Here is a 57671-nt window from a genome sequence, read left to right as displayed (position 1 = left end):
GTTGGGAAGTATATACCATGCTCAACACATTCTTTTTCCCAAAATCATAATCCGTCCCCAAACGGATGTTATGCCGTCCTCCGTATCCGCTACTCAAGGTATTCAAGGTAAGCTCATGCAGGCCGTCGGCCAGTTCATGTTCCGACCACTTTTCTGTCTCGTTCTTAGTATGCCCGAAAGAGTAGGTATACATCAAGTCCGCCGCAAAGCGGCCTGATGTATAAAGCAATGTGGCTCTTTCATTGATGTGTTCGCGTCGTGACTGTTCGTAGGAGGAAAAGAGTTCTCCTTTCAAAGAAGACCGTTGCCCTAAGTTTGATTTTAATATTAAATTTATCATCGGTCCGCGCACCTGATAACGGGCAGGGGCGGCATACATGATTTCTGCTTTCTCAATGCGGCTCACAGGAGTACCTTCGAGCATGGCACGCAACTGCTCCTTATCCAATGTGGTCACTTTGCCGTTGACCACCACCGTAACCCTCAGTCCTCCCAAACTCAGGGTTCCGTTTTGCTCGGTCACTCCGGGCAGTTCTTTCAAGACTTCATAAGCATTTGTCACCGACAGTTTTTCGATAATACGCGGCACATCATAAATCAGTTTGCCCTTTTCAGCTTTAATCACCGGTCTCTCACCCCGCACCAGCACTTCGGGAAGTTGCTGGAACAGACTGTCCATATAAAGGAATGTAGTATCCTGTTGCCCCCATACCGAAAGAGCAAACCAACAAAAGCAAATGGTAAGTAAGTTTTTCATCATGCAACAAAGTAAGCAGGAAAAGCGATTCCTTCATGTTACCATCCGCTTACAAAGTCTTATTTAGTGTTATCAAAAAGAAGAAGTTGACCGATTTCTCTCTATTTTCGTAGATAAATGAGAAAAACAGTACAATGAAAATACCGTTTAAGGCCATAGCCGTATTAATTATCCTGTCATTGATAGGCGTATTTGCTTATCAGGCATATTGGCTGACAGGACTCTACAGCTCGATGAAAAAAGATATGGATAACTGTCTGGCAGAGACCCTGCAAGTAAGTGACTACAACGAAATGATGGCTCGTTGCGACTCACTAAAAAGAAACAGTAACATTGATAAGTATATCAAATCGAGCTTTGAAGTAGACAGCATCATGACCCATGCAGGCAACTCTTATGGAATCCATATCCCTAACAGAATCGGACTGGAAATCAATGAACCTCTGTCAAGCACTGTCGATAAAAACGGAACACTGGAGTTGCTCACCAAGTATTTTCAACGCGGCATACACAGCCAGCTTGATTTGTTTACCGAAATCAACCTATCCACTTTCGACAGCCTTTTCAATCGCACACTCGCTATGCGGGGAATCATCTTCCTGCCCCACCGTATAGAAATACTGAAGCTGCACGACGAGGACACGACCATTGTACGAAGTCTGAATTATCCGCCCGGCTTCATTCCAAGCAAGAAAGCCGATTCTTTTTATTACAATTATGATTTATATAATAAAAGATACTACCGTTTGTGGGTGGAACCGACAGATATGCTCGTATTCCGGCAAATGAAAGGTATTCTCTACACTTCCTTCTTTATCATTATCATATTGGGAATCTCCTTTTGGTATCTCACCCGAATCATTTTACGCCAAAAGAGTGTGGAAGAAATGAAAGAGGATTTCACTCATAACATCACTCATGAGCTCAAGACCCCGATAGCCGTAGCCTACGCTGCCAATGATGCCATGCTGAACTTCAAGGGAGCCGAGAACCCGGAAAAAAGACACACTTATCTGCAAATCATCCAAGCACAACTCAAACAACTCAGTGGCTTGGTGGAACAGATTCTGTCCATGAGCATGGAACAACGTAAGAACTTCCGGCTCAATTATGAAGAGATAGATTTGAAACCGATGTTGGAAACACTTATCAGGCAGCACCAACTTAAAGCGGACAAACCAATGGATTGCCACCTGGCAATGATGGACAACACCACCATATATGCAGACCGCATCCATCTCTACAACATGATAAGCAACCTGATAGACAATGCAGTGAAATACTCCGGTGAAAAGGCGGATATTTGCATTTCCGTAACGGTGTGTAATGGTTATGTAACGGTTAAAGTGAGTGACAAAGGTATCGGCATACCCGGTGACAAACAAAAACACTTATTTGATAAGTTTTATCGGGTTCCGACAGGAAATTTACATAATGTAAAAGGATACGGATTAGGACTCTATTATGTCAAGACAATGGCAGAACAACACAAAGGAAGCATCACCGTAGAAAGCAGCATAGGAAAAGGAAGTACATTTATTCTTCAAATACCCGGCAAATAATGGAAAAGATACACGTTTTATTGGTAGAAGATGAATTGACACTTGCAATGATTATCAAAGACACATTGGAAGAACAGGAGTTTATTATCACCACAGCTTCGGATGGCGAAGAAGGGTTACGTACCTTCTTTGCACAGAAACCGGATATCGTAGTGGCAGATGTAATGATGCCCCGCATGGATGGTTTCGAGATGGTTCGCCGCATCAGGCAGACAGACAAACTGACCCCTGTACTGTTCCTCACGGCACGCTCGGCCATCAATGATGTAGTGGAAGGATTCGAGTTGGGGGCAAACGACTATTTGAAGAAACCTTTCGGAATGCAGGAATTGATAGTACGACTCAAAGCATTGATGCATAAGGCATTCATAGAAAAAGAAGTCAGTCATTCTTATGAAATAGGAGACTATCAGTTCAACCCGGTTACCCAACAGCTCACCTTTGCGGGAACAGCTCAGGAACTATCACATCGTGAATCGGAGATATTGAAACGGCTATGCAATAACCGCAATGAAGTGGTAAGCAGTCAAAGCATTCTGCTGGAGCTATGGGGTGATGACAGCTTTTTCAACTCCCGCAGCCTGCACGTATTCATCACCAAGCTAAGGCATAAGTTGGCAAAAGACAGCCGAGTCAGGATTGTGAATGTCAGGGGAATAGGCTACAAACTTATCCTCGGCTTATAAAGAATGAGAAGAATTCACTTTTCTGCCTCTTATCAAGACCTTTTGTTCATCCGATAAGGTAGTAGCAAAGATATAATCTTCCCCACCCTCTTTCAGCTTCAGGCGTTTCCGCAGTTCGGCCACCGAAGAAGGAAAGTTTCGCACGGTGAGATTGGCTTTTCCCATATCCTGCAAAAAGGCTTTCAGCTCTTTTTTACCAAAACCCGTCACCGACTCTACCTTGAACTTTCTTCCGGGGAAGTCAGCCACAAAAGAGGAAGAGGTATATAGATGACTATTCACATGCAACTTTCTTACCGGATATGCCTGAGTCAAAGAACGAAAAGCTCCGGCTTTCAGGATAGACGCATTCGGTTCATACAAATAGGTTTCCACTTGTCCGGCAAGAGGGCACGGTGACAGCCTTTCCTGTTTCTGAGTAAACACATAATGCTGACTCTCTCCTATGTGTGTACTCAGTTCACAATGAATAAAAACATCTGATGAAATGGGGCTTTTTTGCAATACAAGCAGTAGTTCCTTACACTCATTGCCCACAGACACGATATGTACTTCACTAACGGTTTTCAACTCTTTCAGAGCCAAAGACAAGTCCAGCATCGGCGAGAGTTTTACCATTACCTTATCCGCTTTCTCAACCAGCAAGGACTCTAATACGCCAATATCCGGTTCACAGTCCGAAATGGCAACCGTCTTGCCTCCATGCCCATCCCTACGTGCCGGGTCCAGAAAAAGACAGTCCACATGAGACATGTTATGCAGGTAATCGACCCCGTCCATATTGTGGATACGGACATGCTCCAGTCCCAATAAAGGAAAGTTATGTGCAGCCAGCGCACATAATTCATCTTGCCGCTCCACATAATCGGCATACTTAAAACGGCGGGAAATAAAAGCACAATCTATGCCAAAGCCTCCGGTTAAATCGGCAAAAGACTCTCCCTCCAACAAATGAGCCTTATACTTTGCCATCAACTCGGACGAGCACTGTTCCATTGACAAATGCCGGGGATAAAGCAATCCGGACAATGCATACCACGAAGGTATCTTCTGCTCTGCAATTTGCCTGCCGGATATTTGTGTCACAGCCAAAGCCATATCCACACCCGGATACTTCTTCCCCTGCAAGGCAAGAGTTCGAACATCATCATGCCTATGTTCCTCGATGAAATGGAGAGTTTCTGCCGATAAATTCATGCTATGCCTTATTTATTATAATACGGATTTTACATAATGTGTCCATATCTTATTCTTTTGAACAGCTATTGCACAAAAATACTTATTTTTTCAATAGCAACTCATCAATGGCCTTCTTAAAAGCTTCTTTGGGAAGAGCTCCCTGTGCCATTTCCGGCTTTCCGTTCATCGGTATAAACAGAATGGAAGGAATACTGCGGATACCGAAAGCACGCGCCAATTCCGTTTCTTTATCCGTGTCTACCTTATAAATAACAATCTGTCCGTCATACTCTTTTGCAAGCTCGTCCAAAATAGGAGCTACCATTTTACATGGACCGCACCAAGTAGCATAGAAATCGACAATCGCAGGTTTGTCACCTTCATATTTCCATTCATCGGGATTTTTCTCAAAGTTATATACCTTTTCCAAAAATTCCGCTTTGGTCAAGTGAATGACTTTAGCCTTAGAGTCTTCTGCCGCCGTCACCCGATCTGAATTAGCATTACTATTCGTTCTTCCGCATGCCACTGTCGACATCAGTACAATTCCCAATAAAAACAACGTGATTCTTTTCATAATTATTTCTCCTTCTTTACTTGTTTATCCTCTTTAAAAACTCTTTCGTCATAATCTTCACTTTTAATACACTCATCCTATACCATAGATATTTGTATTGGAAAGCTTTCCAAAAATATTCTTGGGTTCCTTATAAAACAAATTTCCTTAGGAAAATATTAAATTCATAACTTTCCTTCACTATTCCGGTCATTGTTGCGCCCATTCCAGCACCGACAGGCTTTGTACGTCTACTCCGAATATAGCTGCTTTCTTCAGAATATTACGGGCCAACTCCGGCTTTTTCTCTTCTTTCCATATCGATGATAAATTAATAGTTTAAGTAAATAACAGATGACCAAGTCCGAAAGATGGATGGAAAGAAGTTAATCTTACTCAATTTTCATCCGACAAGGACTTACCCTACTATATATTTAGAGCTCTTACCTGTCAATTTACGAATCAAGTTGACAAGCAACCACGATACGGTAAATGCCACCACAGCTGCAGCCGGAATCTGAATACAAACAGGCACCCCGATGGCACGCATCAAAAGGACACCGGGACCGGTAAAGAAGAAATGAACCATATATACCCCGAATCCGCAAATCGTTAAATTGGCCAATAGCTTCTGAACAAGCTCCGAGCGCACATTCACTTTCTTAGCCAACAAAAAGAAAGGTATCGTCATCATCACTACATTCAAAGAGTTGTAAGTAAAAAACAGCTCAAGCAATTCATCACTATACTCAGGTAAAGAAGTTACATGACGGAAACCGAAGAAAGTCACCGCAAACCCTACCAAAAACATAGGAACACCGAAAGACAGGATTCTGCCCAACGACCAGTCTTTATTGCGCAAGTAGTGTCCTAACAATAAATATCCGTTGAAACCGGCAAAATAATAAAGCATACCGAATGAGTTCCATGAACAACTACCCCATAAGTAAGGCGAAACATATTCATAATAATAAGGTAACAGAGTAGTAATCCCCCAAGCGACCAAAAACCATAATTGAGCTTTCTCCGATGCTTTCTCCACCCATGCAGAAAAAATGGGTAAATAAAGATATAACCCTATCAACAAATAGATATACCACATGTGTACATCTAAAAGAGAAAAGTTCAACGGAATCTCTGCAATATTCTTCAACGAGACACTCAAAGCCTGACGAGTCGCCTCTTCACCCGAATAAGGAAAAAAGTCGAGAATCACTTCCGGTTTGAATCCCAACAAACCGGTTATCCAGGGAAACAGATTATAAAGCACAGACCAAAGAAGAAACGGCCAAAATACACGGCTGATCCTTTTCTTGTAAAAAACCGACGTCTCCCCTCGTACCGGCAACAGTAAAGCACCTGTAATCATAACGAACAGGGGGACACAAGGGCGAAGGAATGCTCCGTATGCCGCGCCCCAAAACTTTATTTGTTCAAGCTCGGCAGAAGGCTCACCCGAATAAAAATTAAAAGGGTCTGCGCAATGACAGCAAACCACCGTAAACATGGCCACAAAACGGACAACATCCAACCAAACTACACGGTTCTTAGCAACAGATAGTACACTAGTGTTATTCATAGACGAAAATTTTATTTAAGTTGCAAAGATATATCTTCTTTGAAGATGTTTTGTTGTTTTACGGCAAAAAATAGGAGGATGTTCTCACGAACACCCCCCTCGATAACCTAAATTACTATCTAATGTTGTGAAGAGAGCCTTCTATTCATCAGCGGCTTCAGGATCCGTCACAGAAACCGAATAAAATTTAAATTCGGACATTGTCCAGAAAATACTACTCGTATTAGTAGCATTAACTACCATTCGGATTTGACTGAATGGTTGCGGTGCATCATAAATCTCAGAAGTAAATGTACCCGTAGAAGTAACCGGTAGTCCATCTGCATCCTTAGTGAAGTTACGGATAAGGAACCAGTTGGTACCATCCGTGCTACCCATCAAATCAAAATCAGTCGGTTTATTACTGCCGTTATTACGAGGTGCATAATAGAACTTATAGGAACCTGTTATTTCTTCTTTCAAGTTAACCTGCATCCAATGAGGAGCCGGTATATTGACACTCCATGCCGTATGGAAAAAAGTGCCGGTATTGCCATCCAGCAGATTAGCAATAGGTCCTTCAGTCGGCTCCTGCGCATTCGTACTCAAGTCAGCAGCAGTCAAAGCTATCTGTGTACTCACAAAAGTAGGCAATGCCGGCTCCGAAACCTTTGAGATAGTTTGAACCGCACTCTTATCACCTGTAGGGCTTACTGTTTGTACCGAGAACTGATACTCGCCAAACTTCTTACGTGTATCTGGTATTTCAATACTATCTGCATAAATGCTTGCAGTACGCATAACATCTTTTTTCTGCAATGGGTCGTAATAGTTCACTTCAATATAACGGATACCGGCATCTTCAGGAGTATCCCAACGAAGTACAATGCGCCCGGAAGTACTTTCTGCTGTCAAGTTTGTGATTTCGGCCGGTGTAATCCCATCTTCATCACTGCTGCAACTGATGTTTGCCAAGGTAACTCCAATCAGGAGCATTCCGGCATAATATTTAAATGTATTTTTCATCTTTATTTATTTTATTAATAACCAGGATTTTGAACCAGATTCATGTTACGGTTGACATCTGTCAAAGGAACAGGCATTAAATATTGAGTCGGACTTTCAAACTTACGTTCAAAAGACACTTCTGTTTCTTGTGCAAACTCATCTATAGTCTTACCTGCAATATTCATACCTTTGGCCTTCACGCCAAAATATTCTGCTGCCTGTTTCCAACGGCGCAAGTCCCAGAAAGTCTGATTTTCCAAATAGAACTCAATGGTACGTTCCTGACGAACAATCTCACGCAGTTTGGCCTGATCCAACGTAGCAATGCCATTCCATGATGTTTCTACCGTAGGTATACCGGCGCGAGTACGCACTTTGTCCAAATAAGTTTTTGCTGTATTTAAATCATTACATTCCACACAAGCCTCGGCATACCCCAAATAAAGCTCAGCCAAACGGATGACAGGCCATGGATAGAACGGTGGATAGTATAAAGAAGTACGTACATTGTAACCGGGAACTACTCCCTTTTTATTCAGATAACCGGTAGGTGAATAGTTATTAGTACGCAAACTGCTTCCTGCCGGCTGACGAGAAGTATTACCGCCTATCACAAAATCACATACCAATTTTCCTCGACCGGAGTCACTGTATTTATTATAGCTCTCATCGTTCTGATAAGCTCCGTTACCGTCTGACGCACTCATGATTTCATAAAATCCTCCCTGGAAAGCAACCCATGAATAAAAACGAGGCTCACGATTTAAGTTGAAACGGATAGTCTTTGCTTCCGGGTCACCAATAGTGGCATTTTCTTCACCCAAAGCAGTCACTTCATAAATACTGTTACCTTTCGGGAACTCAGGGTCTTGATCCACAGGAAGTCCGTTCTTGGTATAAAAACGTTTCAACATGGCAAGAGTAGGAGACACACCATTGTAAGCAGAACCATTACAGAATGGAAGGGACTTGTTCTGAACGCTGTAGGCACCTTCTGAACGGCAATCTGCCCAAATCACTTCTGTGTTGGCGGGCTCGATGATGGTGTAACGCAATCTGTGCTGCACGGGGTCGGCCGGTTCTGCATTATCATATCCGTCCAACATATAGTCGGTACTGGTATAAAGACTGTGTCCGGCTCCTTCTGCCGCACGAATAGCTTCTTCATAAGCCACCTTAGCCTTCTGCCATTTCTCAGCACTGTATGCTTGAGGCATCAACGCCGTTCCGTCTTTATTGACAAAGCTGGAATAGAATTCGCTGTTTCCATTAAACAACGGAGAAGCAGCATACAGTAACATTCTTGCCTTCAACGCTTTGGCAGCCACACTTGTAGCCAGTCCGTAGTTCTCATTGATACGAGTTGCGGGAAGTTCAGCAGCAGCTTCATCAAACATCTGACAAACATAGTCCACACATTCATCATAAGGCGAACGTGCCGCATATTGATCAGCAGGAGTAGTAAGCGACGGTTCCTCCTTAACCAAAATAACCGGTCCATAGTTACGTACCAGCAAGAAATGATAATAAGCTATCAAGAACTTGGCCTGGGCAATATAATCTGCCTTAATAGAAGCCTCCAGTGCAGGAACCATATCGATATTGTTCAGTAAGATATAGCATTGCTTGATACCTTGAAACAAAGAATTCCAATAAGAGATAACCGGATTAGACGCAGAATAATTACCTTTAGGGAAAGCAGCAAATGTTTCATGCTCAAATGCCGTTACCACTTCATCGGAGGTAAAGAGGTCCAATGAACCTGTACCACTTCTGGGATTAGGGATATATGCATAGCACGAATAAACAAAGCGTTTAGCAGCATCCTTATCTTCAAATGCATCTTTTTCTGTCGCCTTTTCGTCAGGAACGACATCCAAGTAACTACAAGAAGACAAAATGCCCAAAAGCATACAAGCCGCTACAATAAATATTTGATTAAACTTTTTCATATCTGTTCGTTTTTGGATTATTTAAATGACAACTGTAAACCAAGATTAAAGGTACGCTGAGTCGGGTAACTCAAACCTTTACCACCACCCATTTCAGGGTCCCAAAGATCGAAAGGAGAGAAAGTAAGCAAGTTAGCTCCACTTATATAGAAACGAACTTTCTTCCAAGTATAACCTATTTCTGCATTTTTCAATTTCAGGAAAGCACCATTGCGCAACCAATAATCCGAAGACTGAGTGTTGTGATTGTTATCATTCTTGGTCAAACGCGGATAAGCGGCATTAGGATTCTGATTACTTGGTGACCAATAGTCATCAGCAATCCATGACAATACATTACGGTTATACTGAGTACCGAATGGAGCAAACCCTGACATCATCAACGAAGTATTGGCTACACCCTGGAAGAAGAAGGAGAAATCCCAGTTTTTATAAGAAATAGATGGGCCAAAACCATAAACAATTTCAGGAACAGTAGGATAACCCATAGCTACACGGTCATCACTCGTTATTTTTCCATCATAAACACCATCTCTGTCGGGCTGGTCCACATACTTAATATCACCCGGAGCGATAGCAATATTACCCAATGTAGAGCTCGGGCTATTGGCAATATCAGCCTGGTCGATATAAAGTCCGTCGGTTACATAACCGTAAATGGTATTCAGTTTCTTACCGATATTAGACAAAGAGGGACGCACACCGGGAGCCTCATCATATTCCAGAATCTCATTACGTGCAAAAGTAAATGTTCCTTTAAACTGAATGGCAAGATCTTTATTGATCTGTTTTCCATAATCAAGAGAGAGGTCAAAACCATAGTTCTTCACTTTAGCCAAGTTACCATAAACGGCAGTGCTGGCCGTACCCAGGTAGTTAGGAATAGAATAGCGTTGTTGGAAGATATCACGACGGATTTCGCGGAAAGCATCCACCGTAACATTCAAGGAGTTGAACAACTGCATATCAAAACCTACATTTAACTTCTCACCCACTTCCCATGTCAAGTCGTTGTTCTGATAACGGGTATATACAGGACCATTTAAAGTAATCTGCTGCTTGTCACCGGTAGTAAATCCTGCATTTTCACTCTGAAGCGTAATATCAGACATATAGATGAAACGGATAAGACCACCCGATGAATCGAGCAATTGGTCATTACCTACCAAACCGTAAGAAGCACGGAGCTTTAAATTAGAGATAACGTCTTTCAGAGGTTCGAAGAAGTTCTCCTGACTTACATTCCAACCTACTGCTACAGAGGGGAAGAAGCCCCATTTATGTCCTTTGGCAAAGTTTTCGGAACCATTATAACCGGCATTCACTTCGAACATATAACGATTGTCATAATCATAAGAAAGACGACCCGCAAATCCCATCTTGCGGCGGGGAAGTGAAGCGACCAAATTACCGGGAGCATTATTATCATATTGGTCAATATTCCAAAGAAGCATACCGCTCACATTGTGATTACCAAACTTATTCATATAATCTACATAAGATTGGAAATAGATACGACGGTCACCCGCAACACTCGAAGTTGTACTCAACACCGGCTTACTCGGATTGGAGGAACCAAACGGAGATATGTTCAGACTATAACTACCGTCAGCATTCTGAGTATAACCGGTCAATGTATAACGGTTAATGCCCTGAGAACGGCTGGTAGTGGTTTTATTATAGTTTTTATAAGAGAATAAAGCCTTAAAGCGAAGCCCCTTCAACAGAAAATCCAACTTTTGTTCAAAGTCAATATTAGCCATTACCGTACTCTCAAAAATATCAGTATAGCCATTGGTCAAGCTGGCCATCGGATTGACTGCACCTTGGTCATTACCACCTGCATACGCTCCCCAATAAATCCAATTATTTACACCGTCTGCCGGATAAGCGATAGGGAAATCCACCGGATTGGAGTTCATTACAGCTGAATAAAGGTTGCCTACAGAGGTGTTAGGCTGTCTCAAGTCATTCAACTGCACATTCAGGTGCAAAGAAATGGTTGATGTCTTAGACATGTGAAAATCAATATTGTTCTGGAAGGTATACTTCATCAAATCAATATTATTCTTGTAAGAGAAATACTTAGATGCTTCGTTTTTCAGCATACCGGTTTCGTGATTGGCTCCCACATTCATGAAGTAAGTAATCTTCTTCGTACCTCCGCGGATATTGAAGTTGGCTTTTTGGTTGAACGCCAAATCTTTGAACAAAGAGCCATACCAGTCTACATTAGGCCAGATATAGGGATTTACCCCATTGCGGGTATTCTCTATCTGTTCTTGAGTATAAAGGATATTACCTGTTCCTTCATTAGTTACAGCTTCATTATACAGCTCCATGTAACGGTATCCGTCTACAAAGCTAGGCACTTTCGTAGGTTGTGTGATATTCGTTTCCACACGCACGCCAATAATAGGCTTCTCAAGGTCGGCACCACTCTTGGTCGTAACAATCATTACACCATTGGCTCCACGCGTACCATACATGGCAGTGGCAGTCGCATCTTTCAAAATAGAGAATCCTTCTATAATTTCAGGATCAAGCGCATCCAAGTCTGCCGAACTCACTTCCACCCCATCCAAAATAATAAGCGGAGAAGTCATACCACTCAAAGTAGAAATACCACGAATGTAAAAATCAGAACCATTACTGCCCGGCTGTCCGCTACGCTGATAGGCAATAACTCCCGAAAGACGTCCGGCAAAAGAGTTAGAAAGATTGGCAGAAGGCACTTTCAAGTCATTAGGACGAACCGTTTGAATAGAACCCACGATAGATTCTTTCTTTTGTCCGGTTCCGAAAGCCGTAACCACAACCTCTCCCAAAGTCTCGCTATCCTCCTTCATTTTAATTCTCAAACTCTTTTGGTCTCCCACTTTCACTTCTTGAGTCTTATAACCAATATAAGAGAAGACTAAAATGTCTTTCGAAGACACATCGATAGAAAATTTACCGTCATAATCGGTAATTGTCCCCAAAGTAGAATTTCCCTTAACTCGGACATTAACACCAATAACCGGTTCTCCTGCTTCATCTACTATAATGCCCTCCACCTTACGATTTTGCTGCACAATAGTAGATTCATCTGTGACAGGAATACCGGATGCACCAATTTCCGGGAAAAAGGAGCATAGCAAAGCTGCCAATAGAAACGTCTTTTTCATAATACTCTCTAAATTTTATGTTAATAAATAATCAATGTCATTTATTTCCCATAAAACGGCTAACACATCATTTGTCGAATCAGTTTATACTCATATTTTAACTCTACTTTAAGCTAATATTTTAACTTAAACTTGATGTTATAACCATCTTTCTTAGTTCCTGTAGAACTAAGAAACGTAAATATTCCATATTGCAAACGGACCGATTTATGATATATTGAGAGAGTATATATTGATTCATTCTACCCATATTCTACTTATATTCTATCGAGATATAGTTTAATAATGGTAAATGGAAGAGAGAAAAAAATGTTTTATTTGTATAAAACTAACCTATTTGACGCTCTATTTTATATAATTAGTTCTTTTTTATAAAAATATCTCTCCATTTCTTTTTATATCTTAAAAAATTTATATATTTGCACCCAGTATACAAAAGCCATAAGATATACTTAGTTCTACAGGAACTTTATATAATTACATAAACTTCCCCATCCGATGTGGCTTTAAACCAACCTTCAATATATAAAATAGAAAAAGAGTAGAAATGCTAATTTATCTGTTTCCCAATATATTATGTAAAGGAATACATATATTAGTCACACAGATGATGTGTGTCAACCATGCACGTAACCATATCAAGTTACGATTAGTGACTGAACAAATACAGCATCAGTGAAAATTTCATAGGTACAACCATCGGTATCCCTGTCCTGTCTACATACTTCCAATAAGTCCATCAATAAAAAGCAAGTAATGCCCGTCCTTATAGAGCAAATACATAGCTTGATGGAAAGCAGGTTGCGATTGCTTAACCACGTCCGTGGTTAAGCCTGCCCACCCGGGTGGTTAGAGTTAGTCACAGGGGTGGTTAACGTTAGCTACGACCGTGGTTAAGAGAAAATTCACTTTCATCAATAAAGGAAGAAACAAAAGCATTGTCCGGTGGAATACTTCACGGTCAACCGAAGATTAAATGATTATCTATGACATCAAGTAGAAGAAAAAACGGAGAAATACCACATTTCACAAACAAACTGTTTCTAAGTTGGATTGCATCAGACCCTATCGCTTGGTAAGAGCACAACTTTGTCATTACAAATGAGAACTCGACAAAGTGAGGACTTGTACTTTATGAAATGGCGTACCTCTAAACAGAAAAAAATGGAAGTGGCATGGTATCAGATAGAGAAAGAACTCACTGTAATAGATGATATATCTACTGAGCCATTATTAACAGTTGCGTAAGTAAGATAAAATCGGATAGTTAAAAGCGGCTTGATTGACATTCTGTTGACACAAATAAAAAAGACTCCTAACAAACTACTGAATAACAATCTATTAGGAATCTTTATTGTGGACCAGCCTGGGCTTGAACCAGGGACCTCCAGATTATGAGTCTGTTGCCAAGCACGTTAAATCCTGCGGATTTATCGTGTGTAACCAACTGAGCAACAAGTCTTTTAAAGCGTTTGCATACCAATTAATGAACTCTTATAAGAACGTATCGGTAAACCAGCGGTAAACATTCGTTCCTGATGCAAAGGTAGCTAATGTTGTACTGTTATGCAATAATTATAATATATATTTGTAGTTCTTCAATCACTTTTTTTACTTGCGTGGAAGTATTATAGTTTTTATAAAATCTCGTGCTTGACAGAATCAGATTATTCATCATGCTGTATAAATCCGATTCTTCTGCGTGGCTTTTCTTCCAATTTCTTCTTGACTTGTAGTTCTGCCAATGTCTGATTGATAAGTTCCAACTGCATCCGTGTATCATCATTAATATCGTTGTAATCAGCGAACACTTCTTCTATATAGTCTTTCAACTCTTTTACCTCATTCTGCAACTCTGTTAGTTGGTCTGTTTTAGGCAATGCTATCATTTGGCGAACAGCGACAAAAGCACGCATAATACCCATATTTATTTGAATGGCAGTTTTGGAGTTCAGCACGCTACTTAGCATGGCTACTCCTAATTCAGTGAACGCATAAGGGTTGCGCCTAACTCCCATCTTGATGGAATTGGAAGTCACAAACTGTGACCTCCATTTTTGTGTTTCTTCGCTTGTCAGTTGAAACATAAAATCTTCGGGGAAACGGTCTATATTGCGTTTTACGGCTTGATTCAATGCTTTTGTTTGCACTCCGTACATTTCTGCCAAATCACGGTCGAGCATTACTTTCTGACCTCTGATTTCATATATCTTGCTTTGAATTACTTGTAATTGTTCCATTGATTAAATCTTTTGTAGCGCAAAGATAATCAACTCCGTATAATGTAGATAGAATGTACTGACAAAATTTTAATATATGGCATAAAAGACATATTCGCATGATTAGAAACAATATTCCATTTTCATTCACGCTTGGCTTTGACTTTTATATATCTATGTGTATGCTTGTATATGTGAAATTCTAAAATTTAGAGTTATGAAGAAATTGATAAAGAAACCAATTGGAAACAGAGAAATAATGCGAAACTATTTCTCTACTATTGGACTTGTTCCTATAATGAAGTCCAAGAAAAGATGTTAATGATTAAGTGTTCAGAACTGAAAAGCCAACTTGTCCGTAATTGGGTAGGTTGGCTTTTGTTATTATATGAGAATTTTATCTCCAGCAATGCTTTTCAAGCATCTTTTGAAAGATAGGAATATCAGAAACAGATGCAAAAAGTAACATACAAGACCTTACTTTAATTACATCGTTTCCAAATATCTCGTAAACTGATTTCTCATTATTATAGACCGCTTCTGTGATTTCAACTAACCTATCTCTCAATATAGGATGGTTGATATATTCAATAGCTTCATTACGCCCACGTATTCCGTAGTAACGAGACTTTTCACTTGTGCCAAGTCCCTCCATTTGAGGAAAGATAAACCAAATCCAATGTGTTCTCTTCTTCCCTGCTTTGACTTCTTCCAAGGCAGTTTGATAAGTATTCCACTTATCTTGTGCTTCAATGAATCTGTCAAGTCCAAGATGTAAAGCATAAAGATTAATAAAATCTTCTCTTGTTCTAATCTCGTCTTTCGTCATATATTATATGCCCATTTTTCAGAAGAATCTTTTACTAAATAATTCTGCATGAATTTTTATTCCTTTGGATACCCTATTATTTGCCAAAAAGAACGAGGAAGTGATACGTTATTCAAAATTGCACACTTTTTAAATAATGGGGCGACATCATTAGGGCTAAAACCTGCAATACCACAACCTATGGGAGTTACAAGGAAATGTTTCTGTGGATTCGATTTTGCAAACTCACAGAACAACTTTATATCTTTCTCCATTTCAGAAATGCCGCTCATGGAATTGATAGCATAACTTTTCCCTTGCAATCCATGCCCTTGTCCCATGACAGCACCAAAACTTTCAACAGCGACTTTGGCAGCACCTCCATGATGCAATCCTCTTGCATTAGAACCAAAAACGAAAACTTCATTAGTTCCAAGACGATTGATGTGTTCAGGTGTTATTCTGTTTCCTGCATTGGTTGAGGCTTCCAGTTCCTTTAGCATTTCAGCTTCCACAATGGGTTTCTGTTTTTTCCATTCTTGTAAGAAGTCGGTCATGTCATATTTGAGTTCATTTAGTTCGTTCTTTTTGAATAAGCCGCTTTTAGCAACATATTCCTCCACCTTTTTTCTTACGGTAGCTTCTGTTTTATAACGAGCCATTTTCTTTGCATCCATTGGAAATGAAAATGCTTTTCCTACTTTCTTTCCATTGATTGTTTCAAATTTAATAACATTGATTTTCATCTTCTTAAATATTAATGTGGGGTCTATATGCAAATATACTAATTTATTATGTATTCAGTCTTCTAATTCTAACTTATCTCCTTTCCGTAGATAAACCCTGTGTCCTTTATCATCTATTATATCAGCTTTCACCAACTCAAATTTGGAAATGGTCGTAGGTCTGTCACCGTACATTGTTTCATATTCTTTCAGTTGGTAAGTATATATATAAATACTGCCTTGTCCGCCTGTGCTTGTTGTTATAATGCGCTTGTTGATAGAATCAAACTTTGCGGAAGTTTCCAAGTAATCAAACGGCTCGCCTGTCATTAACTCTGCATAATATTCATGTATCTTGTAAACCTTATAAGTATTGTTGGAGTATGAGCCGCTTTGATAGTCCGTTATCAACAATTCTTCTTCACCGTCAAAGTCCACATCATAAAAGGAGAATGGGGCATAATTAGGCAACACTTCATTGCTGCCTTTTTGTGCGTAGTCCCAATAAAGCACATCACCGTCTTTTAAATTCGGATAATGATAACAAAGTGTATCAATAATATGCTTTGCTTCTAAGTTTATGCTAAACTCGTTATCAGCATTCTTAAAATGTAGAAGTGTAGTTATTCCTGTTTCTCCAGTCGTTCCGTCTTGGGCAACATAAGGTAGCCACATTGCTTTTACCGTATATCCGTTTATTGGCTGTTTGTACTTGATAAAAACTCGTGGTTGGTTGAAACATTCAAAATCCTGCGGAACTGGTGTTTTGTCTGTTTTGCAAGCCGCTAAACTAAGTAGCCCAATAATGATAAATAGCAATCTTCTCATTATCTTTCATTCATAATATCAACAATCTGCCTAAAAACATCACCTGCCATCAGTCCACCGCTTGCAGGTAATTCTGTCTTATTAATGGTAACGATAACACTGTATTTCGGATTATCGGCAGGGAAGTAACCGCAAAATTCTACTGCATATTCACCGTTCGGAAGTTGAATTGTTCCCGTTGCTCCAGCTACTTTTACTCTATCTGATTGGGCAGGCTTGGCTAATCCATTAGAAACAGAGTATTCCAATGCTTCTTTTATGGCAGTCTTACTTTTAGCTATGTAATTAAAGAAAGTCAAGTTCTGTAATGGAGTGGTGAGAATGCCATATCCCAAAGGATTATAAACAAGACTTGTGTCTTTCACTTGATAGCCATACTTTGCAAGTGCTTCCGAAAAGGCTTGTCCGTTCTCAAATGCCTTTCTCGCTACTTTGTAGGTGGCGATATTGGATGCAAGTTCGAAGCCTTGTTCCACTGTGATTTTCCCATATCCACCCCTATGCCAATTATGGTCGTACAATGTATCTTTACCAATGGCTAAAATGCCATTACCAACATCTATCGTATCGGATAGTTTGACTGCCTTTGTTTCCAATACTGCCAAAAGTGAAGCGGTACGTACCAATCCCGATTCTTGCAGAATAGAATCAGAACCAACAGAAACTTTAATTTCTCCCGTCCGTACTTCCATTATAATAACTTGCCCTACCGTAGCATTAAGTTCGGACAGCTTGTTTTGCAGGATAGAATCAACTCTTACTTGTAAAGTGCTGTCTATGGTAGATACTTGTTTTGTATTTTGTTTGGCAGGGCTGCAAGCTACTAATAAGCTAACTAATACTGTAAGGTAGGTTTTCAACATAGCGTTTGAATGAATAAGTCGAATCTAATATCTCATTTTAAAATTAGAACTTAATGCTACTTCACGTTTCAAATCTTCAAATTCCTTTTCATTAGAATCTTGAAACTTAAAAGTCTCATCCCTATTTATATTCACTTTTTGAGATTTTAGAAATTCATGAACTTGATTGTTCAGGAACTCTTTTGTTGGCATATTATTTCCACAGGAAATGCCTATTTTGTAATCTTCAATGTTAACTCTGTAGTATTTCATAAGATTTTATAGATATTGATTAACTGCATCATTGGGATATTTCTTTTTCCAATCTTTCACTTTCTTATTCTTAATTAATGTTATCATATAACATGGTATAAAGAAAACAAAACATGGACCACCAATAAGAGGTAATAGAATCGCAACAAGCCAAGGGGTTTTTTCAAATGAACATACTATAGACACTAATATAGAAAATAGTATCCATGACACTACGAATATAAAAATTTGCATCCATCCATTTACATGTCTTATTCCATCAGCTTTAAATCGTAATTGTTCTATTCTTTTCTCTTTTTCCTCTTTTCTTCTTTTTGCTTTCCTTTCTTTCTCTTTTTGTTTAACTAAACTTTCAGTTTTTAAATATTCAGTTGTCTGTTTTTGCAACAGCTTCTGTTCTTTAACCTCAAAATGTTTTTTAATATCATTATATGATTTAGGCTGGAAATTTTGTCTGTTATTTTCGTCAATTAAAAAAGCACATTCTTTTGTGCCATCTACTTGTAAAACAAAAAGTATATTATCCACATAGGCAGCGTGTACCATATAAGATTGTTCATTTCCGCTAATTATAAGAGATTTATTAGCTGGGATATATTGCCACGTAGCATTCGTTACTTTACCATTAAGAGAAATAATTAAAATTCCGCTTTCTTGGAATATATAAGTTTCTTTCTCCCCCGAATTATTAAAAACCATCCATGATTTATTACATAAGACAGTCTTTACATCAAGATTCTCACTGAATCTTTTGTATCGGTTTATGGTATCGAATAGATATGTTTTCATCTTAGTCAGAATATCTTCTGTTTACTATAGCCTTAGCAATCTCATTGAAATATGTGACAACTTCTTTATTGGCATAAAAAGCCCGATACTTCTTTTGTTTGCGTACACTTAAAGCTCTGTACTCCGCACCACTTATTCTATTTCCTTTATTATCGTACCAATAATCATCCCCATCAACATTGCCTAATTCTCCTTTAGAATCTGTTATGTTTCCAAAATCATCAGCTGAAAGTCTGTCTTTTTTCAATGCGTCCATATACCTTTCATACGCATTTCTAAATTCCTCACGTTTATATTCATTCCAATTCTTACTTGCAACATAGGATTGAACATTAGTTCCTAAATTGTGTATATATAATTCCTTATCAATTTTGCGCATACCATATTTATATGAAAAATTGCCTTGAAATTCTTGGTTTACAGACAATCTGTTCATAAAAATATCACTGTCATTTCCCATATTTACACTATATATGGGAGCAAAGTATAAGGTAAGCAGTAGTAAAATAAAAGTTCTCATAATTTCAACAATTAGTAGTTAAAGTAAATAGTACCCAAAGTTGTATGCTCTACTTTCCATTCAAAGTTGTTCACTATAATTTCTTTGTCTAATAAAGCATTGACCCTAACAGCTCTGTTATTACAATCTCTCCAACTTTCTCTATATAAAGAACGGTCTAATACAGCCCGAACATAGATTTCAGTTTCTCCCGAATAAGATTCTCCTAAATTGATTTTGATTTTTGTTCTTTTGAAATTTTGTGAACTTGCATCAAAGAAGTATGCTCCTACAGTCTGATAGCTTTGTGTGGTAGAACGGTTAGGAGTGGAATATGAAGGTACGTTTGGAAAATACCCGTTATTATTGCTACGGTTATGTTCGTTGCTACTGTTGTTATTGTTTTTGCCAACTATTACGGGTTTGTATTCAACTAATGGAAGTTGTGAATAAGCAATTGTTGGCAGTACTGTAAAAGCTAAAATTGAAATAATCTTTTTCATTACTCACTAATATTGTACTTCCCAATTCCCCGAAGAAGTGGATAAAAAATAAGGTGTGGGAACTATTATTTGCTTTACCCTTTTTCTCTGGCTTCTCGCATTGCCTTGACTGTGGATAAAACAATAGCAACCCACACCAATTTTGACAATATCTAAGAGCCTTATGGATATAAGGTAGGTATATATCAAATGGTGTGGTGCTATTGCTATCATCTTCACAGTCTTTCAAATTTTGCGAGAATTTGAGAAAAAGAAGATAATCTCAATAACACCTTTTCGTTAAATATGTCCTTTCAGTGCCTTAACGCATTAAGACCTCTGAAATTGTTGCAAAGTTAGCGAAAGGTTTTGAATAGCTAAAGATAAAACGCTGATAAATGCAGTTCTAAATGTTCTAAAGCATATCTTTAGTAAGTAATTAGAGAAGTATTCAGCTTCTTTTCTTTGTAATAGCATAAGCAGGTACTTTTTTTGAATGGGGACTATAAGAAGATTTCTTCCCGAAAAAAGTACCCGTAGTTTCTGCGGATTGAAAGATGTAGTTCTATTAGAGATTATAAGGTATATGGGTTTGTTGCCTAACTAAGTAATGAATGAAAGAAGTATCTATCTTCATAATGGGTATAAAAAAAGTCCGCAAATACTGCGAACTTTAAAAAAAATCAGATTGTTATTTATTCTTTTCAATAGTCTCTTTTAATTCATTAAAGCTGTCAAAGTAGAAGAAATATCCACCTTCCGAGGTTGGTACTCTAAAATATCTTTCATTTGCGTTTTTTGAAACTGCGTAAACAATATCTTTATATTTCAATTTAAGAATGATAGTTCCTAAAATTTTGGCAATAAATAATTCACCCACCTCTCCAGTTAGTGATATATAGCCATTGTTTGCCATTCTCCACAATCCAACATTGCCTAAAGAGAACATATCTTCCATATCTATTGTGTTTTTAGTTAATTAGACCACAAAATTAATGATTCATTTGCAATTATAGCGGTATCTGTGAGGATAAATTTGCTCAATCACTCAATACAGATGGGACAATGCAGGTAGTTCTTGTTAATCTTATAGATAAAGATTAGTTTCGGGTATTTGCCCAATAAGAATAGGGTAACGGGACAAAGCCAAAGTTCTTCACCAAAATTTCCGCTTGGGTCTTTATAGAAAGCACCACCCGTTAAGGTGGAACTTACCTTATATAATCTAACTCCGCAATAAAACTTATCTTCCCATTCTTTAGCAATTCTGATAGTAGCCACAATCTCATTTTCTCCACGAGAGTAATATTCAAGATAGTTGGATGCACCACCAACCATCAGAGTATGTTCAAACAGCTCTTTGGGAAAACCCGGAACATTGCAGTACCATTTTCGTCCTATTTTGGTAAATGATACCTTATAATTTCCATTACCCACCATTGCATGATATAGTGCTTTTGCAAGAACGGGTATCGCTCTTATATAGGCAGAGCTTTTCTTACATACGGACACACTTTTCTTGAAGTAAGTTTTAAGATTACTCATAGCTGATAAATTTTAAATGATTAAATAAATGGGATTTTGTAAACGGACACTGCAAAGCTATATGTTTAATTTGGATTATCAAAACAGACTGCATTTCAGCACTTTGCAGATATTTGCATAATTCAGAAATTATTTTATAGCATAGCTAAATAATTAGTAGATTGATACGGCATATAAGCAGTTCCCAAAATCGCACATACCATAAACTACAAGCCGTATTATGCCTTTTTAAAAAGATAATTTTCTTACGCTTGCATTAATGTAGGGCTAATTACGTTATCGCAATCTGTTTGGCTTGGAACTATGCCCTATCAGATTTAGATATAACCATCATTTACAGTTTCTCTTACATTGCAGTTTTTGAAAGTTACTGTATATTAGAGAACGGGACAAAGTTCTTTATTTCTGAAAATGGTATGATAACAACAGAAATTTCAAACTTTGTCCCATTCCAAGCAGTAGTTAGAAACTCAAACAGTCATAAGTATTTAACAGTTCTTCTTGTCTAAGTCCCAAGTATCTTTTAGTTATGGTTACACTTGAATGATTAAATAATTCCATCAGTTTAACTAAAGCCAATTCAGCATTTTCAGAGGATTCAAATACTTTTCTGCCAAAAGTCTTTCTAAGTGAGTGGGTAGAAAAGTGGTCTATCTTTAAATTGTACTTGCTTTTCAGCTCTTTAAGTACAATGTTTATCCATTGGATAGAATAGACCTTGTTCTTACCTTTTCCCGATAAAAAACAGAACTCATTCAAGTTTTGAATATTCAAAGCTGTATAACAGTCTTTGATATGCTTCTGAAACTCCTTATTAATTCTCACTTCCCTACGTTTGCTTGTTTTCTTTTCAGTAATGGTAAACTTTGCATCCTTACTCAAAAGCATTTCCCAAGTAAGTTGTAGTAGGTCAGAGATGCGTAAACCAAAAAATATGCCACACCCAACAAGCAGGCTTATTCTATAATTCTTATCCCTATATAATTTTCTCACCAAGTTTGTAGCACTGTCCCATTGTAGGCAGTCACTTGTTGTATAGCTGTTTTTCAAACTCATGTTGTTTCAATTTTGTAGGTTTGACTATAAAAGTGAAAGTTAATTCGGGAATCATTTTGTAATAGCTTGATTCTCAAATTACTTTCACTTCTATTAGAAAGTGTAACTAAGATTGCAGATAAGTAAAGATAGTGATAATCAGTATCAGCAAAAAGGGATTAATGATGCCAATTATTATCAGTAGTATAACTACCAATGTACCCCATAAAATCAATTTTCCATTATCTTCCATTTTGTAGTATTTTTAAGTGAATAAAAAAGAAAGGACACCTAAATAAATAGATGTCCTCTCATTACATCATATAAAAGGCAAGTAACAATCATCCAATACCCCACTGTCAATAATCTTTCTGCAAAGTTCATGTGAGGCTTGATTTCTAAGGTCTGTTCTGTACCCCTTATCACCAACCATTTTAATGATTGCCACAATGGTTTTCATTAATTCCTGCTGTAATGTACGGTGATAATATCTTGTACTTTCAGCAAATTTTTGAGGATTCCAACTCATATCATTCAAAGCTCTTTCCAATTCTTTTGCAGCCTTATATTCACGGCTTTCTTGTAATTCCATATCTCATTATTTAAAAGGTTTGTAAAATAGATAAGAAAGGACACCTAATAAATAGATGTCCTCTCATTAATTAGTCAATAAACCATTTGTAATGCTCATCCCCATGCAAGGCTGCATTAATTCCAACTGCCATTTCAGTAGCATTTAAAGAGCGGTCTAAGAATGAATCAATATATGAACTTTTATTTGCTCCAGTGAGCAAATTATAAAATTTCCACATATTCAAGTCATTTCCAAAGCTGCCAAAGTTCTCATCATTAATGTAGGCTTTTGCAACACTGTTTATTTGTGTATCAGTAAGCAACATTCTTGGCAGTCTCTTTTGGTAGCCATTGGGCAAACACTGATAAAGTCTCATTTTACCCAATATTTGGCAGAATTGATGCTCACTCATTGAGGTATTGCCCAACTGTTGTATCAGATACAGATGTTTGGCAGGATTGTAGTTGTTGAACAGTTCCAAGGCAGAACGGTAAAGTTCACTTGTATTGCTCACTCTTAAATCATCCTTGTAACCGTCTGTAAAGATGCACATATTGCAACAAACTTGGTTTTTAAAGCCAATAGCCAACCTAAACAACTCTGGAACTTTCTTTGAATACAGATTCATTTGGTTATAGGCTCTAACCCCTACTATTGAAAGGTTCAACTTGTTTTCCTCAACCGTTTCATAGATTGTAGGAATGTCAATACTGAAAGCTGCCCTCTCATAGTAGATTGTTTTGTCTGATTCCAACAACTGATTGGCAGGTTTGTGGATAGCTTCGGGAATGCGACCCTTAATCACATGACTAACACGAATATCGGGTGTTCCAATAGTCTCACCATTGTAGTAGGAGTTTGCAGCTTCCCAAACAGTTTCAATAAATGCAGCATGGTTTACTGTAAGCTCATTGTCTTTTGCAAAAACGGGAGTAATGCAGTCATTTTTCAAATGTTGCAAGGTAGCTTCTTGGGTGTTTGCCTCAATGAAATGATTTACCCTTTTAGGTGTTGCAGTTTCTTCAATAATGGTTGCTTCTTCTGCAAACTCACCTAAATTCATTCTCTCTCTGTTCTCTGTTGGCATGATAACTAAATTTCTCATATTGATAAAAGTTTAAATGATTAATAATTCTTTTTATATCAATGTACAGAGGGGGACTATTGGAGGTTGTGGTCCGCAAAGGCAGACACTCTTATATATTTTAGCTTACTGACTGAATGGGGAGGGGGCTTTCTGTATTAAGTACCTTATATATCTGCTCTCTTGACTTTTAGCCAAACTGAATATAGGTGATTCTTTAAAAGGTAGTCTTTTTAATGGTATTAGCTGTATGTGGCTTATTATAAAGTAGGTGCTATATAACTCTGCCTAAAGTGGGAATATTCAGAAAATCGAAACCGGGGAAAATGTGCGGTTGTGGTTCTGCGCCAAAAATAAAAGCCGCAAGAATTTCCTGCGACTGTATATTATTAGTTAGTACGAAAATTACTCTGTTTCATTAGTTATTAAGGTTGATAGGGACATTTTACTTAATTTCTGTATCGGGTATAGAAAGGCAAGAAAATGAGATTTTGTCCCATTTAGCTAAACTAATTCCGAATTTAATTGATAGCCTCTTATATTACCCGATTTAAATGGATTTGCTTGATAATAGAGACCGATAAGTTTCGGTTCTATATTTTCTTCGGGGTGTATGTTCAATCTCTCATATATTCTCGTTAATTCATTAACTATTTTCTCATTGGAATATCTGTTACCAACCTTGAATATATTCTTAACCAGTCTGATAACTTTATTCCCCTTACGTTGTGTCAGAATCATTTCTTCTTTGATTTTCTTTTTGGAATAGTTAAGTTCTTCTATCCTCTCTTTGCCCAAAGTCTCAAACGCTTCCACAATGAACGGGTCAATCTTCCGCATATCATTAATGAAATCTAAGGCGTATTCCGAGTAGGGAGTTTCCATTTCACTAAGAAGTTGTACCATTTTTCTGTGTTTGTCCTTTACCGAGCGTGTAGTCTTGGCAATCTTTAATTTCTCGTCATTCTCGTTATATTCGCAATTCTCAAATGTGGGATTGAAGAAATGGCAGTCATTGTACCAGTTCTTTATTTCTTGTCTTGATTGGTATCTGTTGTTCACCAATACGGAATTAATCTCATTGTCTATGGCAAACCAGTTCTTTGTAAAGTCCGAATATAGGAATTTACGGAACGGCATGGTTTCAAGAACTGCACCGAAAGCGAATCTGCTTTCTCTGTTATCCGCACTTTTGTATAAGGTTTGTATCGTGTTATAGGCAAATTCATGTGCCGAAATTTCCCATTCTATCTGTTCCCTGTCTTTGGTTATGATTTCGGGATTCACCCGATAGATATGTGTTGCCGATTTTATACCGTTACGGAATCTTCCGCAAATCTGTATGCAGTCCGTATCTATGTCAAGTATGGTATATTCGGAATTATAAGGGTCTGTAACCATTACCAAATCGGGCTGATAAGGCAAATCCAAGTCGAATGCCGTAAAGAATCTGCCAGTGAAGAAGTTATATTTCTTCATGGTATCTGCGTTCCAATCATTATAAGCATTATCAAAGGAGTATTCATTTTTCAGTTTCAAACGGCTTTTTGGCGCACAGTAAACGGTAGAATCCTCCAATATGCCGAACTGTTTCATTATGGAGTAAATCATTACCACGGAATTGACGAAAAAGCAGACTGTTTCCTCTGTGTGATTGCCTAAATATTCACTTATTGCCTTGTATATATTATAAGTATGTGTAACCGCAATTTCTTGTCTGTAATCATAATCGGCACTTACTTCCACTGTTTCAAACTCTTTAAATCTTGGGTCACTGAATCCGATAGGAGTGGCGGAAACAAGAGCCTTGCTTTTGAAACGAAAAAAGTCATTCATGGGCAGCACTATGTCCGTTCTGTAATCCACATCCTTGATTAATTGGTGGCATTCATCCATCAGCAGGAAGAAATGATTATAAATGTCAATACCACTGCAAGCGTTTTTCACTTTTCCAAAACTTTCGGGAGTAGTCATTATCTTATGTAGTCTGTTATTAGTCAGATAATTGCGAATCTTATCTGTTGTGACATCTTCATAAACGCCTAACAGATTGCTGTATTTTCCGCACTTGCTTTTGATGACGGGTACATTGGGAACTACGATAATGGAATTTCTTTGGGTTTCAAGCTCCAAAGTGGTAGCACCACAGCCGGGTATTCTTTTGGAAAGTATGCAGTTTGACGGAATCTCACTCATTACGTCAGACAGGTATTGACCTTTATGTAGAGTAATCATAATCCTTTGCTGTTTAGATAATCTATAAATTCATCGCTTCTCCTTATGCTGAAAAAGAGTTTTCCGAAACGGAACAGCCCTCTAAGTCTTATATAGGCTTCGGTTTCCCGTAAAAAAGGGATTCTTGCAATATTGTATTTCTGTTCTATTAGTTCTTTTACCACATCCTCTTGGAACTCGCTGCATAGCTTGGATAGTCTGGACGGGAATACTCCAAAATCCTCATAATCTCCCGTTTGCAGATAATTAAGAATCCACTGCCAGCCTTGTGCGTTGAGTTGGTATCTTATACTCGTTACTCCTTGACTGCTAATCCATGCTTCACCGTTCACTTGGATATAAAGCTGCTTGTGTTGTTTCATTAGTAGCTTCACTTGTCTGTGTGCAGCTTCATTATTATATGTTTGGGCAAACTGTATCTGTTTCATTTTCTCTGTTCCGATTAAAAAAGAAAGCCGAGAGAGGTTGTTCCCTCGACTTTCTTCAAAGCTGATTGTTTAGGCTACTTCATTCTGTTCGGGAACTTGTTGTTTGGCTTCCGCTTCTGATTTCTTCATCCATTCGGGTTTGCAGGCTTCACAGATAAGGCTGTTCACTTCATCCGTTGCTTTCATGCAGAACTTTACATTCCCGTTGAATGTGGAAGTGAATCTCACGCAACGGTAACGCTCGCCGCTGTTGTTGTACCAGTCCGCTTCAATATAGCCCCTCATAGTGGAGTTCATGTACTGCTTGAACAGTTCCATTACCAAGTTTTCACCCTCTTGGGCAATTTCGACCTCATGTTCCTCTGCTTTGTAGTCGTGCAAGCCGTTTATCATTTTAGCCATGCCGAAATGTATTGCCGAAATAAGGTCTGCATCTCCTGCACCCTCAAAATGTTGTGTCATGCCAGTAGCATAAACGACTGTGACCGATATAATCAGTTCTCCTTTTGAGGATTGTTTGAAACGCATATCCGTTCTGACGGGAAACATGAGGAATGCTTCTTTCAGTTCCTGCACGAATGCTGCACTTACTTTAGTGTTTTCTACTATGTTTTCTACTTCACTATTTAATGCTTCTGCAAATTTTAAATTTTTCATAATTCCTAATTTTAGATATTTTACATATTAATTATTAAGTCATTAAAGAACTACTAAAGCTATGCGCACTTACTTATTTGTTCCCTTTTGACATTGCAAAATTAGGGCAGAAATAAGGGGTAACAAAGCATTTTGCCTAATGCCCATGTGTGTAGAAAACGTGCCCATTCCAGTACGCAAAAAAAATGCGTACCGAAAAGAACAACCCTTTCAGTACGCATTTCTGCTATGTTTTTATGTATGTCGTTTATGAAACTACGTTGTAGTTATTAGCTATGACAGACGGAAATTTCTCGTTCTTGTATCTTCTAAGGAGATTGGATAACATTCTGTTCTTGTTACCCTCCGAATCGTATTCTTCATTATATCTTTTGCCATCATAGCCCACTGTATAGATAAGCCTTGAAACAAGCATCATCTTGTCTTTAGATACCTTTACTTTTTTATCGGGTATGGTGGTAGCCTTTCTTCTTTCAATAAAAAACAGAAACATATCCGTAAATTTCCACTTCTTATAAGATATGTCAAGACTGAACTTGTCCGTAAAGCTGATTTTTGACGATAAGTCATTTCTGATAAAGCCCTCCAAACCTATGTCCTTTAATTGTTTAATCATGGTTTCTCTATCTTGCTCACTATGTATAATATCGCTGTATGTATTGACAAAATGCTGCAAGGCTGCTTGAATGATTCTGATTGTGTCCTCCCTTTCAACGACATAGCTTTTCTTGTTATTCTTCTTTAGGGTGATACTGGTAGCTTCCGATAGGTTGGTATGAAAATAGCTAAAATCCTCCAATACGGACTTATTTAATGCAGGTGCGTTTGTACCAATATCCTCTATAAAGTCATATACGAACAGAAGTAGATACCAAAACTTGCTAACATCCAACTTATACGCTTCAATGGTATTCTGTAAATCTTCATTAGTTAGAAACTTCTCTTTGAAAGAATCATCCAGCTTTCTGTATTCCCGTTTCTTGTATTCTTCCAAAGTTCCTTTGAAAGTTTTCATTTCTTGTGTTCTCTCGTACCTTTCTTCAATAGATAGATTTCTTTCCGCATATCTGTTGGCAAATATGGCAGGTGCAGCGGACACATCTTCATAATCGGGCAGGAAGTGATTGGCTACTTCCCACACATATTCTAATAGTGGTTCATTTAGACATTTGTAGCTTTCATGCCAAGCCACTTTTAAATCGGGCAGTTCTTCTATCTGATACATAGTATATTCGTATTAGTTATACTGCAAAATAAAAGAAAAGTCTGCAATCTTTAGCGGATTACAGACTTCTTTTTCGTTATAGTAGGTTCTGCATAATGGCAAACGATATTCATTTACCAAATACATATTTCACAACTTTGGCATTAGCCTTGTTCTCATTTACGAAGTCCCGTTCAATATAAATATCTGTCACTTTCATAGAATCATCTATATGGTTCAGTGCTGCGTGGACTATATATTTGTCTATGCCTACTTTGTTCAATGCAATAGTAGCCCATGAATGGCGCGCTGCGTAGTATTCCAAATCATCTACTCCTAATATTGTACCAATTTCTTTTAAGCCGTAGTTGATAGCCTTATTGAAACCTTTTTCGTCTGCATAGTATTGGTAAAAATTAAATAAGCGTTTACCACTTTTATCTCTGTATTTCTCTATAAGTGGTAATGCGATTTTAGGTATATCCACTTTCATTTGAGCATTATCCAATCTACGGTCTTTCGTCTTGGTACGATTATAAGTAATGGTATTGTTCGCCATTTCTGTAGCATTATATAAATCGGCTGAATTAATGCCCATCAGACAGAATGATAGAATAAAGCAATCTTTTGCCAAATTATAGCGGCAAGTGGACTTGTAGCCTTTCTTCATATCTTTATAGGGTAGCTTCCATACCTTCTTTATAATATCTGCCGGAATAGCTCTCTTTCTTGTTGCTTCCTGCTTGGGTATCTCAAAGTCTATAAATGGATTGTTAGGTATCAGTATAAGATTTTTCTCTCTCTTGTTATACTTTTTTTGCGCTTCTTTAAATAGTTTCTTTATGCTTACCAAATAAAGAGATAAAGACCGATTAGAGGGCACACGCTTACCCTGCTGAATCAGTTTCTTCATTCGTACTTCACGCTCTTTATTCAGAAACACTTTGAAGTTCTCTAAAAAAATGGTTGTAATCAGATTTACATCCAATTCTTCTTTGCCTATAAAGCGAACTAAGGCATTAATGGCAGTAGTGTAGTTAGGTGCGCCTTTGATAGTAGTTGAGGCTATCCACTCACGACTGAACTTTATGAAGTCAATGGTTTGTTGCTTTTGATGCTCCCCATCCAAGTAGTCCATTACTTCATCAATGGTGTAGTGGTTTAATTCAACTTGCAGTTTGGTACATTTCTCTTGATAACTGCGAATAAGAGAATCTACCTCTTTTTTAATAGGTGAATTTTGCTTGATTTTCAGTTCTTTAGTCAGGTCTTTACTTGTGACGAATAGACTTGTTGCCAGCCGTCTCATTTTTCTGTCGAGTGTGAATCTTAGCTTTACGTTGTAAGTACCATTAGACCGTAGTCCGTCTTTCTTGATTTCTGCGTTGATTGTCAGCATATTAATCCTTTTGTTTATCGGTAAACAAGCGGTAAACAAATGCTGCAAAAGATATGTAATTCTATTGATTTGAGCCTATCCCAACTCATAGTGAAGGGACAAAAAGAAAAGCGCTAACTGCTTGATTTTGTGCAATTAACGCTTATTTTCTTTGTGGACCAGCCTGGGCTTGAACCAGGGACCTCCAGATTATGAGTCTGTTGCTCTAACCAACTGAGCTACAAGTCCGAGCTATGAGAATTTCTTCTTAGCAGGTGCAAAAGTAGAACATTTCTTTGAGATTTGCAAAGAATCACACCCAAAATTTGATAAAAAGATTTAATTCACTTATTCGTAAGGATTTAAATTGTATTTTTGTACTTCACTAATTAATTGATAATAGCCGTATGGCACATACAAAACAGGAAACCACCTTTACAGGGCTGACAAATAAAGAAGTTCTTGAAAGCAGGGAGAAATTCGGGATGAATCTCCTGACACCCCCTAAACGTCCTTCTATGTGGAAACTTTATCTCGAAAAGTTCCGCGACCCGGTGATACGCATCCTTCTCGTTGCAGCATTCTTTTCACTGGTCATAGCCATCATTGAAGATGAATATGCCGAAACTATCGGAATATTCTTCGCTATATTTCTGGCTACCGGCATCGGGTTCTATTTTGAATATGATGCAAACAAGAAATTTGATTTGTTGAACGCCGTAGGTGAAGAAACGCCCGTCACGGTCATGCGTAACGGCAAAATACAAGAGATTCCGCGCAAAGACATCGTTGTGGGAGACATCGTCATATTAAATACCGGCGAAGAGGTGCCGGCAGACGGCATCTTGTTGGAAGCTATTTCCATGCAGATTAATGAATCCAACCTGACCGGAGAATTAATGGTGAACAAAACGGTCAACGAAGAATTATTTGATGATGAGGCCACATATCCCAGCAACACCGTCATGCGTGGAACAACAGTAGTGGACGGTCACGGCATGATGCGCGTAGAGCACGTAGGCGATGCGACAGAAATCGGCAAAGTGGCTCGCCAGGCAACAGAGCAGAGCCAAGAACAGACTCCATTGAATATTCAATTAACAAAGCTGGCCGATTTCATCGGTAAAATCGGCTTTACCATTGCCACACTGACCTTTATTATCTTCACGGCCAAAGACCTTTATGGATATTTGAGCATGAACGAGATAACCGGCTGGCAGCAATGGGTGCATATCGCCCGTATTGTTTTAAAATATTTCATGATGGCCGTTACCCTGATAGTGGTCGCCGTTCCCGAAGGTTTACCGATGAGTGTTACTCTCAGCCTTGCACTGAATATGCGCCGTATGCTGAAAACGAACAACCTTGTCCGAAAAATGCATGCTTGCGAAACAATGGGAGCCATCACCGTCATCTGTACAGACAAGACCGGCACACTGACACAGAATCTGATGCAAGTGCATGAAGCAAAGCTCGACACCTCCAAAGCAGACTTGATAGCTGAAGGCATCAGTGCCAATTCCACGGCTTTCTTGGAAGAAGCAGAGGCCGGAAAGAAACCTTCCGGTGTAGGAAACCCGACCGAAATCGCTTTATTGTTGTGGCTTAACGAGCAGGGAAAGAATTACATGGAGCTGCGTGAAAGAGCGACTGTTGTCAACCAGCTCACATTCTCCACCGAACGTAAATATATGGCTACGTTGGTCGACTCTCCCATCCAGCAAAAAAGAGTGCTATATATAAAAGGTGCGCCTGAAATTATAATGGGTAAATGCAATCTGAGCCCTGATGCCATTGCACAATATAATGCCGACCTGCTTGCCTATCAAAACAAGGCCATGCGTACTTTGGGACTGGCTTATAAATATATCCCCGAAGGCGTCGGAGAGGATTGTTCTGAATTAGTGAATGAAGGCGGAATGACTTTCCTCGGTATTTTTGCCATCAGTGACCCCATTCGTCCCGATGTACCCGAAGCTGTCGGCAAATGTCAGTCAGCCGGTATCGGTGTGAAGATTGTAACCGGTGATACTCCGGGAACTGCTACCGAAATTGCCCGCCAAATCGGATTATGGAAACCCGAAGACTCGGAACGCAACCGAATCACAGGGGTGGAATTTGCTGCTTTAAGCGACGAAGAAGCACTCGACCGTGTGCTCGACCTGAAAGTAATGAGCCGTGCGCGCCCGATGGACAAACAACGCCTGGTGCAGCTGCTCCAGCAAAAAGGTGCGGTAGTTGCTGTTACCGGTGATGGAACCAACGATGCCCCCGCTCTCAATCACGCACAAGTGGGACTTTCGATGGGAACAGGAACTTCTGTCGCAAAAGAAGCCAGCGATATTACACTGCTGGATGACTCTTTCCACAGTATCGCCACTGCCGTCATGTGGGGACGTTCGCTCTACAAAAACATTCAACGCTTCATTGTCTTCCAACTGACAATCAATGTAGTGGCATTGGCAAGTGTATTGCTCGGTGCCTTTCTGGGAACGGAACTTCCGCTGACTGTCACTCAAATGTTATGGGTAAACCTCATTATGGACACTTTTGCTGCCATGGCACTGGCTTCCATACCGCCCAGTCCCGATGTTATGAACGAAAAGCCGCGCAAGACCAATGACTTTATCATCACCAAGGCTATGCGCAATAATATATTAGGTGTAGGACTTGCATTTTTGGTTATACTGATGTCACTCATCGTAGGTATCAGACAACTTCCCGCCTCACAAACAGAGTGGGCTCTTACCTGCTTCTTCACTATCTTTGTAATGCTTCAGTTCTGGAATCTGTTCAACGCCAGTGTTTTCGGAACCAACCATTCTGTATTTAAAGATTCACGCCATGCACTGGGTATGCTCAGTGTAGCGGTTATCATACTGATAGGTCAGATATTCATTGTCGAATTCGGAGGAAAAGTATTCCGCACCGTACCGCTGAACCTGACCGAATGGATTATAATCATCACCGCTACCTCTTTGGTGCTGGTAGCAGGTGAAATCTACCGACTGATAAAACGGTTGCAAACAAAAAAGTCAATTAGGTAAAAGAGCATAAAGAGTTATGGACAGTAAGATTAAAAATGTTATTTTCGATTTAGGTGGAGTATTAATAAATCTGGATTTTGACAGTTGTCTGAATGCATTCCGCACAGCAGGATTCACCAACATAGAAGAGCAAGTTCGTCAAATGCAAGGTAATGGAGTATTTTCCCGATTCGAGTTGGGAGAAATCTCACCCGAAGAGTTCAGGGATGCCATCCGCAAAGAAGCCGACGAATCGTTGACCGACCGCAAGATAGATGATATGTGGAACCTGATGCTACTGAATATTCCCCGCGAAAAGTTGGATTTACTGTTAGAGCTGCGCGAACGCTACATGGTTTACCTGCTTAGCAACACCAACCAAATCCATTGGGATTATGCCGGTGAAGAAATGTTTAACTACCGAGGTTTTCGAGCTGACGATTTCTTTGAAGACACCTTTCTTTCTTTCAAAATGCATTTGGCTAAGCCCGATAAGGCTATCTATGAGAAAGTAATGAAAGAGGCAAATATTCTTCCTGAGGAAACGTTCTTTATAGATGATTCGGAAACTAACTGCCGGGCAGCAGCGGCACTTGGCATTCAAACCCACCACTACCATATCGGTGAAGATTTAAGTTTATTATTCGACTAATGGAAATTATATCAGACATAAACCATCCGGCACTTCCCCCATCGGTTGCCACCATCGGCTTTTTTGACGGGGTGCATCGCGGTCACCATTTCCTCATCGACCAAGTAAAGGAAGTGGCTGTAAAAGAAGGATTATGTTCTGCGTTAGTCACCTTTCCGGTACATCCCAGACAGGTGATACAAACCTCTTATTGCCCCCAACTCCTCTCCTCTCCTCAAGAGAAATTAAACTTATTGAAAACAACAGGTACTGATTATTGCATCCTGCTTCCGTTTACACATGAATTGTCATTGCTTTCTGCACGCAAATTCATGCAATTGCTACGCGACAAATTCAATATCCGCATACTGGTAATAGGCTACGACCACCGCTTCGGTCACAACCGAAGTGAGAGTTTTGAAGATTATTACCGTTATGGAGAAGAACTCGGTATATATATAGTACGCGCGCGCGAATATACCGACGGTGAAAATAAAATCAGTTCTTCCGTCATCCGACGGTTGCTAAAAGAAGGAGACGTAACCCATGCCTCTCAGTTCTTGGGATACAATTATTATTTAGACGGAACCGTTGTCGACGGTTATAAAGTCGGCCGTAAGATAGGCTTTCCTACCGCAAACCTAAAAGTAGATTATCCCGAAAAACTCATTCCTTCGGAAGGAGTATACGCCGTATATGTACATATAGAAGGAAAAAGATGGGCAGGGATGTTGAACATAGGGCATCGTCCTACCATGAATAATGGAAAAGACCTCAGCATCGAAGTGAACATCCTTCATTTTTCGGATAATATCTATCACAAAAAAATGTGCATTGAGTTCGTCCAATATCTGCGTCCCGAAGAAAAGTTCGATAACATTGAAAGCCTTATCTGCCAAATGCACAAGGACAGAGAAGAAGCCGCAAAGATTCTATTATAGAACTATTCCCGCCTCACAACAAAGTGTCTTTTTTACCGGCATTTCCTACCCCAAACACATAAAAACAACATCCTCATCCTCTTTCATCCCCACAAACAACGAGAAAGGATATATTTTTATCGAATTTCGATATTTTTTTCTCGTTTTTCTTTGGTGATATAAAAATCCTTAATTCCGCAACATAATTGATAATTATTTTTATAAGTTCCTGAGCAACATTTTGTTGCCCAGGTTTTTGCCATGTCAGCGTTTTCACTTACCTTAGTGTTGCGAATCCAAAGACAAAGAAAACCGTAACAAGCATGGCAAATGTAGCAATAAAATCCGAAAGACTCACTCCTTTTGGAGGCATATTTCCAATCATGGAGCAATTTACCTCCCTTCTCTCCTCTACAATTGACTCAACACTTGGGTTGAGATGCAAACTCTATGGTTATCAATACAGCGAAATCATCCGCTCCCTCCTATGCGTTTACTTCTGCGGCGGTTCTTGCGTTGAGGATGTCACCGCCCACTTAATGAGTCATCTTTCCCTTCACCCCACACTCCGCACCTGTAGCGCCGACACCATCCTCAGGGCAATAAACGAACTGGCCCGGGAAAACATCTCATACACATCTGATGCCGGAAAGTCCTATGACTTCAATACGGCAGACACACTCAACACATTGCTCCTGAATTGCCTGTTGGCCACAGGGCAGTTGAAAGAGGGCGGGGAGTATGACGTTGACTTTGACCACCAGTTCATTGAGACGGAGAAGTACGATGCAAAGCCCACGTACAAGAAATTTCTTGGTTACAGGCCCGGTGTGGCCGTTATCGGCGACATGATTGTCGGCATAGAGAACAGCGACGGCAACACCAATGTACGCTTTCACCAGGGTGACACGCTAAAGAGGATTTTGGGGAGACTTGAAGAAAAGAAAATGGCAGTCAACCGCTTCAGGGCCGACTGCGGCTCATGCTCTGAAGACATTGTGGATGAGGTCAGGAAGCATTGCAGGACATTCTACATACGTGCCAACCGCTGCTGCTCGCTCTATGATGACATCTTCGCGCTCAGGGGGTGGAAGAGGGAAGAAATAAACGGCATTGTGTTTGAGTTGAACTCCATTCTCGTTGAGAAGTGGAAAGGCAAACCGTATCGCCTGATAATCCAGAGACAGAGACGCATGGGCAGTGGACTTGACCTGTGGGAGGGGGAATATACATACCGCTGCATCCTGACCAACGATTACGAATCATCCATGAGCGACATCGTGGAGTTCTATAACATGCGTGGAGGCAAGGAACGCATCTTTGATGACATGAACAATGGGTTTGGATGGGGCAGACTGCCTAAATCCTTCATGGCGGAAAATACCGTGTTCCTGCTCCTGACGGCACTGATACGCAATTTTTACAAGGCCATCATGCAAAGGATTGAAGTGAAGAAGTTCGGGCTCAAGGAAACCAGCCGTATCAAGACGTTTGTCTTCAAATTCATTTCAGTACCTGCCAAGTGGATTAAGACCGCAAGGCAATGTGTGCTGAACATCTACACCGACAACCATGCATATGCAGAAGCCTTCAAAACTTCTTCCGGATGATTTACGTCACTTGATGGCCACTGATTGCGTATTGCCTCAAGTCGCTTTATGGGGTAAGGGGATAGTATGCGCATTGAAACGGACGCGAGGACTTAATGGCTGTCTTACGAATCAAAAGTCCATTTCTCTTGTAGGTAGCACTTCGGGAATGGAGTTGCGGATTTAAGGAAAATAAGATGTACATTTGCATATCGATAAACGATAAATGAATATCGAATAACAAACACAAGTAGAACATTAAAACACAAAGTAAAATGAAAAGGTCAGTATTGAAATCAGGTTTAGCAGCAGCAATGGCAACAGTAATGATGAGTTGTACAACAGCAGCACACGCACAAACAACAGGAAACACGAAGTACATTTATTGTCAAGACGACACAAACACAACAGTGTACACACTGAATGAAGACGGCAAAACATTAACACGCAAAGTGAAATATGAGTACAAACGCAATGAAACAGGACAAGTAATTGAAAAGAAAGCGTATCGCTGGGATGCCTGTCGCGAAATCTGGAAGCCGGCTTACTTGCTTACAGTAACTCCCGGAATATCTGAAACGAAACTGAGCTACACTGAATGGAACGCCAAGAAAAGCGCCTTTAATGACAACAAGCAAGAAACAATTTACCGTGAAGACTGCAACACAAACTTGCTGGCCGACACACAAAACAAAAAGTAACAAGAACTTAAAAATCCATTAAGATGAAAGCATTCAAACGTATTTTCGCCGCAGCTACCCTATTGGTAACCACCGGCCTCGCTTCCGAAGTCAATGCACAAGTGCCTTTGGAAGACTTCTTTAAGAACCCCGAAAAAGTGGGTTATCAAATCTCTCCGGACGGCAAATACTTCTCGTATATGGCACCGTATGAAAACCGCCTCAACCTGTTCGTACAGGAAATCGGTTCGGACAAGACAACCCGAATTACTTCGGAAACAGCACGTAACCTGGCAGGAAGTATGTGGGCAAATGGTCATCGGATTCTTTACATAAAAGATACTGCCGGAGACGAGAATTATCAACTTTACGGAGTCAATGTAGACGGAACAGAACCTAAAGCATACACTGCTTTTCCCAACGTAAGAACACAAATCATTGACCCGCTGGAGAATATCGACTCACTGGTCATTATCGGTCTGAACAAACGTAATCCACAGGTCTTCGACCCCTATCGACTCAACCTCAATACAGGCGAACTGACCCAACTGGCTGAAAACCCCGGAAACATTCAGGGATGGATGACCGACCACGACGGTAAGTTGCGTGTAGCCCTGGCTATTGTAGACGGAGTGAATACCCAAATTTTATACCGTGAAACAGAAGAACAACCATTCCGCCCGGTATTGACTACAAACTTCAAAGAAACAGTCAACTTCGCTACTTTCACTCCCGACAATAAGATGGTATATGCCTTGACTAACATCGGTCGCGACAAAACCGCCCTTGTCCTGATGGATCCTGCCACCTGCGAAGAAAAGGAAGTGCTTTACACCAATGACAAATATGATATTTCCGGATTGGGCTATTCCGAACTGAAGAAAAAACTGACTTCCGTATCCTGTACCGGACACAAAGGAATAATCCGTCACTATTTCGACAAAGACGAAGAGGCTATCCGCACCAAACTGGAACAAAAACTAAAAGGTTATGATATAGGCACTACCAGCCAAGACAAAAGTGAAAACATCCGCATGATTTATGCCGGCAGTGACCGCACGTATGGCACTTACTATACCTATAATGTAAAAGAAGACAAACTGACAAAGGTGGCCGATGCCGCTCCCTGGATTAAAGAAGAGGAGATGGTTGCCATGACTCCCATCACTTATACCAGCCGTGACGGACTGACCATCGAAGGATATCTCACTCTGCCGAAAGGCTATACAATGGAAACTGCAAAAAAACTGCCGGTAGTGGTGAATCCTCACGGGGGTCCATGGGCACGCGACACTTGGGGATATAACCCTGAAGTACAGTTCCTTGCCACACGCGGTTATGCCGTATTGCAAATGAACTTCCGCGGTTCCACCGGTTACGGACGCAAATTCACCGAATTGGGTTACAAACAATGGGGACAGACCATGCAGAATGACATTACCGACGGTGTGGAATGGTTAATCAAGCAAGGAATAGCCGACCCGAAACGGATTGCCATCTACGGAGCAAGTTACGGCGGTTATGCAACACTGGCAGGTGTCACTTTCACCCCCGACCTTTATGCTTGTGCCATCGACTATGTGGGAGTTGCAAATCTGTTTACTTTCATGCAGACCATTCCTCCATATTGGAAACCATTGCTGGACATGATGTACGAAATGGTGGGCGACCCGGTGAAAGATAAGGAAATGATGGAAAAATATTCTCCGGTGTTCCACGTAGATCAGATTAAAGCCCCGCTCTTCGTGGCACAAGGAGCCAATGACCCACGCGTGAACAAAGCCGAGTCCGACCAGATGGTGGAAGCGCTGAAGAAACGTGGCATCGAAGTAGAATATATGGTAAAAGACAACGAAGGACATGGCTTCCACAACGAAGAGAATAAATTTGATTTCTATCGCGCCATGGATAAATTTCTGAGTATTCATTTAAAGAAATAATAATCATAAAAACAAATTAAGATGGGACGCACGATTAAATTAATACTTTACTATTTTGCTTATCAGTTTGCTGTAGCCATTCCGGGAATGTTCGGATACACAATATGGAAATGCTTTGAAACGCAAAGTTTCGACCTGCATAATGCCCCTACTTCTTTGGCCATTATCCTTTCACTGTTGGGAACCCTGCTCATGGCATGGCATCTGATACATTATAAATATGTAAAACTGGACAAACAGACTCTTGCGTCCCTGCCTCTTAAACCTACCTGTCTCTACATCCTTATGGGAGCAGCCGCCATTATATGGATGAACTGGCTGAGCGAGATGGTCCATCTCCCCAATATAGCCGAAAACGTCTTTGCACAAATGAAAAACAATGTATTCGGTATTTTGAGCGTATGTATCATCGCTCCTATATTTGAAGAAATCTTTTTCCGTGGTGCCATCGAAGGATACTTGCTGCGCAAATGGGAGAATCCCCGTTGGGCCATCCTTGTGTCAGCCCTTATCTTCGGATTGATACACATGAATCCGGCACAGATACTTTTCGCCTTTCTGTTCGGTATTATCTTAGGAGAGCTTTATTACCGTACCGGCAGCCTGCTTCCAAGCATTATCCTTCACTTTATCAATAATACTCTGTCATTGATACTGATGAATGTTTTTGAAGAGAAAGATACCCTGACCGATATTTTAGGAAACACCACTGCCGTTCATGTATGGGGAATGACAGGAATCGCCATCTTCTGCCTCACATTCCTGTTATTCAAAAAAGAGGTGAAACCCGTGCAGTGGGTGGTAGAAGCGACCGAACCTGTTCCTGCGGAAGAAACCAACCCACAAAATTGATTAATCCAATAATAAAATATAACGATGAAAAAGAAACTGAATCTGCTTTGTGCCATGATATTTGCCGTCTTATTACTCTCCTTGTCCGAGAATATCTATTCCATGGTATGGGGAGCCATCGAAGGTGGGAAAGCCGGTATGGAAAATAAGGCAGGAGAAATAAATAACCTCCATCCGCTGATGTTGCTCCCGGACAATCTGAGTAGCACTTCTGACTCTATATACAATGAGATGACCGGAAAGAATGTACCGATATGGCAGATACAATCCATGGTGACTGTCGACACCGATGCACCCGGCTGGTTGGCCCTTATCAACACCCTTCTTAGTTTCATCCTCATCATTTTCGGCATCAAAGCTGTCCTGCAATTCATCAAGTTCATTCGCAATATCAACCGCTCGGACATCTTCTGCTGGGCAAATGTAAAACTGTTGCGCAAGTTAGGCACCTCTTTGCTGATTACTTTCGCCGCCACTTTGACCAGCACTTATATGCACACTTGGCAACTTTCGCAAGTATTGAAGATACCCGGTTATTCTTATAACTGGCTCAACCCCTTTTCACACTCCAGTCTTTTGCTTGGCGTACTGGCATTCGTCATTGCCGAAGTATTTGCCATCGGACTGAAAATGAAAGAAGAACAAGACCTCACCATTTAAATATAGAACAACTATGAAAGAGAAGAGCAAAGAGCATTCTTTAAAAGAAATGAAACTGATTATGACTTGCCTCACCATCATCTGTTTCTGTTGCACATTCATCACTATCTTTCAAAACGCAATATTGTGTTTCGAATTGGGAACCAATCGGGCTGCCATAGATGCCGGAAAAGCAGCGGCATCCGAACAATTTATCTGGCAAGCATTTCCACAAGGTATCACTTTATTATCCATGGCTGTATGCAGTGTTTTTATCTATCTGATGCTCCGCAATGTAAAGCGCAATCTGATATTTGTAAGAGCCAACGCCAATCTGATATATTATATCGGTCTTATTATCGAGTTTAACGGAATTCTGCAAGCTATCCTGAATGAGTTCGCTCCTGTAACAAACCCAAGACAAACCTATATGATATATATCCTTATTGGAGTATTCATCATCTTTATCGGATATCTGTTCCAGATAGGCATCCGCATGAAAGAGGAACAAGAATTAACCATTTAAGGAACAACCGCCATGAAAGAAAAAGATAAAAAAACTATTTCGATAGTTTGCCTGATAGCCGGTTTCATAATAACACTGTTTGTTGTCCAACTCATCTATACACTTACGTTACGCCAATGGCTGGATCACAAAACAGCAAAAGCCTTTCTTAATATCGGATGGATATACTTCTGTATGTATGTCTATTACAGACTGAGCAAACGCTATACTTCGTGGTGGAACTCGCTAAAAAGAAAAAACAACGAATAATTAAAACCTGAACTATGCCGATAATAGTAAACTTAGACGTAATGATGGCGAAACGAAAGATTTCGCTGGGAGAACTGGCCGAGAAGATTGATCTCACCCCGGCCAATCTCTCTATCCTGAAAACCGGAAAAGCAAAAGCTATCCGCTTCTCCACACTGGAAGCTATCTGCAAAGAATTAGACTGCCAGTCCGGAGACATTCTGGAGTATCGTGAAGAGAATGAATAACCTGACAGGCAACACAGACACTCTAACATAAATTCTCTCATACCTGCCCCCTCATAACTCTTACAGTGGGAAGGAATAAAGGATTGCATTGAGCAATCCTTTATTATTCTCTCCGGCACCTTTTAGTCAATTTTCTATAAATTGTACTGTCCGATCAAACAAATATTTCATATATGCCATATAATCCCATGATTATCCGTATCTTTGTAACGAATTAGATATTTGAAATAAATGAAGACATTTGAAGAGTTAGGCGTTTCCCCCGAAATCAGGAAAGCAATAGAAGAAATGGGTTATGAAAACCCGATGCCTGTACAAGAAGAAGTTATACCGTATTTACTCGGTGAAGGAAACGATGTAGTGGCCCTGGCACAAACAGGGACTGGAAAAACAGCCGCATTTGGTCTGCCGCTAATCCAGAAAATTAATGTAAAAAACCGCGTACCGCAAGCGTTAATTCTTTGCCCCACACGCGAACTGTGCTTGCAAATCGCAGGTGATCTGAATGATTACTCCAAGTATATTGACGGACTGAAAGTCCTTCCCGTATACGGCGGTTCATCCATCGAAAGCCAAATACGCATGCTCAAAAGCGGAGTGCACATTATTGTCGCAACTCCCGGACGACTTATTGACCTGATGGAACGAAAAGTAGCCAAACTAGATACCATCGGTAATGTAGTAATGGACGAAGCAGACGAAATGCTGAACATGGGATTTACCGACAGCATCAACTCTATTCTTGAAAAAGTACCCGAAGACCGAAATACACTGATGTTCTCGGCTACCATGAGTCCCGAAATCTCACGCATCTCCAAACAATACTTACGTAATGCAAAAGAGATTACCATCGGAACCAAAAATGAAGGAAGCAAAAACGTAAACCACATTGCATATGTGGTACACGCGAAAGATAAATATGCAGCGCTGAAACGCATTGCCGATTATTATCCGCAAATTTACGGTATTATATTCTGCCGTACCCGCAAGGAGACACAGGAAATTGCCGACAAATTGATACAGGACGGTTATAATGCCGACTCGTTACACGGCGAGCTGAGCCAAGCACAGCGCGACCTGGTGATGCAGAAATTCCGTCAACGTCACCTGCAACTGCTGGTTGCCACCGATGTGGCTGCCCGCGGACTGGACGTAAATGACCTGACACACGTCATCAACTACGGTCTGCCCGATGATACCGAAAGCTATACCCACCGAAGCGGACGTACCGGACGCGCCGGAAAGACAGGTATCTCTATCGCTATCATCAACTTACGCGAAAGGGGAAAGATGCGCGAAATAGAACGTATCATCAACAAAAAGTTCATTGTGGGCGAAATGCCAACCGGCAAGCAGATCTGTGAACAGCAGCTCATCAAGCTGATTGATGACATAGAAAAGGTAAAAGTAAACGAGGAAGAAATCGAATCTTTCCTACCGGGTATTTACCGCAAACTGGAATGGCTCTCGAAAGAAGATTTGATAAAGCGCGTAGTGTCTATGGAATTCAACCGCTTTTTAGAGTATTACAGTAATGCACCCGAAATTGAAACGCCGACCGTAACCGACCGCCGCGGTGAACGCGAACCCAGAGAACGCAAGGAGCACGGCAGCAGTCGCGAAAAGACAGAACGCAAAGCAGAAAAGGGATATACACGCCTTTTCCTGAATTTAGGCAAGACAGACGGCTTCTATGCCAACCAAATTATTGAGCTGATTAACCGCAACATGAAGAAGCAGCGCACCACTATCGGAAGAATAGACCTGATGCAAAACTTCTCTTTCTTTGAAGTGGCGGAGAAGCAGGCAAATGATGTTATCAGCGCCCTTAATAAAGTCAACCTGAACGGACGCAAAGTAGTAGTGGAGGTAGCAGGTGAAAACAGTGGAAAAAGCGATAACGGAGGACGCAAAAACAGCAGTTCTCGAAAATCGGCTTCTACTAAGGAGAAAACCGCCAAGTCCGCTTCTCCCAAGGCAGCAAAAGAAAGAAAGCTTAGCCGTGCCGAACGCGGATATACCGAAGAGCGCGGTCCGAAGAAGCAAGATGACTGGAAACAGTTTTTCAACAGCGACAACAGCAAGAAAAAAAGCAGCAAACTGAAAGGGGAAGAACCCGACTTTAACGAAGAAGGCTGGGCACGCAGAAAAAAACAAAAATAAAACCGTTTATAAGAGAAAAAAGGGAGTGTCAAAAACTGATGGTACTCCCTTCTTTTATCACCAAAACATGCGGGAAAAACAATAAGCATTCCTCACCCCAAAATGCTTACTCCACTAATTTCAATTCATTAATCAAACGCGTAGACTTTCCATATTTCTCAATCATATAAAGTACATAGCGAATATCCACCCCAATACAACGCTGTAAATTGGGTTCATAAATAATATCACTGCTCATCGCTTCCCAATTCCCATCAAAAGCTAATCCTATCAGCTCTCCATTTCCATTAAACATACCGCTGCCGGAATTTCCTCCTGTAATATCATTATCGGAAATAAAACAAACATTCATATTTCCATCTTCTGCCGCATAACGACCAAAGTCTCTGTTCTCCAGCAAATCAATGACGGAGGGAATGACTTCGAAATCGCTATCGCCTTTGTATTCACGTATCTTATCGAAGATACCCTTGATCGTTGTATAATAAGTATATTCTAATGCATCTTTTGGCGAGTATCCGCCAATCATTCCGAAGCTGAAACGCATGGTAGAGTTAGCATCCGGGTAAAAATCCTTATCTGATTCCATCTCACGCACAGCCTCATTAAGTAAACGCTCATTCTTTTCTATTTTCATATTATCATCATCTGCAGCCGCACTGAGTTCGTAAGATTTCACCAACATATCAATGACAAACGAAATAGCCGGGTCTTCAAAAAGAACATAAGTACTGTCCTTTTTCACTACACGTTCAAATCCTCGGGGAGTATCCAATTCTGTGTGGCTGTATAAATCGTCCACATACGCCTGATAATCACCTTTGAACTTCTTTTCTATAGTAGCATAAGTTTCCGAAAGGCTCTCCGGCTCTACTACTGCCGCATATTCTTTAAGCATAGCCACAAAAACTTTCTTATCAATGTCCAAATCAATATTGGCATAAAGTTCCAACAATTGACGAACCCTCTCTTCCAAAACCGATTTTTCCGCTTCAAAATCAAAGTTCAGGACAGACCATGCAGCAGTAACCAACTCGGGACCATTGGCAAAACATTCACCAAAATAAGCCATTGCACGGGCATTCTTATAACGATTGCGATAACTGTCTTCCAACTCCGTCAATATCCCGGCATACTTGTTTCGTTCTTCCGGCTTCCGATGAATCCATTCCGTCAGTTGATGTTCCAACCGACGTTTTTTCCCGATAATATTCAGCTTTTTAATAGACTGATTCATACCAATGCTATTCTTCCAATAGTTGGCACTTTGAGCATACTTCGAAGCATATTTTATACGAACAGCATCACTTTTCTCCATTGCATCTTTCCAAATAGCCTGTTTGATAGCACGAACATCTATTCTTGCCATATTATCGGCATTCATACGTTCTTCCACACCATAAGAAGACAGATAACGGCTGGTAGTCCCGGGATAACCCATCGTCATACAAAAAGAACCTTCCTTATAACCTGCCAAGGAAATAGGAGCATAATAATCAGGATGATAAGGAACATTATCTTTAGAATAAGCTGCCGGTTCGTTATGAGTATCCGCATAGATACGAAAAACGGAAAAGTCTCCGGTATGCCTCGGCCAAACCCAGTTATCGGTATCTCCCCCAAACTTGCCAACCGAAGAGGGAGGAGCATAGACTAAGCGAACATCATAATAATCCTTATACACAGACAGATAATATTCATTGCCGGCATAGAAAGACGAAACAACTGCCCGCAGTAAAGTGTCATTCTTCACTGCTTCGTCAGCAATCAGTGTAGAAAGAGAGTCTACAATCAAAGAACGATTATCTTCAGTCACATCTTGCGGTAAGGCCTGTAAAATGCGCTCTGTCACATCTTCGGTACGAACAAGAAAACTGACAAATAAATCGGGATTGGGAAGTTCGTCCGATAACGAATCGGCCACAAAACCATTACGCAGGTAGTCATGCTTCACCGTGCTATGCTGCCGGATAGCATCGAAACCACAATGATGATTGGTGAACACCAAACCATCCGGAGAGACAACCACTCCGGAACAGAAACCTCCAAAACTGACCACAGCATTGGAAAGTGCAGCACCGCCGGGATTATATAATTGCCTGGGAGTAAGATTCAACCCCATATCTTTCATCACTTGTTTAGTCTGCTTGCTCAGGCAGCAAGGCAACCACATACCTTCATCAGCCCATATATATATAGGTAAGAAGACGAGCAACATCAATATTTTTTTCATGGCACGAGTGTTTTGCTTGGTGTCCTGTCTTTATTCCACCACTAATTTCAGTTTCTTTGCTCCGACACGGGCTTTCAGCCATTCGGTTATCTTTTCCTGTTCCTTCTCGCTGGGGTGCTTCGCAAATTTCATCAAAACCAAAGTTAATGTATCCATGCGTGTCGAATCAACGGAAAGTTCTACTGTTTTTGCCATTGCAATGGTTTCGGCCGACGGATAAAGCACCTTCAGTTCGGGAATGATTTTCTTGTCTACCGCATTATAAGCGGCATAAACTTTCAATTCTTCTTCCAGCTCATGTATCTTGTTCTGTTGCTCCAACAAACGCTTTTCACTATTCTTATAGAAATCTTCCATGACCTGGGCCTTCAAGCTTCCTATGTCCATAGCCTCATTATTCATCCCCTGCATGACAATCAATTTCGTACCGGCCAAATTATAATGTTTCAAATTATCTTTAGCAGCAGCAATCTCTGTTGCAGGAACTTCATTACCAATCAGCACAACACGAATTTCCTTATTCTCATACGAAATCTTACGGTCAATGACCTGTGTATCGGGAAAATTCAGTTCTTCGCTGATGAAATTATTGGCAGATGCCGTATAGATGGTATTCTTCACAATACCATATGTCAGATATATTGCCGGACACATGGTAGCCAAAGTAATGATAACAATGTACTTTTTAACCAATTTCTCACGCTCTTTGTCCACAAACTCTTTCCGCTGGAAGTGCATCACGCGCACTCCAATGAAAGTTGCCAAACTAATAAATACCGAATTAATGAAATATAAATAGAAAGCGCCCAAGAAATAAAGCAGGTTTCCCGTTGCCAACCCGAAGCCGGCGGTACACAAGGGGGGCATCAATGCAGTGGCAATGGCTACCCCCGGAATCACATTGCCCTTTTCCTTGGTGGAAAGCGCAATAATACCTGCCAAACCGCCACATAAAGCTATCAAAACATCATAAATAGTAGGCGAAGTTCGTGCCAGCAATTCCGATTGCACTTCATCCAAGGGAGTCAGTGAGAAATATAAAGTGGCAGTAATAACACTGAAAACAGTCGCTATCAGATAACTCTTCAACGACCGTTTCAGCAGTTCAAAGTCATTCTGCCCGATAGCCAATCCCACTCCCATGATAGGACCCATCAAAGGAGATATCAACATGGCGCCGATGATTACCGCCGTAGAATTGACATTCAGCCCCAAAGAAGCAATAAAAATGGCAAATATCAGAATCCAAAGGTTAGTACCTTTAAACTCCACTCCATTACGGATAGACTCGACAGTCACAGCTTCATTATCCTTATCTTTGCCCAAATCAAAATATTCATGAAGGAACTGCCTGATATAAGGCATATTCTTCAAATCGTTTTTTAACTTACCTTTAATGTCAGCCATAATTATTTCTTTATAAACCGATTAATAACAGGAATCTGATGCAATGGAAAATCTACCTTTATGATGTATGCCACAAAGAGCATCAGCAACACCGTACGAACAGACAGTAACAAAAAAATGTTCTGAAAAGGAAGGTATTCCGATATACCAAACAATACAAGTGCCAATGCAACATATTTACCTATCGCTTTCAAATCATAATGAATGGGGTACTTCTTCTGCCCCACAAAGTAAGAGAGCAACATAGCTACCGCATATCCGGCAAATCCCGCCCAGGCACATGCCATATAACTGTACAAGGGAACAAAAATCACATTAATCAAGATTAAAACGATGCAACCGGCAAATGAAAAATAGGCCCCCCACTTGGTCTCGTCAATCAGTTTGTACCAAAATGAAAGATTAAAGAAAATACCCATAAAAATTTCAGCCGCCATCACAATAGGTACCACCCGCAATCCTATCCAATAGTCGGGAGCAAGAATGTATTTCAATATATCCAAATAAAACATAACAGCCAAAAAAGCCAATAATGTGAAAATAATGAAGTACTTCATCGCCTGTGCATAAATAATCTTGCTATCCTTGTCCCGGCTCTTTCCAAACACAAAAGGTTCATAAGCATAACGGAATGCCTGAGTGAGCATTGCCATAATCATGGCAATCTTGCTGCAAGCGCCATAGATGGCAAGTTGCGTCTTGGCCTCCACCTTATCGGGATATATATGACGAAAAATAATCTTATCTGCCACTTGGTTCAAGATACCTGCCACTCCCAATATCAGAATAGGATAGGAATATATCAGCATTCGCTTCGCCAATGGCTTGTCAAAACCTCCGTTAAATTTGAGATAAGGAACCATCAGTACCATGATGACCGAGGTGCAAATCAAATTAAAGAAAAAGGCATAAAAAACATCACTACCCTTCATCACTACGTAATAAACTAAATTCAGAGTGATATTGAGCAGAATGAAAAGAAGTTTCAGAGCGGCAAAACGTATCGGACGTTTCTTATAACGCAGATAAGCAAACGGAATGCACTGAAACGCATCCATCGCAATTACCAGTGCCATCATGCCGATATACCAAGGATGGTCGTCATAGCCCATCATGCCGGCAACCGGATGAAGAAACAGCATACACAAAGCGGCAAAAACCAAAGAAGTACTTCCCACCATAAACAGAACAGTGGAATACACACGCTCAGAGTTTTCCGTCTCCTTATTGACAAAACGGAAAAAAGTAGTTTCCATGCCATAGGTCAGAATGACCATCAGCAGCGCAGTCCAAGCATAAACTTCGGTCACCACCCCATAACCTCCCGAAGCCGCAGACATAGCTGCTGCATAAATGGGCACCAGCAAATAATTCAGGAAACGCCCCACAATGCTGCTTAGTCCATATATTGCAGTGTCTTTGGCTAATGATTTTAATCCGGCCATATTTAATCATCAAATAATGTCTTCTGACTATTATAGATACTCCGTCCCAGATGGATGTAAGCGAGTTCTGTCACTTCTCGTCCGCGAGGAGTACGTTTCAAGAAACCTTCCTTTATCAGGAAAGGTTCATAAACTTCCTCAATGGTACCGGGGTCTTCTCCCAAAGCAGTAGCAATGGTGGTCAAACCCACCGGTCCTCCTTTGAATTTATCGATAATAGTACACAAAATCTTGTTATCTATCTCATCAAGACCATAGCGGTCTATGTTCAAGGCCTCCAACGCAAACCGAGCTATCTCCACATCAATCCTGCCGGAACCTTTGACTTGCGCAAAATCCCTCACACGCCGAAGAAGTGCGTTGGCAATACGTGGAGTTCCACGACTGCGCGAAGCAATCTCACCCGCCGCCTGTACATCGCAAGGCACATTCAATATCTTTGCCGAACGGCGGATAATAGCAGTCAACACATCATCATCGTAATATTCCAAATGCAGGTTAATGCCGAAACGTGCACGAAGAGGCGCCGTAAGCAATCCGCTACGGGTAGTCGCCCCCACCAAAGTAAAAGGATTCAAGTCTAACTGAATGCTTCGAGCAGACGGTCCCTTGTCTATCATTATGTCAATCCGATAATCCTCCATGGCCGAATAAAGATATTCTTCCACCACCGGACTGAGCCGATGAATCTCATCAATAAACAGGACATCGTTTGGTTCCAAACTGGTCAGGACTCCCGCCAAGTCACCGGGTTTATCGAGTACCGGCCCGGAAGTAACCTTAAAACCGACTCCCAGTTCATTGGCAATGATGTTGCTTAATGTTGTCTTTCCTAACCCCGGAGGCCCATGCAATAAAACATGGTCGAGCGCCTCGGCCCGCAAGCGAGCAGCTTTGACAAATATACGTAAATTATCCACTACCTTATCTTGCCCACTAAAGTCAGAAAAATTTAATGGGCGTAAGGCATTCTCAAAGTCACGTTCTCTGCTTGTGAGCTGATGCTCACGTATATCAAAATTCTCTTCCATCTTTTTGTTTCTCGCACAAAGGTACAAAAGATATTATTATAATAGAAAGAAAGATCGAGGAATTCATTTTCAGTCCCTCATCCGTCCTTTATATAAATTCATTATTGTATAAATAATTAATTATTATGGGAGTTACACTAGGTAAGAAACAATTAAACAAAGGAAGAATTTCTCTTTATTTAAATTACAGTCACAACGGCAAGCGCCGTAAAGAGTATTTAGGCATTATTCTAGAACCGCCTGTCACACCGGAAGCCAGAGCGGAGAACAAGAATAAAATATTGATTGCTAAACAGATTCGAGCAAAAAAAGAGCTTGAATTCTTGTCTGTCGAATATGCCTTAAATAAAACGGCAGAAACATTTGAAGATATCCTGCCCGAAGCACCAAGTAACGGACCGGACTTTTTCCGCATCATGAATGAATACCTAAGCACTTATTATAAGAAAGATAAGAAAATGGTAAAATCAACCATTCTCCATTTACGCACATTTAATAAAAAGAAAATCTTACCAATCAACAAAATTACAAGAGAATTTTGTGTAGATTTTCTCGACTATTTAAGATCTAAACTCCGTGGCAATACCCCTATTGGCTATTTCAAGAAATTCAGAATGTGCATCAATAAATGTGTTGAAAAGAAGTTAATTTCTCATAATCCGACAAATGGGATACGGTTATCGCAATTTGACGAAGTAACAAAGGAGATACTGACATTAAAAGAGATACAAAAATTAGCTGTTACTTCCTGCCCAAATAATGAGGTAAAACGAGCATTTCTTTTTTCATGTTATTGCGGATTACGTTGGTGCGACGTCTATCAATTACGATATAAGGATGTTGACTTTCCGGCAAGAAGATTAACCATCATACAACAGAAAGTACAAACACATTCCAAAAGTGCCATTTTGCATTTAAACTTAAACCACACAGCTCTCAAACTTTTACAGAAATGTAATGGAGACAGAGAAGACTTGGTTTTCTCACTTCCCTCCTACTCATATACAATCAGAATTCTTCGTAAGTGGGTAATAGACGCTAATATACGAAAGCATATTACCTTCCACATGAGGAGTCACAATAAAATCTTTTATTGATTGAATATCAGCGAGTTAAACACTTTAAATAATGTAACTGCTAACGATTTAGAAACGAGCAATCTTCTTTATCTTTTACAACTTTGCGATATACAAAGAACGCTTCAATTACAAGTGCAAAGATAAATCAAAAATATGAAAAGCAATGTATTTTGCTTTGTTTTTATAGATTATTAAATTTTGAAAAGAACATAATTGTTCTTCACAAAAGCAAAGTTGCCATCTTATGAAGTGCTTACAAGTTTCATATTCGGCATTATAAACATGGAAAGTGTTAAAAAGCATTTTGCTTCCTTACAATGCGACTTTAAAAATTCATGTTTATGATTTTTTTTTGTAAATTTGTAACCAAATTCAAAATATCTTTTAGTCTGAGTCGAATATGGAACGTATTTTTCTAAAATATATATTATGCTTATTGTGTGTTTACACGATAACAGCTTGTGACAAGGTGAATGATGAGGTTCCTGACCAACCGAAATTTACTCCCTATGTATCTGAGAGTTATTGGTCTGTGAAAACTGAGGTTTATGTCGATGCACCTTTTAATGCAGAAAAGATAAAAAAGGAATTAGAAGACAATCCTCCTGCTTTGCCATCTGATGTTTACTATTTTTACATGAGGAAATTGTCGTCTGCTTTGTCGGCTGAAAGAACTGTTTCACTCCTCAATAGTGCAAGAGAAGAACAGTGGAAAGCCTATATAGAAACAACTTCCTCCATAGAATGGTCTGAAAAATATAGCTTTATCAAAACAGACCAAAAGACTCTTCCAAGTTATGAACATTGGACATTTCATTTAATGACGGATAAAAAAGACACTATAATTGCTCAATATGATGTTGCTTTTTCTATCAGCCAAGAGGGCAAAAGAACTCAATGGTACTTATATGAAGACTTGACAGACGATTACAGGAAAAAATATCCTACAATGGATATTCATTCCGTGATACGGATGCAAACACTTACACTTATAGATTTCTATTATTTGTCATAATCCTATGAATTAAATAGAATAAAGCCGTATCAAGACTTGTTTGGGGCGAGATACGGCTTTATTGATAAAAAATATCCACACGATAATGACGCTTAGATTTCTAACATCCTTATAATGTACTTACCATCTTTCTTGATAAACATGAATGGGTTGAAATGCTTATCTTGTGCATTTATTCCATACCCCAAGCATTTGTATTCAGCAGGAGCAATAGGCGGAAGTGGATATTCCTTAGTCTTCCCATTTTTCCTATTTACGATAACAAAGGAATATCTGTCTTTTTGGAAGTTGTCAGTCCTTGGCATACCATGCTTTACAAGACAATAGATGTTCCTTTTATCCATTTTTACAGTTGTGATGCACTTTGTGAAGTAAGAACTATACAGATTTCCATATTCATGCGTATAAAATTTTGTGGAGTCTGGTGCAATCATAGGAACTGTATCTGTGTCAAACACCATGTAAACCTTATATTTGTCAAGATGAAGGCTATCTGTCACATACAGTTTTCCTGTGTAACCATTTCCATACAAGAAAGTTTTTCCTTCATGTGCGAATACATTATTAAGATAATAATAGCCTGTTCTGCTATTTTCTTGAATACGCTCTAATTTGCCGTAATGTCCATCACACTTTCCGTCATTGATACGAAAAGAAGCTATTATAGGATTGAAGGTCTTATAAAAGCTGCCATTAAAAGGGTCTAAATCTTTCTGTCCTACAATATCCTCTTTCTCAAATCCATCCATAGGCCATGTCAACTTTTCGCTTCCTGTCCATAATTTGTTATTGAACAAGTCGAACACAAAGTGAAGATAGAAATACTTGGAATGTTCCAAATCGAAATCTGGTGAAATCATCTTGCCTGACGTATAATTGTTGATGTCTCGTATCAAGACAGCAGGGGCATTGTAAAAGCTAAAGTTCCATTCGTTGCCTACTTTTTCTCGAAGAATCTTTGGCAGGGAATAGGAAATTCCGATATGAGAAGAGTCCAACATATTTGCAGACAATGCTATGTAAAAGACTTGTCCTTGTTTTACTAAGTTTCTGAAATCCTTATCTGGCACGGAAACAAATTTCTTTTTCTCCGCTTCGTCTGCTTGGAAGAGTCGCTTGAATTTAAACAAACCATTTTCTTTATTAAACAGCATTATACCATTGTTCAGCATGTCGTTAAAAAAAAGGTGTCCATTCTCTATTTTGGGAATATCATATATTGATGATATTTCTACTCCATCTTTCGTGTTGACCTCGATGTCCGTTTGTTTCCATTTTGGCATAGGAACATTTATCATCGCAATCTGGTCTGCCACCTCTTTATATGAGTCTTTCTTATCCAATTCATACATGTGAGGAGCAATTCTCTTTTTACAAAGTACCAACTGCTTCACAAACTCTGCCCCTAAGACCGTATATTGTCCACCTGTGACGAACACGCCTTCTTTTGGAACTAATTTGAGTATATACAATCCGTACATTCCTTCAGAGTTGAAACTGAAGATGTTGCTATAAACTGATTTCGTATCATAAATGTAATAATCAGCCTTATAGTTGTTTTTAGAATTATACCAACTTGCTGTTTTAGAATCCCCATATGCAGTTATTAGTAATAACTTGTTGTTCGGATTATTGCGTTTCAGTTTATCATAAAATGCAGGAATTGCAGCTTCACATCTAAAACATTCAGCAGGACTATAAAGAATTGCAAAAATTGTATCTTCCTTAATGTTTGCTGAATGCAAATAATCAGACAGAAGCCCTTCAGTGTTAGGCTTCTGTCTGATTTGCAAGTCGTTCTGCTCCATTTCATTTATATAATCACGCCCCTGTGCAAATATGGTCGTGCAAAACATAAAGAAAAGGAGTGCTAAAATATGCCTTATTTTCATTCTGCCACATTTGCCTTGAACGTTCCACCCAATTTCATTGTTTCAAGCTTAATATTTGCCTTTGTTTCTGACACGGAAGATGGAGCAAAGAAATTGTTTGTAAATAATGTGTTACCATCAGCATCCTTTACCTGCTGCATCACCAAAGTTTGGTCTTCAAATGACACCAAACTTGACTCTATGGTTCCGCACTTTCTGATAGTTGCTCCCTTGCAAGGATTGTTTGCGTTAGATGAAGCCTTTGAACCATAGAAAGTAGATACAATCTTGTCTGGTGTAGATGTGCTAAGATCATCATCTGATACTGCTGAAGCCTTAATCTCATTTAAGTTTCCTGCAAATGCAGTACCACACACAATAGCGGCAATCATGCCCATGAAAAACTTCTTCATTTTTTTACTCCTTATGCAACCTCTACAATAATAGCACAGCTTGGTCGAGGTTTATTAAAGCCAAGTCATGTAAGTTTACAGGTGCAAAAGTAATAAAAAAAACTATTTCATCAAAATGTATTAATCAAAATGTTTTTGTTAATCAATGCAATGTGTTAATTTGACACATATAAAGCGTTATTTTTAACAAAGTGAAATATAACCAACATAATAAACGGTTTGTACTTACAAATTCGTATTTTGTATAACAAACATATACAAAACCATATAATAAGAGGTATGCATATTATATATATATGTCTAACCCTTATTATATAATTTAAGACATTAGTGTCCAATATAAATTGGACACGTTAATTAATTAATCAAATAGTCCCTTAAAGAGGGAATAATCGAGTTCTTTGACATCGTTGAAAATAGTCTTATCAAATAGATCTCTTAGGTGGGTTTTGTCCGTCAATGAAATGCTTAGAATCTGCAAAACTTCATTTAATTACTAAATCTGCTCGCAAAAATATAACAAATCCTTGATAAAAATATATTTTATGCAAGATTTTTCTAAGGAAAAGCTAATTTTTAACACAATAATACGATATAAGTTATGTATATGTAACTATATTCTGATATTAATTCAAAAATGAAGTCCATTTTATTTTTCAAGATATATAATTTAGAGTCTCTTGCTTTTGGCTCATTCCCAAACGAATCTATCAGAATAATACCGCTGTCATTCTTCACCTTATAAAATATGTTGTCACCACTTGGCGGATGTTCAAGCATCAAAATACTGCCGTCAATTACTTTGAAGATGCCATTCAACACTTCACAACTATCCGATTCGTTCGCAGATTTCCGCTTCAAACGATAGGTGCCATCTGCATTTAGCGTGAGTATTGTTTCAACATTAGGAGGCAATACACCGCAATATGTTCCTGCAATGGAATCCAAGTCAACACTGTTTTCTAAGACTGCCGTATATTCTTCGACTTTAACAGGATCAATATCGGCATCATTTTGTTTCGTATTACATAAGATATAAGATGCAACAAGTGAGATAACCAAAACTGCTATAATTATCAATTTCCTCTTCATAGCTACCATAAAAGAAAAAGTGTCCGCAATGTCAAGCAAGTGGCATCACGGACACGAATGAATAGTTGAGAGTTTAATGAAAGTTAGTATGCTGAAACATTATTGATGCACGGACAAGCTCTTGCGCTGTCGTAGACAATGCGAATGCCGTTGGTCTTAATCTTGTCGAAACGAAGGATGCGCTTGTACCAAGATGGTCGTTGTCTATTATTTCTGATTAATTTTCTTTTTAATTTCATTCGCCTCTTTAAATAGGCTATTAGCAATGCTATCTTTAATTGCTGCTATTTCTATCATTTCATAATGGTGGCGGACAGAATCCTCATAAGCAGTAACACGATTTCTCACATTCTCAATAACTTCTTTATTTGGGCATACAGAAAAGTTCTTTTCGATGTATCGAACATTGGGGTCATCGGATGGAAGCACCATCTTCAAAGCCCGATACTTCAAATCTGCCTCCTCCCAATCTTGATGCTCTCGCCATTGGGTGAGATTGCCCCAAATGGAGAGAACAAGAGATAGAGCCAAGCCACCAATGAAAAGAAGAACAGACTTTGAAGTTGGCTCGAAGCGATGAGTCACTACTTTCTTCAGAGGTGTGTTATCCATTGCGTGAAGTTTGTCCTGCACAATTTTTGATGTGGCATTCAGCTCTTGTTTCACCTGATTAACAGTATCAAACAAGAGTTTACTTCGCTGTTCATCTTTGCTTGCTTCTTTTTTGGTAAGGTCGGTAAAAATGCAGATAGCTTCTCTTAATCTTACCAATTTGTCAATAGCTTCCCCTTCTTTTACAGCCATAGCAAGAATAGCTTTTTCAAGTTTGCTTGTATCAACACTTACAGAGACCGGAGTGCTTTCCGCCTCTGTATTCTTTGGTGAGGCAGAAAGTTCATCGACTTTTTGCTCCAATCTCTCAACTGTGCCGTAGATGGCTTCTAACATTTCTTCTTTCATCTTTCTTATGTTGTTTGAATGGTTTGTAACTTGCATCAAAGGCTAAAGCCTCTTCTGCGTTTCTTCTTTTTCTTCTTGACTGATTCATCCTCTGGGAATGGCTCAAAGGTCTGAGCATTGGCTGGAGCAAAAAGTCCAATGGAAGAAATACCGTCCCAAGGGTCTTGGCAGCTCTCCGACATGAATGGCACCTGCTCATTCTTGCGACAGCCTTGCTCATATTGCTGAGTAGAATTGGCTCTTGCTGATAAATGGTTCTCCGTTCCCTCAAACATTGTATCCAACTTGCCAAAGCTGTATTCTCTGCTAATCTGCGTACCATTGAAACTATATCCGTCCTTACTGAATCGGATGCCTTGCACCTTGGTTCGCTCCTTGTCCTTATAGACAAGCTCCAAGTGGACACCTCGTTTTGCAAGTTCATTCTTGAACTTCTGCCAGCTATCTGCAACTTTTAAGGCATCTTTGACTGCATTGTGAATCTCGTATTTTGCACGCTCCGCATTGCGCAATTTGCGAGTGTTAGTATTGCTCTTGTCCGTTCCGTAGGTAAATCCATACTTGGATTTAAGAGCCTTGGTCACTTGCTCATTACGCCTGTAATCATTCCTGTCTGATATGAGCTTGCCCTCGTTATTGATGCGGTTATACACGATATGACAATGTGGATTGTCGGTGTTGTGATGCCTTACGATGATGAATTGAGTATCTTTTATCCCCATCATCTGCATGTATTCAAGGGCTATCTTAGCCATGAATTCATCCGTCAAACGTGGCTTGTCCTCGGGTTTGAAACTTAGTGCAATGTGTCCCACAGGCTTCTTAATCCTTGGATTTAGCTGTCTTTGCAGCTCAAAACTTTGTACTATCTCGGTATTCGTGCCGAGTAACACTCCATCGGATGCAAGGATTTTCGCCTCGTCCTTGCCTGTAACATAGCGGATGCAACCAGCAAATGAGCTGCCCTTCTTTAGCTTGCCTATCATGTGGCATCCTCCTTTCTGCCTATTCCGCATGGCTTCGATTTTGGACTTGCTTGGCGATACTCGCCAAGGATTTCTTTTAATCTTCTCAACAAGTCCACCACATATACATGGGTTTCATGGAAACCTCTCTGATGCGACAGCTTGGCAAGTTGGTTGAGGTTGTTCGCCATGCCAATGAGATTCTTGGCGATGGCTACCGTCTCTGCATTGTGTCCGCTCACCACCTCGCCGTTCAAGGCGGACTCTCGGATATACTCCGCCAACTTGCGGTTGGCTTTTCTCGCCCTCAGTCTCAATGCCTCGTAGCTTGGCTTCGAGAACTTCACCGTGACAGACTTCGACAGCTTGCGAACCCTGCCCGTGGGCGGTCTTCCGCCCTTTCTCTTGTCTTGTTCCTGTACGTTTGTCATTCGATACACTGTTTATAGTTTGTACACTCACTTTCTGCGACCGTTGGGAGCAAAAAATCTCCGCCCTCATGGTGGAGCGAGGCGTTTTGGGGTTCCCAAAACATAACCTCGCTCCCTCTCAGAACACGTTAGTTGGAACTACTGCCTTTCTGCTATCCACGCCCAAGGTCGCAGACCTTAATTCTCACAATTTGCGCCAAGCCTCGAAGTCCTCTTCATAAAGGCTTAGGTGGTGGCGCACGATGTTCTCGATGATG

At 39.9% G+C, this 57671-nt stretch carries 53 protein-coding genes, 2 tRNA genes and 3 pseudogenes (1 of these 58 running past the window's edge); 17 read left to right on the top strand and 41 right to left on the bottom strand.

Features of this window, described 5'->3' with window-relative positions; all coding sequences use genetic code 11:
* Nucleotides 1-757, bottom strand: the 5' portion of a protein-coding gene (locus HMPREF1534_RS05875; protein ID WP_026231475.1) for an outer membrane beta-barrel family protein. 1319 nt of this gene lie to the left of the window's left edge; only the first 757 of its 2076 coding nucleotides appear in the window; it begins with the start codon at nt 755-757; the stop codon falls past the left edge of the window.
* A gap of 134 nt (nt 758-891) precedes the next feature.
* Between HMPREF1534_RS05875 and HMPREF1534_RS05880 the strand changes: the two genes are divergently transcribed.
* Nucleotides 892-2319: a sensor histidine kinase gene (locus HMPREF1534_RS05880; RefSeq protein ID WP_005942331.1), complete on the top strand. Its 1428-nt coding sequence runs from the start codon at nt 892-894 to the stop codon at nt 2317-2319.
* Complete coding sequence (locus HMPREF1534_RS05885; protein WP_005942329.1) at nt 2319-3005, top strand: response regulator transcription factor; 687 nt, start codon at nt 2319-2321, stop codon at nt 3003-3005. Before HMPREF1534_RS05880 ends, HMPREF1534_RS05885 begins: the two co-directional genes overlap by 1 nt.
* On the opposite strand, the gene HMPREF1534_RS05890 is transcribed toward HMPREF1534_RS05885, so the two are convergent.
* The 6 genes from HMPREF1534_RS05890 to HMPREF1534_RS05915 form a co-directional block, all read right to left on the bottom strand.
* Entirely contained in the window at nt 3000-4202 is a 1203-nt protein-coding gene (locus tag HMPREF1534_RS05890) for a class I SAM-dependent methyltransferase (RefSeq protein WP_005942327.1), read from the bottom strand. The two genes, HMPREF1534_RS05885 and HMPREF1534_RS05890, sit on opposite strands and share 6 nt — an antisense overlap.
* 82 nt (nt 4203-4284) lie before the next feature.
* Nucleotides 4285-4761, bottom strand: a complete 477-nt coding sequence (gene trxA, locus HMPREF1534_RS05895) for a thioredoxin (protein WP_005942325.1) — start codon at nt 4759-4761, stop codon at nt 4285-4287.
* Between the two features lie 397 nt (nt 4762-5158).
* Nucleotides 5159-6319, bottom strand: a complete 1161-nt coding sequence (locus HMPREF1534_RS05900) for an acyltransferase (RefSeq protein WP_005942323.1) — start codon at nt 6317-6319, stop codon at nt 5159-5161.
* A 141-nt stretch (nt 6320-6460) separates the two neighbouring features.
* Complete coding sequence (locus tag HMPREF1534_RS05905; protein WP_005942321.1) at nt 6461-7324, bottom strand: discoidin domain-containing protein; 864 nt, start codon at nt 7322-7324, stop codon at nt 6461-6463.
* Between the two features lie 14 nt (nt 7325-7338).
* Nucleotides 7339-9258 carry a RagB/SusD family nutrient uptake outer membrane protein gene (locus HMPREF1534_RS05910; protein WP_005942319.1) on the bottom strand — a complete coding sequence of 640 codons (1920 nt, stop codon included), beginning with the start codon at nt 9256-9258 and terminating at the stop codon, nt 7339-7341.
* Nucleotides 9259-9275: 17 nt separating this feature from the next.
* Nucleotides 9276-12425 (bottom strand): SusC/RagA family TonB-linked outer membrane protein, encoded by a 3150-nt coding sequence (locus HMPREF1534_RS05915; RefSeq protein ID WP_005942317.1) that lies wholly within the window; start codon nt 12423-12425, stop codon nt 9276-9278.
* 1048 nt (nt 12426-13473) lie between these two features.
* Here HMPREF1534_RS05915 and HMPREF1534_RS19920 point away from each other — a divergent pair.
* Nucleotides 13474-13667, top strand: a pseudogene (locus HMPREF1534_RS19920) (nucleotidyl transferase AbiEii/AbiGii toxin family protein); the annotation flags it as partial.
* Between the two features lie 115 nt (nt 13668-13782).
* Here the strand turns inward: HMPREF1534_RS19920 and HMPREF1534_RS20430 are convergent.
* The 22 genes from HMPREF1534_RS20430 to HMPREF1534_RS06010 all read right to left on the bottom strand — a co-directional run bounded on the left by HMPREF1534_RS20430 (nt 13783) and on the right by HMPREF1534_RS06010 (nt 30279).
* Nucleotides 13783-13886, bottom strand: a tRNA-Met gene (locus tag HMPREF1534_RS20430).
* A 206-nt stretch (nt 13887-14092) separates the two neighbouring features.
* A complete protein-coding gene (locus HMPREF1534_RS05920; RefSeq protein ID WP_005942313.1) occupies nt 14093-14665 on the bottom strand; it encodes an ORF6N domain-containing protein in 573 nt (190 codons plus the stop codon).
* Nucleotides 14666-15041: 376 nt separating this feature from the next.
* Nucleotides 15042-15473, bottom strand: a complete 432-nt coding sequence (locus HMPREF1534_RS05925; protein ID WP_005942310.1) for a DUF1810 domain-containing protein — start codon at nt 15471-15473, stop codon at nt 15042-15044.
* 56 nt (nt 15474-15529) lie between these two features.
* Nucleotides 15530-16198: an A1S_2505 family phage non-structural protein gene (locus HMPREF1534_RS19915; RefSeq protein WP_005942305.1), complete on the bottom strand. Its 669-nt coding sequence runs from the start codon at nt 16196-16198 to the stop codon at nt 15530-15532.
* A gap of 54 nt (nt 16199-16252) precedes the next feature.
* Nucleotides 16253-17005 carry a hypothetical protein gene (locus HMPREF1534_RS05930; protein WP_005942302.1) on the bottom strand — a complete coding sequence of 251 codons (753 nt, stop codon included), beginning with the start codon at nt 17003-17005 and terminating at the stop codon, nt 16253-16255.
* Nucleotides 17005-17868 (bottom strand): penicillin-binding transpeptidase domain-containing protein, encoded by an 864-nt coding sequence (locus HMPREF1534_RS05935; RefSeq protein ID WP_005942299.1) that lies wholly within the window; start codon nt 17866-17868, stop codon nt 17005-17007. The genes HMPREF1534_RS05930 and HMPREF1534_RS05935 overlap by 1 nt, the downstream gene beginning before the upstream one ends.
* 24 nt (nt 17869-17892) lie before the next feature.
* Nucleotides 17893-18120 (bottom strand): hypothetical protein, encoded by a 228-nt coding sequence (locus HMPREF1534_RS05940; protein ID WP_005942296.1) that lies wholly within the window; start codon nt 18118-18120, stop codon nt 17893-17895.
* Nucleotides 18121-18126: 6 nt separating this feature from the next.
* On the bottom strand, nt 18127-18909 hold the full coding sequence (locus HMPREF1534_RS05945) for a hypothetical protein (RefSeq protein WP_018452360.1): 783 nt from the start codon (nt 18907-18909) through the stop codon (nt 18127-18129).
* A 1-nt stretch (nt 18910) separates the two neighbouring features.
* Nucleotides 18911-19369: a hypothetical protein gene (locus HMPREF1534_RS05950; protein WP_018452359.1), complete on the bottom strand. Its 459-nt coding sequence runs from the start codon at nt 19367-19369 to the stop codon at nt 18911-18913.
* A gap of 71 nt (nt 19370-19440) precedes the next feature.
* Complete coding sequence (locus HMPREF1534_RS05955) at nt 19441-19911, bottom strand: hypothetical protein (RefSeq protein WP_005942289.1); 471 nt, start codon at nt 19909-19911, stop codon at nt 19441-19443.
* 670 nt (nt 19912-20581) lie between these two features.
* Nucleotides 20582-20848 (bottom strand): hypothetical protein, encoded by a 267-nt coding sequence (locus tag HMPREF1534_RS05960; protein WP_005942286.1) that lies wholly within the window; start codon nt 20846-20848, stop codon nt 20582-20584.
* An 86-nt stretch (nt 20849-20934) separates the two neighbouring features.
* Nucleotides 20935-21435 (bottom strand): DUF6717 family protein, encoded by a 501-nt coding sequence (locus HMPREF1534_RS05965; RefSeq protein WP_005942284.1) that lies wholly within the window; start codon nt 21433-21435, stop codon nt 20935-20937.
* Nucleotides 21436-21897: 462 nt separating this feature from the next.
* A complete protein-coding gene (locus HMPREF1534_RS05970; RefSeq protein WP_005942279.1) occupies nt 21898-22491 on the bottom strand; it encodes a tyrosine-type recombinase/integrase in 594 nt (197 codons plus the stop codon).
* Nucleotides 22492-22597: 106 nt separating this feature from the next.
* Nucleotides 22598-22723 carry a hypothetical protein gene (locus tag HMPREF1534_RS21020; protein ID WP_005942276.1) on the bottom strand — a complete coding sequence of 42 codons (126 nt, stop codon included), beginning with the start codon at nt 22721-22723 and terminating at the stop codon, nt 22598-22600.
* Nucleotides 22724-22789: 66 nt separating this feature from the next.
* Entirely contained in the window at nt 22790-23062 is a 273-nt protein-coding gene (locus tag HMPREF1534_RS05975; protein ID WP_005942273.1) for a hypothetical protein, read from the bottom strand.
* Between the two features lie 70 nt (nt 23063-23132).
* Nucleotides 23133-24149, bottom strand: coding sequence for a DUF3871 family protein (locus HMPREF1534_RS05980; RefSeq protein ID WP_005942270.1), 1017 nt, complete (start codon nt 24147-24149; stop codon nt 23133-23135).
* Nucleotides 24150-24632: 483 nt separating this feature from the next.
* Nucleotides 24633-26363: a DEAD/DEAH box helicase family protein gene (locus tag HMPREF1534_RS05985; RefSeq protein WP_005942266.1), complete on the bottom strand. Its 1731-nt coding sequence runs from the start codon at nt 26361-26363 to the stop codon at nt 24633-24635.
* Nucleotides 26360-26791, bottom strand: coding sequence for a hypothetical protein (locus tag HMPREF1534_RS05990; protein WP_005942262.1), 432 nt, complete (start codon nt 26789-26791; stop codon nt 26360-26362). The genes HMPREF1534_RS05985 and HMPREF1534_RS05990 overlap by 4 nt, the downstream gene beginning before the upstream one ends.
* 69 nt (nt 26792-26860) lie before the next feature.
* A complete protein-coding gene (locus HMPREF1534_RS05995; RefSeq protein ID WP_005942259.1) occupies nt 26861-27448 on the bottom strand; it encodes a hypothetical protein in 588 nt (195 codons plus the stop codon).
* Between the two features lie 247 nt (nt 27449-27695).
* Nucleotides 27696-28673, bottom strand: coding sequence for a hypothetical protein (locus HMPREF1534_RS06000; RefSeq protein ID WP_005942252.1), 978 nt, complete (start codon nt 28671-28673; stop codon nt 27696-27698).
* A gap of 109 nt (nt 28674-28782) precedes the next feature.
* Nucleotides 28783-30051 carry a phage integrase SAM-like domain-containing protein gene (locus HMPREF1534_RS06005; protein ID WP_005942250.1) on the bottom strand — a complete coding sequence of 423 codons (1269 nt, stop codon included), beginning with the start codon at nt 30049-30051 and terminating at the stop codon, nt 28783-28785.
* Nucleotides 30052-30205: 154 nt separating this feature from the next.
* Nucleotides 30206-30279 (bottom strand) — tRNA-Ile (locus HMPREF1534_RS06010).
* A 158-nt stretch (nt 30280-30437) separates the two neighbouring features.
* Between HMPREF1534_RS06010 and HMPREF1534_RS06015 the strand changes: the two genes are divergently transcribed.
* From HMPREF1534_RS06015 to HMPREF1534_RS06070, 12 genes are all read left to right on the top strand, one after another.
* Nucleotides 30438-33077, top strand: coding sequence for a calcium-translocating P-type ATPase, PMCA-type (locus tag HMPREF1534_RS06015; RefSeq protein WP_005942247.1), 2640 nt, complete (start codon nt 30438-30440; stop codon nt 33075-33077).
* Nucleotides 33078-33093: 16 nt separating this feature from the next.
* The gene (locus HMPREF1534_RS06020) at nt 33094-33708 is read left to right on the top strand and encodes an HAD family hydrolase (protein ID WP_005942244.1); all 615 of its coding nucleotides are present in this window, start codon (nt 33094-33096) and stop codon (nt 33706-33708) included.
* Nucleotides 33708-34628 (top strand): bifunctional riboflavin kinase/FAD synthetase, encoded by a 921-nt coding sequence (locus tag HMPREF1534_RS06025; protein WP_005942241.1) that lies wholly within the window; start codon nt 33708-33710, stop codon nt 34626-34628. The genes HMPREF1534_RS06020 and HMPREF1534_RS06025 overlap by 1 nt, the downstream gene beginning before the upstream one ends.
* A gap of 302 nt (nt 34629-34930) precedes the next feature.
* Entirely contained in the window at nt 34931-36217 is a 1287-nt protein-coding gene (locus HMPREF1534_RS06030) for an IS1380 family transposase (protein WP_005936349.1), read from the top strand.
* A 254-nt stretch (nt 36218-36471) separates the two neighbouring features.
* Nucleotides 36472-36897 (top strand): DUF3836 domain-containing protein, encoded by a 426-nt coding sequence (locus HMPREF1534_RS06035; protein ID WP_005942239.1) that lies wholly within the window; start codon nt 36472-36474, stop codon nt 36895-36897.
* Nucleotides 36898-36920: 23 nt separating this feature from the next.
* The gene (locus tag HMPREF1534_RS06040) at nt 36921-38816 is read left to right on the top strand and encodes a S9 family peptidase (RefSeq protein ID WP_005942236.1); all 1896 of its coding nucleotides are present in this window, start codon (nt 36921-36923) and stop codon (nt 38814-38816) included.
* A gap of 21 nt (nt 38817-38837) precedes the next feature.
* Nucleotides 38838-39668, top strand: a complete 831-nt coding sequence (locus HMPREF1534_RS06045) for a CPBP family intramembrane glutamic endopeptidase (RefSeq protein WP_005942233.1) — start codon at nt 38838-38840, stop codon at nt 39666-39668.
* A 24-nt stretch (nt 39669-39692) separates the two neighbouring features.
* Nucleotides 39693-40328, top strand: coding sequence for a DUF2975 domain-containing protein (locus HMPREF1534_RS06050; protein ID WP_005942230.1), 636 nt, complete (start codon nt 39693-39695; stop codon nt 40326-40328).
* 13 nt (nt 40329-40341) lie between these two features.
* The gene (locus HMPREF1534_RS06055) at nt 40342-40833 is read left to right on the top strand and encodes a DUF2975 domain-containing protein (protein ID WP_005942227.1); all 492 of its coding nucleotides are present in this window, start codon (nt 40342-40344) and stop codon (nt 40831-40833) included.
* A gap of 12 nt (nt 40834-40845) precedes the next feature.
* Nucleotides 40846-41082, top strand: coding sequence for a hypothetical protein (locus tag HMPREF1534_RS06060; RefSeq protein ID WP_005942224.1), 237 nt, complete (start codon nt 40846-40848; stop codon nt 41080-41082).
* A 14-nt stretch (nt 41083-41096) separates the two neighbouring features.
* A complete protein-coding gene (locus tag HMPREF1534_RS06065; RefSeq protein WP_005942222.1) occupies nt 41097-41309 on the top strand; it encodes a helix-turn-helix domain-containing protein in 213 nt (70 codons plus the stop codon).
* 231 nt (nt 41310-41540) lie between these two features.
* A complete protein-coding gene (locus HMPREF1534_RS06070; RefSeq protein WP_005942219.1) occupies nt 41541-43472 on the top strand; it encodes a DEAD/DEAH box helicase in 1932 nt (643 codons plus the stop codon).
* Nucleotides 43473-43578: 106 nt separating this feature from the next.
* On the opposite strand, the gene HMPREF1534_RS06075 is transcribed toward HMPREF1534_RS06070, so the two are convergent.
* The 4 genes from HMPREF1534_RS06075 to ruvB are packed head-to-tail and all read right to left on the bottom strand — an operon-like array spanning nt 43579 to nt 49588.
* Complete coding sequence (locus HMPREF1534_RS06075; protein WP_025066933.1) at nt 43579-45705, bottom strand: S46 family peptidase; 2127 nt, start codon at nt 45703-45705, stop codon at nt 43579-43581.
* Nucleotides 45706-45735: 30 nt separating this feature from the next.
* Entirely contained in the window at nt 45736-47112 is a 1377-nt protein-coding gene (locus HMPREF1534_RS06080) for a TIGR00341 family protein (RefSeq protein ID WP_005942199.1), read from the bottom strand.
* A 2-nt stretch (nt 47113-47114) separates the two neighbouring features.
* Nucleotides 47115-48557 carry a lipopolysaccharide biosynthesis protein gene (locus HMPREF1534_RS06085; protein ID WP_005942197.1) on the bottom strand — a complete coding sequence of 481 codons (1443 nt, stop codon included), beginning with the start codon at nt 48555-48557 and terminating at the stop codon, nt 47115-47117.
* A 2-nt stretch (nt 48558-48559) separates the two neighbouring features.
* Nucleotides 48560-49588, bottom strand: coding sequence for a Holliday junction branch migration DNA helicase RuvB (gene ruvB, locus HMPREF1534_RS06090; protein ID WP_005942195.1), 1029 nt, complete (start codon nt 49586-49588; stop codon nt 48560-48562).
* 125 nt (nt 49589-49713) lie between these two features.
* Here ruvB and HMPREF1534_RS06095 point away from each other — a divergent pair, with 125 nt between their 5' ends.
* Both HMPREF1534_RS06095 and HMPREF1534_RS06100 read left to right on the top strand, forming a co-directional pair.
* Nucleotides 49714-50685 (top strand): site-specific integrase, encoded by a 972-nt coding sequence (locus HMPREF1534_RS06095; protein WP_005942193.1) that lies wholly within the window; start codon nt 49714-49716, stop codon nt 50683-50685.
* Nucleotides 50686-51067: 382 nt separating this feature from the next.
* On the top strand, nt 51068-51682 hold the full coding sequence (locus HMPREF1534_RS06100; RefSeq protein ID WP_005942192.1) for a hypothetical protein: 615 nt from the start codon (nt 51068-51070) through the stop codon (nt 51680-51682).
* A 92-nt stretch (nt 51683-51774) separates the two neighbouring features.
* On the opposite strand, the gene HMPREF1534_RS06105 is transcribed toward HMPREF1534_RS06100, so the two are convergent.
* The 8 genes and pseudogenes from HMPREF1534_RS06105 to HMPREF1534_RS21255 form a co-directional block, all read right to left on the bottom strand.
* Nucleotides 51775-53490: a hypothetical protein gene (locus tag HMPREF1534_RS06105; protein WP_233513609.1), complete on the bottom strand. Its 1716-nt coding sequence runs from the start codon at nt 53488-53490 to the stop codon at nt 51775-51777.
* Nucleotides 53491-53570: 80 nt separating this feature from the next.
* Nucleotides 53571-53966, bottom strand: a complete 396-nt coding sequence (locus HMPREF1534_RS06110; protein ID WP_005942188.1) for a hypothetical protein — start codon at nt 53964-53966, stop codon at nt 53571-53573.
* A gap of 361 nt (nt 53967-54327) precedes the next feature.
* Nucleotides 54328-54453: pseudogene (locus tag HMPREF1534_RS20425) on the bottom strand (IS4 family transposase); the annotation flags it as partial.
* 89 nt (nt 54454-54542) lie between these two features.
* A complete protein-coding gene (locus HMPREF1534_RS06115) occupies nt 54543-55067 on the bottom strand; it encodes a copper resistance protein NlpE N-terminal domain-containing protein (protein WP_018452782.1) in 525 nt (174 codons plus the stop codon).
* Nucleotides 55068-55265: 198 nt separating this feature from the next.
* Complete coding sequence (locus HMPREF1534_RS06120) at nt 55266-56018, bottom strand: hypothetical protein (protein ID WP_005942185.1); 753 nt, start codon at nt 56016-56018, stop codon at nt 55266-55268.
* A gap of 35 nt (nt 56019-56053) precedes the next feature.
* Nucleotides 56054-57004, bottom strand: a complete 951-nt coding sequence (locus tag HMPREF1534_RS06125) for a relaxase/mobilization nuclease domain-containing protein (protein ID WP_005942184.1) — start codon at nt 57002-57004, stop codon at nt 56054-56056.
* Nucleotides 57001-57414, bottom strand: coding sequence for a plasmid mobilization protein (locus HMPREF1534_RS06130; protein WP_005942183.1), 414 nt, complete (start codon nt 57412-57414; stop codon nt 57001-57003). The genes HMPREF1534_RS06125 and HMPREF1534_RS06130 overlap by 4 nt, the downstream gene beginning before the upstream one ends.
* A gap of 184 nt (nt 57415-57598) precedes the next feature.
* A pseudogene (locus tag HMPREF1534_RS21255) lies at nt 57599-57671 on the bottom strand (DUF3408 domain-containing protein); the annotation flags it as partial.

Source organism: Phocaeicola massiliensis B84634 = Timone 84634 = DSM 17679 = JCM 13223 (assembly GCF_000382445.1).
Classification (GTDB): domain Bacteria; phylum Bacteroidota; class Bacteroidia; order Bacteroidales; family Bacteroidaceae; genus Phocaeicola; species Phocaeicola massiliensis.
Note: the sequence above shows the minus strand (reverse complement) of the source record. Positions and strands in the feature narration are given on the sequence as shown.

What these genes read in the sequence shown, in the direction of transcription:
- HMPREF1534_RS06015 (WP_005942247.1), top strand. Translation starts at nt 30,438, where the DNA reads ATGGCACATACAAAACAGGAAACCACCTTTACAGGGCTGACAAATAAA.
- HMPREF1534_RS06060 (WP_005942224.1), top strand. Translation starts at nt 40,846, where the DNA reads ATGAAAGAAAAAGATAAAAAAACTATTTCGATAGTTTGCCTGATAGCC.
- HMPREF1534_RS05960 (WP_005942286.1), bottom strand. Translation starts at nt 20,848, where the DNA reads ATGGAAGATATGTTCTCTTTAGGCAATGTTGGATTGTGGAGAATGGCA.
- HMPREF1534_RS06120 (WP_005942185.1), bottom strand. Translation starts at nt 56,018, where the DNA reads ATGAAAGAAGAAATGTTAGAAGCCATCTACGGCACAGTTGAGAGATTG.
- HMPREF1534_RS05995 (WP_005942259.1), bottom strand. Translation starts at nt 27,448, where the DNA reads ATGAAAAATTTAAAATTTGCAGAAGCATTAAATAGTGAAGTAGAAAAC.
- HMPREF1534_RS05915 (WP_005942317.1), bottom strand. Translation starts at nt 12,425, where the DNA reads ATGAAAAAGACGTTTCTATTGGCAGCTTTGCTATGCTCCTTTTTCCCG.
- HMPREF1534_RS06115 (WP_018452782.1), bottom strand. Translation starts at nt 55,067, where the DNA reads ATGGTAGCTATGAAGAGGAAATTGATAATTATAGCAGTTTTGGTTATC.
- HMPREF1534_RS06125 (WP_005942184.1), bottom strand. Translation starts at nt 57,004, where the DNA reads ATGATAGGCAAGCTAAAGAAGGGCAGCTCATTTGCTGGTTGCATCCGC.
- HMPREF1534_RS05925 (WP_005942310.1), bottom strand. Translation starts at nt 15,473, where the DNA reads ATGACGAAAGACGAGATTAGAACAAGAGAAGATTTTATTAATCTTTAT.
- ruvB (WP_005942195.1), bottom strand. Translation starts at nt 49,588, where the DNA reads ATGGAAGAGAATTTTGATATACGTGAGCATCAGCTCACAAGCAGAGAA.
- HMPREF1534_RS05975 (WP_005942273.1), bottom strand. Translation starts at nt 23,062, where the DNA reads ATGGAATTACAAGAAAGCCGTGAATATAAGGCTGCAAAAGAATTGGAA.
- HMPREF1534_RS06025 (WP_005942241.1), top strand. Translation starts at nt 33,708, where the DNA reads ATGGAAATTATATCAGACATAAACCATCCGGCACTTCCCCCATCGGTT.
- HMPREF1534_RS05930 (WP_005942302.1), bottom strand. Translation starts at nt 17,005, where the DNA reads ATGAGAAGATTGCTATTTATCATTATTGGGCTACTTAGTTTAGCGGCT.
- HMPREF1534_RS06100 (WP_005942192.1), top strand. Translation starts at nt 51,068, where the DNA reads ATGGAACGTATTTTTCTAAAATATATATTATGCTTATTGTGTGTTTAC.
- HMPREF1534_RS06055 (WP_005942227.1), top strand. Translation starts at nt 40,342, where the DNA reads ATGAAAGAGAAGAGCAAAGAGCATTCTTTAAAAGAAATGAAACTGATT.
- HMPREF1534_RS05900 (WP_005942323.1), bottom strand. Translation starts at nt 6,319, where the DNA reads ATGAATAACACTAGTGTACTATCTGTTGCTAAGAACCGTGTAGTTTGG.
- HMPREF1534_RS06095 (WP_005942193.1), top strand. Translation starts at nt 49,714, where the DNA reads ATGGGAGTTACACTAGGTAAGAAACAATTAAACAAAGGAAGAATTTCT.
- HMPREF1534_RS06005 (WP_005942250.1), bottom strand. Translation starts at nt 30,051, where the DNA reads ATGCTGACAATCAACGCAGAAATCAAGAAAGACGGACTACGGTCTAAT.
- HMPREF1534_RS05885 (WP_005942329.1), top strand. Translation starts at nt 2,319, where the DNA reads ATGGAAAAGATACACGTTTTATTGGTAGAAGATGAATTGACACTTGCA.
- HMPREF1534_RS05920 (WP_005942313.1), bottom strand. Translation starts at nt 14,665, where the DNA reads ATGGAACAATTACAAGTAATTCAAAGCAAGATATATGAAATCAGAGGT.
- HMPREF1534_RS05940 (WP_005942296.1), bottom strand. Translation starts at nt 18,120, where the DNA reads ATGAAATACTACAGAGTTAACATTGAAGATTACAAAATAGGCATTTCC.
- HMPREF1534_RS05945 (WP_018452360.1), bottom strand. Translation starts at nt 18,909, where the DNA reads ATGAAAACATATCTATTCGATACCATAAACCGATACAAAAGATTCAGT.
- HMPREF1534_RS06000 (WP_005942252.1), bottom strand. Translation starts at nt 28,673, where the DNA reads ATGTATCAGATAGAAGAACTGCCCGATTTAAAAGTGGCTTGGCATGAA.
- HMPREF1534_RS06070 (WP_005942219.1), top strand. Translation starts at nt 41,541, where the DNA reads ATGAAGACATTTGAAGAGTTAGGCGTTTCCCCCGAAATCAGGAAAGCA.
- HMPREF1534_RS06065 (WP_005942222.1), top strand. Translation starts at nt 41,097, where the DNA reads ATGCCGATAATAGTAAACTTAGACGTAATGATGGCGAAACGAAAGATT.
- HMPREF1534_RS05985 (WP_005942266.1), bottom strand. Translation starts at nt 26,363, where the DNA reads ATGATTACTCTACATAAAGGTCAATACCTGTCTGACGTAATGAGTGAG.
- HMPREF1534_RS05910 (WP_005942319.1), bottom strand. Translation starts at nt 9,258, where the DNA reads ATGAAAAAGTTTAATCAAATATTTATTGTAGCGGCTTGTATGCTTTTG.
- HMPREF1534_RS19915 (WP_005942305.1), bottom strand. Translation starts at nt 16,198, where the DNA reads ATGAAAATCAATGTTATTAAATTTGAAACAATCAATGGAAAGAAAGTA.
- HMPREF1534_RS05935 (WP_005942299.1), bottom strand. Translation starts at nt 17,868, where the DNA reads ATGTTGAAAACCTACCTTACAGTATTAGTTAGCTTATTAGTAGCTTGC.
- HMPREF1534_RS05950 (WP_018452359.1), bottom strand. Translation starts at nt 19,369, where the DNA reads ATGGGAAATGACAGTGATATTTTTATGAACAGATTGTCTGTAAACCAA.
- HMPREF1534_RS21020 (WP_005942276.1), bottom strand. Translation starts at nt 22,723, where the DNA reads ATGGAAGATAATGGAAAATTGATTTTATGGGGTACATTGGTAGTTATA.
- HMPREF1534_RS05980 (WP_005942270.1), bottom strand. Translation starts at nt 24,149, where the DNA reads ATGAGAAATTTAGTTATCATGCCAACAGAGAACAGAGAGAGAATGAAT.
- HMPREF1534_RS06085 (WP_005942197.1), bottom strand. Translation starts at nt 48,557, where the DNA reads ATGGCCGGATTAAAATCATTAGCCAAAGACACTGCAATATATGGACTA.
- HMPREF1534_RS06035 (WP_005942239.1), top strand. Translation starts at nt 36,472, where the DNA reads ATGAAAAGGTCAGTATTGAAATCAGGTTTAGCAGCAGCAATGGCAACA.
- HMPREF1534_RS06020 (WP_005942244.1), top strand. Translation starts at nt 33,094, where the DNA reads ATGGACAGTAAGATTAAAAATGTTATTTTCGATTTAGGTGGAGTATTA.
- HMPREF1534_RS06080 (WP_005942199.1), bottom strand. Translation starts at nt 47,112, where the DNA reads ATGGCTGACATTAAAGGTAAGTTAAAAAACGATTTGAAGAATATGCCT.
- HMPREF1534_RS06030 (WP_005936349.1), top strand. Translation starts at nt 34,931, where the DNA reads ATGGCAAATGTAGCAATAAAATCCGAAAGACTCACTCCTTTTGGAGGC.
- HMPREF1534_RS05965 (WP_005942284.1), bottom strand. Translation starts at nt 21,435, where the DNA reads ATGAGTAATCTTAAAACTTACTTCAAGAAAAGTGTGTCCGTATGTAAG.
- HMPREF1534_RS06110 (WP_005942188.1), bottom strand. Translation starts at nt 53,966, where the DNA reads ATGAAGAAGTTTTTCATGGGCATGATTGCCGCTATTGTGTGTGGTACT.
- HMPREF1534_RS05970 (WP_005942279.1), bottom strand. Translation starts at nt 22,491, where the DNA reads ATGAGTTTGAAAAACAGCTATACAACAAGTGACTGCCTACAATGGGAC.
- HMPREF1534_RS06130 (WP_005942183.1), bottom strand. Translation starts at nt 57,414, where the DNA reads ATGACAAACGTACAGGAACAAGACAAGAGAAAGGGCGGAAGACCGCCC.
- HMPREF1534_RS05990 (WP_005942262.1), bottom strand. Translation starts at nt 26,791, where the DNA reads ATGAAACAGATACAGTTTGCCCAAACATATAATAATGAAGCTGCACAC.
- HMPREF1534_RS06105 (WP_233513609.1), bottom strand. Translation starts at nt 53,490, where the DNA reads ATGGAGCAGAACGACTTGCAAATCAGACAGAAGCCTAACACTGAAGGG.
- HMPREF1534_RS05905 (WP_005942321.1), bottom strand. Translation starts at nt 7,324, where the DNA reads ATGAAAAATACATTTAAATATTATGCCGGAATGCTCCTGATTGGAGTT.
- HMPREF1534_RS05955 (WP_005942289.1), bottom strand. Translation starts at nt 19,911, where the DNA reads ATGAAAAAGATTATTTCAATTTTAGCTTTTACAGTACTGCCAACAATT.
- HMPREF1534_RS05880 (WP_005942331.1), top strand. Translation starts at nt 892, where the DNA reads ATGAAAATACCGTTTAAGGCCATAGCCGTATTAATTATCCTGTCATTG.
- HMPREF1534_RS06040 (WP_005942236.1), top strand. Translation starts at nt 36,921, where the DNA reads ATGAAAGCATTCAAACGTATTTTCGCCGCAGCTACCCTATTGGTAACC.
- trxA (WP_005942325.1), bottom strand. Translation starts at nt 4,761, where the DNA reads ATGAAAAGAATCACGTTGTTTTTATTGGGAATTGTACTGATGTCGACA.
- HMPREF1534_RS05890 (WP_005942327.1), bottom strand. Translation starts at nt 4,202, where the DNA reads ATGAATTTATCGGCAGAAACTCTCCATTTCATCGAGGAACATAGGCAT.
- HMPREF1534_RS06050 (WP_005942230.1), top strand. Translation starts at nt 39,693, where the DNA reads ATGAAAAAGAAACTGAATCTGCTTTGTGCCATGATATTTGCCGTCTTA.
- HMPREF1534_RS06075 (WP_025066933.1), bottom strand. Translation starts at nt 45,705, where the DNA reads ATGAAAAAAATATTGATGTTGCTCGTCTTCTTACCTATATATATATGG.
- HMPREF1534_RS06045 (WP_005942233.1), top strand. Translation starts at nt 38,838, where the DNA reads ATGGGACGCACGATTAAATTAATACTTTACTATTTTGCTTATCAGTTT.